We start from the raw sequence: 57,671 nt of genomic DNA on the forward strand, positions 1-57,671 counted from the left end.
TAATTTGACTAAATAACAGCCTATTATTGCGCTAAAAATCATCTAAAAGTATAGTGACTGAAAATAATCTATGCAACTGATTTTAAAATCTAAATTGTTAACTTTTGTAAAGTTTAATCTCAACAACATCAATACACAAAAACCTTATTTCATAATTCTTGCCTACCTAGTTTTAGATATTTTTACCTATTCTGATCATTTCAGTTATTAAGGATTTTAAACTCAAAAAACCCCGTTCCTCAAATTTTTTAGCTTTAAAAAGTACGCTCCTCAAAATTTATGCTGTTAATATGGTTAGATATTGGCAGTTAAGGGCATTATAATAATGCCCTTATTATTTAGTTAAAAATCAGGAACAGTAGCAGTTTTGCTGAGTCCGTAACTATTAAATGTTCCTTCAACAGCCGTTGCACATTTTTGTTGTTTCAGCCACATAATAAAATGTTGCCCTGTGCTTTTGCTAGCAAAATGGAGGTGTGGATAGTTCAAATGAACGCTGCCCCATTTTTCAACCATTTTACTTTTTACTTCGGCTGACCATTTACCTTGTGCGGTTAAACGTTTTTCGGCTCGTCTTAAAGCACTTTGTCCTTTAGGATTAACACGAATTAACCGTAAATAACCTTTAACACTTGTCGGTACAGATGCTATTGGCAGGGCTAAGGTGTAATCATTAATTACAGTTTGCTGTAGTAAGGCAGTTCTAAATTGTTGTAACTGCGCTTCATCGCCAAATAGCCGGATAATTCCACCTAATGTTCGCTGTACATTATAACAAGGAAAGCTAACTGCAATATTGCCTTGATGGTTAACTAATACTTGATGCAGTGATTGCATAACTTGATTAATCACTTCAGTTTCAGTTATCTCAAGTTGCGGAATTGCCCGTAGTTCAAAATAGTGAGTAAGCATAATATTACTCCTTACCACTAGCACCAAATACACCACCACGAATCAGAACTGCGATAACATAATGTTGTTGTTCAAGCGTTGGTTTTTCACCTTTGAGCACCCAATTATCAAATAAGGTATAAAAATCCTGTTTTTGTTTAGGTTGTCTAAAAGCATGTCCCATAGTGGTAACTGCACCATAAGGTTCAATAGCAATTGGGAACTCGGCGTTTTCAGCATACCAAGTATCAATAGTTCGAATGGCATTGCTGATTTTTTGCGAGTGCATTGCTGCCTGACCATTTTTTTCATACAGGACTTTACTTTTTTCTTTACCAGTATCCAAAATCAATTCTTGTGATGGATAGACCTCTTGCCCCAATCCCATTTTTAATTTGGCTTGAATATCGAAAATAACAAACTCTTTGCCTAATAAGCCTGCCTCAATCAGAGCAGCGAGGTCATTTACCGATTTGTCATCATAATCAAATGAATTTAATTGATATTGCTTAACATCACTCACTTCAATCGTTGCTATTTTGTCATCTTTTTTACGAGTAATGCTAATACTGATTTGTTCGGCAACCATACGATTACGCCATAACCAACGGCCATTTAATATATTAATTGCATAACGTTTAGCTAGTGCTTGCATCCCTTCTGCTTTGATATAGCTTTGAGTCGTTTTGGTTAACTCTTCTTGGTAATCAATATCATTACAGACTGATGGCGAACCTAAGAAAGGTAGTACTTTACAGCTCCATTTAACCACTAAGGTATCTTTATCGGCATCAAGCGCTGCCACATCGACTGTTTGTAAATTAGCTTTTTGAATTTCAGCATCTAATTTAGCCGGATCATTTGCTAAAGCATTTTTAAGCCGATTTGAAATGGTACCGCGAACAGATTTTTCAGATAATAAAACTGGCGTTAATTTTTGGTCATCATGGCTCTTTTGCTGGGCAAAAATGGCATCAGAAATATCAAAACTACGTTCAAAGGCTAATACTGATGCGGTGGTGATTTTATCTTTACTCATAATTTATTCCTTTTTTCAATGCTAAACTTGTTTAATTAATCTTGATTAATAATATAAATATCTGCGTCATTCGATTGCAGTTCACTGCATTTATAACGCCAAAATGCTTGTGATAAATTTTCTTGTAACCTTAGTGGAAATATCCACTTACCTAATCCATAAATACATTCGACAAATTGTGTTGAATGTTGATTACTACGGGCATGTTCAACCATTCCTGCGTCAAACAGTGGTGAAATAGCTTGATAACCAAGTGGTATCGGCACTAACCAACCTCGTCCCTGCTTGACCGATGTGGTTTGCCACTGATCTTTTTCTTGCGGATGATGATGCAACATGGCAGTTTCAACTAACGCGTCAAGTGCAGTGGCATTCGGATCTTTTTGTTGTAGCTCGGCGGTGATTTCCTGTAAATCTTGCTGCGCTTCAACTAAGACAAAAGCAGGTAATAAAGCTTGAGTTAAATCATCAAGAGATTCTGAAGCTGAATATAATCCTACTGATTCAATCTCAATAACTTGACCACCAGCAATACGTTGCTGATAGAGCTTTTGTCTTATCTGGTTAATAAATTTTTCTTGATCATTAACATCATCGAGGGTTTCACGATCCTCAATTTTCACCTCAACAATTAAAGACACATCTAGATGAACCCGTCCTTCTTCGATTATCGAGCGGGTATCACCATTTTTAGCTAACGGATTGCGAGTGAGTCGAAATGTATAATCCGCATAATTATTAGGTCGATAAACTTGTACATCACAATCATGACAAGCGATTAATACACCATCCAGATAGATAGGATCATCCGACTCAATTTTTCGATTTAAAGCATGAATCGCCCCTAAAAAGCCAGAGATAGCCGGAAAACCATAAGTTAATGGACTGGAGATGGCATTGGCATTATGAATTTTGACATGGTCAAATAGAAGATAGTATTTTAAAGATGCCATTAATTTATCCTCCTACCTCGTGGTTTATTGGATTTTAATACAAACCGAAACTCTCTGCGCCATTTTTCAAATTCTGGGTCTGAAAATTGTTCTGAAATTTGACCGAACTTGTCTTTTAGAATTGTTTGTATCCAGAAAGCAAAATCTTTTTCTAAATTAACTTGCCAATCAGCTCGATCATATTCTTGTTTAAATTTTTCTTCTCCATCTAGATTTGCTCTACTCGGATCAAGCCAAAGTTGCTGTTCTAATTTTAATGAAGATTCACGACTCCAACCTGCATATTTAGACGTTTGAAGATGTTTAACATACTTAAAAATCATCGTTAAAATCAGAAAAAAAGATTCTCTTCTGTTGTTTCTTCGAGAAAAATCATTTTTTTCAGCATTAATGGTTTCAAATAATAATTTAAAGCCAAATCGACAATAATATTGTAAAGATCTGTTAAAAATAGTTTCTTGTTCATTTGAAAGTGATGGATAAGAAGTTTTACTAAATTGAGGCGGCATTGAAGCTAATAAGAAATTACGTCCCATTTGGCTACCTATAAGTTGGCTAGCATTTTGCGCATTACTTCCACCCAATTTAACGACAGCAAGATCATGAAAAGATATATAAGATTTGTGTTCAATATTCTTTATTCGTCTTTGTTCGCGTGCTTGTTTATTTTCTTCCGAAAATCTAGCCTGTACTTTTTGGTAAACAAGATGACATAAAGATGATGGATGCAATGGAATCAATAAGCGATAATTGTCCTCTTTTTGTGATAAATAACTCTCTTCACTATTTGGCCAATATAATTGTTTATTAAGCTCAGAAGCTTGCGGTTTACTCCAATTATCATTAAGAAATTTACTGAAATTTTCTAAATAAATGGTTGCTTTATTTTCATCATCTGATAAGGCTTTTTTAACTTCTGGATGACGGTTAATAATTAACTGTAGAATAGTTATATCATCTTTAACAACCTGTTTCAGTAGACCAAAAATATCTAATGCCGATGCACCACCTGTTGCATCAAAAGGTAACTTATCAATTGTTGCAGATGAGACAAAATTATTGTAAACATCAGGTTTTATTTGAGTATTGTAATTCGCATTACTCCCTTTAGAGCTTGGGTGAATACCTTTTGACAAGTGCGTCGTAATAATTATCCAAGAATAACGACGTGTAGCGGCATCTTCCATCCAAGTTTTAAAATCAAATCTTTTACTCAGTTCTAACATCTTCTGTTGAGATTCATTAACTGCTTTTTGATCACCTATTTGTTTGGCTTTTTCTAACTTGGCCTGTTCACTTTTATAACTGCTGTTATTAGCAAGCCGTTGCTGAAGAAAGTCGACAATGACCTTTCTTATATCTTGCCAAGAAATATTATTCATTGGCCCTCCTTATATTTATGATTACAATACAAAAAAGGCTTACGCAATTAAGTATAAGCCTTTTGTTTCATTATTATGCTACTCTAAATTTCAAATATGAATTTAATCTATTGATTGCATCCATATTATAAAACAATTCATTATTCTTCATACGACTGTATGTAGTTTGATTCAACTCTAATTTCTTAATTAAACTTTTAACCTCTTTACTTGTCGATATATTTAATATTTTCATTATATCTTTTATAGAATAGAAATTGCATCTCTGTGAAATGTCAAAACATATTTCATCATTCGCAGAAGAATCAGTTATTACAAATTGTTTTAATTTAATTAACTCATTCTTTTTATCAGAAAATTGACTCTGTATTATCAAAAATGTATTATTAATCATCGTTTAGTTCCTTTATTTAAGATTAAACGACCTCCCCAGATGGTAGAGCATCTGGGGAAATCCTACTTTATTTCAAATCTTGTGAATTAATCACAAATAAAATATAACACCAGTAAATCCTCAACGTCAATGATTATTTTTAACAAAAACAAATATAAAATATTATGGGAATCAATTATTAAAATTAATATAAAATATTATGGGAGTGGAAAACCGCCTATACGGCGGTAACGTAACAAAAACAAAATAAAATTTTATGTTTCTAAACTACCTATACGGCAGTGCAGTTAAGTATAGAGTAATTATTCGAGCATTACTAGCATGCACTACTCAGCTGATTATTTTCTATAAAAATAATTGAGGAAACACCTTTTTTAAATATAAAATTTTTATAAAAAATAATAAATAACTTCTTCTTTTAATCTCTATCTTTATAAAAACCAAAATAGGGATGAAAGCACCAACGTGTTTCGCTATTCACATTAATAGTACAAAATTCATTAGCTAGCCGATAATGATTTTTATCTGGAAAATATGCTGCTATTTGAGTAATCGCTTGCTCAACGGTATTAGTAAGCCATGGCTGTATCAGTGGATTGGTAAATTGCCAATTATCATATTTAAAATTGTAATTTTGTGTATCCTCACACTGTTCGTTTGGTTTTTGCCAAGCGATTTCGGCATAACTAAATCGGTATTCGCCATTGTCATCAAGTTGGCAGATATACTCCTCTTGTGGTTGCTCTTGCAGCCTGAAAGGCGAGATTAACTGTAGATGGACACAATGGTGATGTGCCAAATCAGTTTGCCAATAACTGGTAACATAATTACTTTTGCGCGCATTGATTGGAAACAAATTTGCCATAACCTTATGTTCTAATTCTGCTAGTGTTAGGCCTGCTTGCGAATCAGTTATAATACGAGGAATCGCATTAATATTAGCTAATTGTTCTGCTGTTATCAGTTGCTCAGTCTTATGGGTTTTTAATAAAAATAATGGTTTTTGCTCAAACCCCGGTTTAGTAAAGCAAGCGCTATTAACCCCTAAATTGTTGCCGTTTTTCATCGCTTCTAAATTACTGCCTAGAATCGCCACATTAGCACTTTCGGCTATTTTTTCCGGTCTATGACGCCAAACTCGTCCTACTAACTGAATAATTGAACGCATTGAAGATGGCTCAACAATTGCCCAATCATAATCATGGTCACGCCCAACTTCAGTAACCGGTGTGCCGATGACAATAAATATGTGATGTTGTTTATCACTGTCTTTTATTGCTGCACGGATTTCAGGTTGTTGAAATAATTTATTAACATCACTACGGTTTAAAATTCTATCCAATTTTTCTTCTAATTGACTGCGCAATAGTAGCAGTTGTCTGGCATGATAAACCACCAGATGAAATTGAACATTTGCCGGTAACTCAGTTTGCTGGTAGATTTGCTTAGTGAGCGACATCACCTCATCAATGTGCGCAAAGCGCATTAAACCGAGACTAATTTTTTTGTTGGTTTGCGGATCTTGTTGATGGTGCTGTAAATGAAAATGATAAGCTTGATCTAATAACTGTTGCGCCAATAAAGCATAGCCTAGATCTGAATTTTCTTTTTTTTGTAATGGGTAATTTAATAATTCTAAAATTTGCCCTCGACGGCGAATTACCCCTTGTTGCAACTTCGCTATTCTTGTTTCGATAAACTGCATATGATGATGTTTAAAATTAACCGTATCAACGATTTGTTCGACTGACTGCTGATATTCATCAAACCATCCACAAATAATCCCCTGATTAGACCTTCCTGTATTCTGATTCCAAATTTTGCGACCGGCTTGATAAGCATCAAATAAACCAGCAATCAGATCTGGCGTTAAGGTGGCTGATGAGAGTAACACTTTACTGCCATAAAGCCCGGCTAAATAAACTAACCTTGCCAAAGCAGGTAAATCTCGCTGATCAAAATCATCCGGTTCATCTAAAATTAAATCAGCGGTAAGCAACCTTAAGGTAGGGGCAATATATTTGCCGCCTCTGAGACATTCGCTAGCTTGCATTAAGTGATCAACAGTACATGTCACAATCGGCGCATAGATCAACTGACGAGCCTTACTATTTTCGATAATGGTACCAAGCTCACAGTCAGCAATACCACTCTCTGCCACATCAATATATTCATCGACTAATGATTCTGTCGATTCACAACCAAACGTTTCGGGATTTATCTCATTTTCATTTTTAGTAATTTGCGGCTGATTTTCTAACTCAAATAGGGTCTTTGTTGCTCGACCCCCAACCAAAATAGCCAAATGTTCATCAGTTAAATGCAATCTTTCTCGTAACGCTTTACCAGTTTGTAAGGTTAATACTCGTAATCCTAAAGCAATCGTAAATCGTACCCCTCGCTGTGGATTTGATAATGCATACATAATTCGCCCATTAGCTAAGGTTTTACCACAGCCAGTCGATGCCATATTGACGCCAAAAAAGCCATTATCCTCACTTAATTGTTGATAACTTTTAGCTAGATCAAAAGCATGGTTTTGCCATTGAAAGCGTTTAATCGTTGTACGTTGCGTAAATGGTTTATGCTGATTAATTGCTGGTAATTCAGTGTTCATTTTAGGTAGCAAGCGAGCAAAACGAGCGCTAAAATTAGCAACACCTAATAGATGATCATCTAATCGTTGATTGGCTTGCTGGTTTTTATTGGTATTGGCGATAAGAATATCTTTAACTTCTTCTGCTTTTTCATCATTGATTGATATGCTGGAATAGTTATGGTCAGCAACCATAAGACTTAATCGTGATAGATGTAATAATAATGAATCAATATTGGTTAATTGCATTAAAGGTGGGTGATTAATTGCCTTGCTTGCATAGCGACTTAATTTTTTAAGCCAAGATTGGCTTAAGGTTATATCACTTTTAAGTTGCCAAAAATCGGCACTGTCTTCAATATTAAAATTTCTAACCCATTGTTCAACTGCTTTAAATGTTTTAAAAAAGCTTTTTATTGTGAGACCCGAAATATCGAAATCATCTTTTTGTTTATTTTGACAATCTTTATATCTAACTGGCATTAAAAAAGGCATGCGATGGTGTGACACAATTAACCAGCCAATCCATTGGGCCAATAATGGCAATTGAGAGAGATCGTTTTTTTCTGTCTTTGCTAGCTCTTTATACCAATCAGGTGTAATTTGTTGATGATCAGCAAAATTAGCTAAACGGGTTAAAACCTCTTGATTAGTATTACAATCACGAATCATCAATAAGAATAACTGTAATGAAATCCACTCATGACGAAACGGATCACCTGCCAGTCGACTTTTACGTAATTTATCTTGAAAACCGACTGTCGCTTTGCCCAAATCATGCAATAGCGCAGCAATGGTTGCGATAAGTTGGATAGATGTGGCATATTGCCAACTATTTTCACTATCATTGCGTAATATATTGCGCTTAGTACGATTAGTTGGCACTCGGCCTTGTTGATTAAATTGGCTTTTATCACCAACAATCCAGAGTAGATCGGTTAGATTTTTTCCATGCGTCCAGTAACAAGCAACGGCAGTATTTTTTCGTGCTGTTTTACGTAATAATTTATACAGTGTCTGTAAACCATCGGCAGTCATCGGCGTTTGCCAAGTTCGTTCACCACAACGTTCAGCAAACTGATCGATAATACGACGAGTCTGAGTTAATGCATTTTTCTTGCATTGGCTAACTAGCAAAATATTCATGTTTTATCTGCTATCTGTTTCAATGTATCAATAATCATATCCAGTGCACCTAATTGTGCAAACTGTGAAATACATGCTTGTCGAAATTCTTTTTCACTATCACCTTGTTTAGCTGATATAAAAGCTTGTGGTAACACTATGCCATCTTTAATAATATCAGCAGCATCAAATACTAGCCCTCCACGTCTGGTTTTGCCATGTAATATAGCCAAACCATGTGGTAAGCCTAATACCCAACAAGCTGTTGCACCTAATCCATAAGCTAAATAATTACCATGATCTAGAAATTGGTTAGCAGGATCATAATGCTTGCCACGTGTACCTTGCTGCCGTTTAAAATTATCATCTTGTAAAGTCAGTTGATTTGCCATGCCATAAAGGCGTTTGCTGATGCGCCCTTCAGCAGCTAACAATGCTTGACTCGTTGCCGCATCTTGAAATTGTTTTTCAGCATCGTTTAACAACGTAGTGAGTTGCTTATCGTCAACTTGCCAATCAAATTTCGGCCAACATTGTTGAATAATTTTGAGTCGCTGTTGTTGAAGGGTTTTAGCAGCTTGTAGGCGGAGATTATCGTCAAACCAGAATTGACACCAACTTTGCAGATATTCGGTTGCACGATATTCACTTTGCGGTGAAAAAAATTGGCAGGCAAATTCCGATTCTGTCGAGGAAAATAGAGGCGTTCCACCACCGCCACAAAAACCAATCATGACTCCTGCACGAGAAAGCTCACGCACAGCAGCTTGAGTTAATGAAGTGCCTGTACCAAGTAAAATACAGCTAGTATTGGCTATTGGAATATTCCAATATAATGACTGCTGCCCTTGATCAGTCACATATTCAACTCGACCACCATTGACTAAAACTCGACAATGCTCCAAATAATAGATATTAGCACGCTTGGAATGTAGAATCGTTTTAAGATCAGACGAATGAATCAAATCCATGATAATAAGTAAATAAACTCAAATTCTAGATAGCAATAAATTAACATTGTTTTATGTATAAAACGAGTCTTTTAAATAATTATCTAAGAGATTTAATAAATGATTTTACTGCCTATACGGCAGTGAACCAGAAACCCAAATTGATACAGTAATCGATAATTTTCTAAACTACCTATACGGCAGTGAACGTACAAAAGTATCCAGTGAATTTCTAACTAGCTTTCTAAACTACCTATACGGCAGTGAACCAACTAAATGCCATCCCCCATCCTTTTCACATTTTCTAAACTACCTATACGGCAGTGAACATATTTCATTTTGCTTACACCATTTCAAGTTATTTCTAAACTACCTATACGGCAGTGAACAATACTGAACAAAGGTCATTAATTACTTCATATTTCTAAACTACCTATACGGCAGTGAACTTTTTCAATTTCTTCTTCTTCTAACTTGATCGTTTCTAAACTACCTATACGGCAGTGAACTTTTGGCCTAAAATCAGTTGAGATATCGCCTATTTCTAAACTACCTATACGGCAGTGAACGACTCAACCTCATATCAACGTGAAATGAGTAGTTTCTAAACTACCTATACGGCAGTGAACTTGCAGGTAATGCGCCAACGGTATCAGCATCATTTCTAAACTACCTATACGGCAGTGAACATAACTTGGGTTAAATCCTTTTCGACTAAATCTTTCTAAACTACCTATACGGCAGTGAACAAACACTCAGGCACAGGCTATCATCTGCTGCATTTCTAAACTACCTATACGGCAGTGAACGACCAATCAGGGCAAGACCACTACACCACGGATTTCTAAACTACCTATACGGCAGTGAACTGGGCATAACACCCAAAAATACGGGGGGATTTTTTCTAAACTACCTATACGGCAGTGAACATCGAAAAACTTCACCGATTACCGCGCCAAACTTTCTAAACTACCTATACGGCAGTGAACATAAATTTGTTGATACAAAAAACCGCCGAGGCTTTCTAAACTACCTATACGGCAGTGAACATAATCGATCTGACAGCTGGGTCAACGTGGCTTTTCTAAACTACCTATACGGCAGTGAACGAACGGAATGATGCAAATCGGTGGTACACCATTTTCTAAACTACCTATACGGCAGTGAACTAATCGAAGCGCCAAGATTTTGTGCCGCTGGTTTTCTAAACTACCTATACGGCAGTGAACCTGAACACTATACAGGTAATCCGTGTTTTGTTTTTCTAAACTACCTATACGGCAGTGAACGTTTTAAACGGATTAGTAATTCGACGTGAAAATTTCTAAACTACCTATACGGCAGTGAACATCTGTTCTTGTCGAGCTTGCCTAGTTTTCACTTTTCTAAACTACCTATACGGCAGTGAACATGGGAACATATTCAAGATAACATCTCAAACTTTTCTAAACTACCTATACGGCAGTGAACTTCCCCAATAATGATTAACCGTTGGAGGATAATTTCTAAACTACCTATACGGCAGTGAACTCCGAGCAATCATACCCCGAATTTCGTCACGCTTTCTAAACTACCTATACGGCAGTGAACACATATAACGCTCATACTCTCGCTTTTGTTCATTTCTAAACTACCTATACGGCAGTGAACTAGAATCCAATATACTATAAATGCAGTTGGCAAAAAGGCAAAGCGCAATTTTACTATTAAAAACCCTTTTTTTAAGCGGTTTTTCAACATATTGATTTTTAAAAATTTTATTTTAAGTCAAAAAAAAGGGTTAGCAATAAGTAGGAATTTAATTTTCAAAAACCCCTTTCCTCAAAATTTTTTAGTTCTTTATTTTTTGGATTGTTTGAGTTTCGGACGTTTGTTGTTTAGTGGTTATTTCTATACGGTGATTACGTCCGAGTTAAGAGGGTTGGCGCCAACCCTCTTTACAATCTCCCGCGGCGACCACGCAAGTGGTCACGATGTGACTGCCTTCCGCCTTCGTTCGCTCTTAACGCACCGGCTGTGATTTGTTCCTGACAAAGCACCGCCTTGGCAAACATCCCTGTTTGCCATGCTAACCTCACTCAGTTGTCAGCACGTTGCGAATGTCGCTAAATTAAATACACCAAACTTATTTGCCAAAATAAACTCTTATTATTGGAACTAGCTGATGTTATAACTAACGTTAGCGATTTATTGGATGGATTTAGGCTTTAAAAACCCCGTTCCTCAAAATTTTTTAGTTGTTTGAGTTTCGGACGTTTTGTTGTTTGATAGCTAGTTTGGTGGCTAGTTCTATACGGCGATTACGTCCGAGTTAAGAGGGTTGGCGCGAACCCTCTTTACCATCTCCCGCGGCGACCACGCAAGTGGTCACTGCGTGACTGCCTTCCGTCTTCGTTCGCTCTTAACGCACCGGCTGTGATTTGTTCCTGCCAAAGCACCGCCTTGGCAAACATCCCTGTTTGCCATGCTAACTTCACTCAGTTGTCAGCACATTGCCAATGTCGCTAAATAGGAAGCACTAAACTTATTTGCCAAAATAAACGTTTATTATTGGAACTAGCTGATGTTATAACTAGCGTTAGCGATTTATTGGATGGATTTTTAGGCTTTAAAAACCCCGTTCCGCAAAATTTTGAGGAACGGGGTTTTTAATTGGCTAATGTATTCTTGGTTGTTAGCTTATTGATGGTACTAAAACTGGTTCTAAATTTTATTAGCGATGATTAAAAGAAGTTTTCATAGATTAATTTGATGCTCATGATGGTTGAAACGGTAATTAACATTGGTCTTATTAATTTTCGTCCTTTAGCTATAACCATTTTTGCCCCTAATCTTGCACCGATAAATTGGCCAACTAACATAACTAAACCAATTGACCATACTACTTCACCGCCAGCAATAAAGAAGATTAATCCTGCTAAATTAGAGGTAAAATTGAGTACTTTGGTATGGGCGGTTGCTTTAGTTAAATTGAATCCAGCCAGAGTAATATATGCGAGTGCATAGAATGATCCGGCGCCGGGCCCAAAAAATCCATCATAAAAGCCAATAATCAACGCAGGAATCAAAGCAAATTGTAAAATTGAAAGCCGACTATTACGATCACTATCTCCGATTGTTGGTGATAGTAGAAAATAAAGTCCTACGCTAATGGTTAATATTGGTAATAATAATTTTAAAAAATCCGCTTGTATATGCATGACTGATAATGTGCCAAGAGCGGAACCAATGAATGCACAAGCAATCGCCCATTTTTGCTGTTTTAAATCAACCATACGTTGGCGAATAAAATAGAAACTAGCAGAAAAAGAACCGCCACAACTTTGTAATTTATTAGTGGCTAACGCACTAGCTGGTGGTAATCCTACAGCCAGTAGTGCCGGTACCGTTAATAGTCCACCGCCACCAGCAATTGAATCAATAAAGCCTGCTAACGTCGCAATTAAAAAAAGTAAAGCCAGTAATTCGTAACTCATGATTATTTTACATCACTACATTGGGCCCGATAGCGAAGATAATGATCCATTAATACGATAGCGACCATTGCTTCAGCAATAGGCACTGCTCGAATACCGACACAAGGATCATGTCTACCATGGGTTGAAACTTCGACACTTTCGCCATTAATATTAATTGATTGTCCAGCAATTTCAATACTTGGGGTTGGTTTTAATGCTATGCTACTAATAATAGTTTGACCCGAGCTAATTCCCCCCAAAATACCACCAGCATGATTTGATAAAAATCCTTGTGGGGTTATTTCGTCACGATTTTCACTACCACGTTTATTAACCGCAGCAAAACCATCACCAATTTCAACCCCTTTTACTGCATTAATGCTCATTAATGCATGGGCAAGATCAGCATCTAACTTATCAAAAACGGGCTCTCCTAAACCTACTGGAACATTTTCAGCCACAATGCAGACTTTAGCGCCAACTGAATCGCCCTCTTTTTTGAGCTGTCTTAATAGTTGATCAAGAGCCTCTAGTTTACTTTCATCTGGACAGAAAAAAGGATTTTGATCAACTTGTTGCCAATCATTTAATTGGCACTGGATATCACCCATTTGCGCTAAATAACCACGAATGGTAATACCTAACTTTTCATGTAAATATTTTTTAGCAATAGCACCGGCCGCTACACGCATGGCAGTTTCGCGTGCCGATGATCGACCACCACCACGATAATCCCGAATACCATATTTTTTTTGGTAGGTATAATCGGCGTGACTCGGTCTAAAAATATCTTTTATTTTGCTGTAATCTTGTGAACGTTGGTCGGTGTTTTCAATTAATAATCCAATACTAGTACCAGTAGTCACACCTTCAAATACCCCGGATAGGATTTTTACTTGATCAGCTTCTCGACGTTGCGTAGTGTAACGAGATGAACCAGGACGACGGCGATCAAGATCGTGTTGCATGTCGGATTCGGTTAAATTCATTCCTGGTGGCACACCATCAACAATACAACCTAGTGCAGTACCATGTGATTCACCAAAGGTAGTGACTTTAAATAATTTACCAATCGAATTTCCTGCCATAGTTCTTATTCCAATTTTTTTATTTTATAGTTAATTTATTTAAAATAGTGCTGATAAGTCTTCAAGTCAGCCTGCGTAATTGCAAATACGCCAAATCCACCATGCTCAAAACTGATCCAGTTAAAGGGTACATCTGGATATTGTTGTTGTAAAGACACCCAGCTATTACCAACTTCACAGACTAATACACCATCAGGTGTTAGATAGTCACAAGCATCGTGTATAATTCTTTTTGCTAAGTCTAATCCATCAAATCCTGCTTCGAGTGCTAATTTTGGCTCATATAAAAACTCGTCGGGAAGATCATTCATATCTTCATCATCGACATAAGGAGGATTAGTCACAATTAGGTCATATTTTTTATTCTCTAATTGATTAAATAGATCGGATAAAATTGGCGTAACTTGATATTGCATATCATGCAATTCAATATTAGTTTGCGCGACATCTAATGCTTCTAATGAAATATCGGTAATATCAACTTGAGCATCAGGAAATGCATAAGCACAAGCAATACCAATACACCCACTACCAGTACAGAGATCTAAAATATTTTTTGGTTCACTACTGATTATATCTTTAAACTGATTATTAATCAGTTCACCAATAGGAGAACGTGGGATTAAGACTCGTTCATCAACGTAAAAACTATGACCACAAAACCACGCTTGATTAGTGAGGTAAGGTGTAGGTAAGCGATCATTAATACGTTTGTTGATGATCTCATTTAGTTGTTGTTTTTCATCATTAGTCAGATTTGCAGCATAAAATTCTGGAGGAATAAATAGTGATAAGCCGAGCGTAGCTAAGATAAGTTGTTTGGCTTCATCGATAGGGTTATCGGTGCCATGGCCTAAAAAGATGTCTGATTGACTAAGTTGTGAAGTGGTCCAGCGTATATAATCCTGAACAGTGCGTAAGTTTTCCATAGTAACTCCGAAAGATCGTGGAGAGGAAGAGATTAATCGTCACGTCAGGTCATTAAAGCTGAGGTAAATGCCAAGACCATATTAATAGATTTTGTTGGCAATGCTAAAGAACCTAATGGCTCTTTCCTTCGATGACTGAATAAATATTCATGGCGGTGAGGAAGGGATTCGAACCCTTGATACGTTGCCGTATACACACTTTCCAGGCGTGCTCCTTCAACCACTCGGACACCTCACCTTAATTTAGCCCTGCTTTTTGAAAGCAGGGTGCATACTATAATTATCTGCAAACAATTAATCAAGTGTTAATTCATGTAAACGATGGTTCCGAATACTAATAAAACAGCTAAAATAAGAACCGTTGCAACTAAAGCATATTTTAAATTGATACTCATATTACTTATTCCTTACTTTTTGTTTATAACTACTCAATTGGTTTATCTAAAGAAAGAAATCCACCTCTAACCTTACTAGCTTCAAGATTAGGATAATTTGGTATTAAATCAAGTAAGATTTCGACTGCCTCATCTAGAAATGCATCAGGCTGTTTATAACCTTTAGGTAGATCTTTTAATTTAGTAATTGGCGCTAAACCAGCACGGTTTAAACGTTCATTCATTCTTTTTAAATCACGATCATCGTTAGTTTTTTGTTCAGTTTCTCGCTCATTTTTATTTAAAGAAACCACATATTGATCATCTTTTTTATCATTAAACCGCTTAATATCCTCTTCTATATAATTAAATTCAGGATTATTAGCAATTCGAGCTTGGTGCTGTGATTTTAAGTTAGCTAATAAAGGTTTAATGTTAGCAACAGTGAGATAATCAGCTGATGGAATTTTATCCCACGGCATGGCATTATCTAAGAATCGTTCTCCCATTTCATCGACATATTGGCTTTTCGTCATTTCGATATCAGGTACAACACCTTTTAACTGAGTACTGCCACCATTAATACGGTAAAATTTTTGTACCGTGTATTGTGCACCGCCAAGTTCTGGCCATTTAGGGTGTAATCGTGCATCTACAGGATATGAAATGTTACGAGAAGTTTGTACGGTACCTTTTCCATAAGTCGTTTCACCAACAATAACTGCTCGGCCATAATCTTGCATCGCTGCTGAGAAGATTTCTGATGCTGATGCACTATAACGATTGATCATGACAACAACTGGGCCTGTGTATTCAATACCTTTATTTTTGTCATCATAAGTGGTGATCTTTTGTAAATTATCCCGTACTTGTACAACTGGACCACTGTCAATAAATAATCCAGTTAATTCGATAACTTCAGCTAATGAACCACCACCGTTATCTCGTAAATCAATAACTAGACCTTGTAGTTTTTCACTATTGGCTTCTAGGATTAATGATTCAACTTTTTTGGTCAAGCCAATATAAAAACTTGGTATTTCAATCACACCGATTTTTCCACGGCTATTATTGATAGTTTTTAATTTAGCTTCACGATCTTCAAAATGAATTTTATCACGAGTGATTTCGATCACTTTCGGTTTACTATTATTACCCGCTGGTAAAATTTCTAATTTTACTACGGTATTTTTAGGTCCACGGATTTTGTCAACAATATCATCTAAACGCCAACCGATGACATCTTCAATAGCAGAATTACTTTGCCCTACACCAATAATTCGGTCACCGACTGATAATAATTTACTTTTTTCAGCAGGGCCGCCAGTAACAAAAGACATAATAACAGTATAATCATCTTGTTGACTAAGCGTTGCACCAATACCTTCAAAAGACAGACTCATTTCTGAATCAAAATCACGTTTTTTACGTGGTGCTAAATAACTGGTATGAGGATCGATTTCTCGCGCAAAAGCATTCATAAATACTTGGAAACAATCTTCATTATTAGATTGAACAATCGTTTTTAATACTCGTTGATAACGTTTAGTTAGAACTTCACGAATTTGGCTTTCATTTTTACCAGTTAAAGATAAATTTAACTCATCATATTTAACTCGTTTATCCCAATATTCATCGAGCTCTTTTTCAGAAGTTGGCCACGCCATATCTTCACGTTTGAAATTTATTTGGTCTTTAGTATTAAAGTCCATAGGACGTTGTAAGACCTCAAGCGCATATTGATAACGATTGTAGCGTTTTTGCAAGAATAGGTTGTAAATATCGTAAGCGGTTTTTAAATCGCCATCAATCAGTTCTTGTCCCAATTGCTCTTGGCGATCACGGAATTTATTTACATCATCTTGCAGAAAGAGGGTTTTATTACCATCTAATAATTTGAAATAACGATCGAAAATTTTAGCAGAAAAGGCTCCGTCTAACGAAAAGTCACGGTAATGTGATTGCGTAAAAAAGTTGGTCACACGTTTAGCAACCACTTGATGTACTTCGTCTTGCTTTAAAACAGGAATTTGTTCAGTCGCCGGCGTTTTGGCCTGAGCAGTTGTACTAATAATACATAAAATGAGACCGAATTTAACAAAACTTTTCAGTAGCTTATTCATATAAATTCTCTATCTATTAATAATATGCTCAGGTTTAACCATTAACTCCATTCCAGCACCTACTTTAACTTTGATATGTTCTTTTTCAATTGTAATGATTTGTCCTTTTATTGGTTTATTACCAACATTAACTTTAACAAAATCACCTAATTTCAAAGTACGAGGTTTTCTAGCTGGTTTTGGGGTCGCTTTACGTTTTTGTTTTGCACGTTCTTTAGCTTGTTTTTTGCTTTCTTTCAATTGCTGTTGTGCATGTTCCATTTGTTCTTTGGTGATAACTTCAGTTGGATTACCATTTAAATCAACGCGATGAGCACCTTCTTTTATACTATATAGGTAACGCCAACCCATTGTATAAGCTCTTAATGCAACACGGAGTTTGGTTTTACTAAGTATTTCACTATTTTCAAGATGCGAAAGGATATCTTGAAAGATGCCAATTTTTAAAGGTTTGGCTTCCCCTTCAATTGTAAAACAATTCGGAAACTGTTGAGCTAAATAAATAATAATCTCTTTACTATTCGTTAATTGAAACTTATTTTCCATTGGTTATTCCATTGTAGCAACTAAAATTTTCTGACGTTAGAGTATATATCAGCTTATACAATAACACTAACTATCTTTTTTATGTTTATTAATAAAGGTAATAAAATCTTTAATACCATTACGCATTAGCCATGAACTAACAATTATTTGTTCTTCAGTAGATAGCTGTTCAAATGCAGTCATCCAAAGTTGTAGTGGATCTATTGGCGAAACTACATAAGTCGCACTTTCTTCTTCAAGACATAAAGCTTTTTTCACATCTATCGATAAACTACTTATATGATATTCAAGTGCTTTACCACGAACACCAGATCGTTTTCGAGAAGTCCACTTTTCAGCTCTTGCTTTACGGTTAATCCCTTGCGTTGTTGAAGGCATTCCAGCAACGCTTAATAGTTCTTTGGGAGAGAACCACTCTTTCATTTTAATTACCCTATTTTTAAGAAACAAGAAAAAAATTACAGAAATTAAAGAAACTTTGTTACAATAATAAGAAACAACTTATTAATGATGTTAAAAGTTAAATTATAAACTTACTGGTTTTAATAACATGAAAGCATAACATAGATATTTAATGTTATAAACTACGAAGGAAGAAAAAATGGAAATAAAATCTAACGACTGGCACAAAGCAGATATAATTGCCGCATTAAAAAAGAAAGGGACTACACTGGCTGAATTATCTCGTAAATCAGGTTTGAGCTCATCAACATTAAGCAACGCATTAGTGAGACCTTGAACCAAAGGAGAAACTATTATAGCCAAGGCACTTAATTTGAAACCTTCACAAATTTGGCCAAGTCGTTATATGAATTCCATGACAAAACAACCAATTAAGCGAGTTTTAAGAAAAAAACGAGACGATAAAGCATAAAACAATAACTAGAGATTAACATCTTATCCACTTTTAAAAAATGGAAACATAAAGAAACAAAAATGTTTCCATATATTCATTTTATCGTTTTATATCAATTATTAAGGTTAATTATTATTATTGAAATTTATGATTCGGTCATTTTCTACAACAGTAAAGCTATGCTATGATTAGCTATCTTTTGTTATAAATCATAAATTAATAGGCAAGAATCCATGAAAAATCTTAGTAAAATTTTGGTCGTTCTTTTTTCAATATTGGCATTAGCAGCATGTTCACAAAAAAATTATTTAGAACAAGGAGCCCCTCTAAGTCACGAAAAAGTGAATAAAATAGTAGAAGGTTCGACCACTGAAACACAGCTTTTACATATTTTTGGTGAACCAACAGCTAAAACCGTTATTAATAGCAATGAGAGTAAATGGACTTATAAATATCTTAAAAAGAGTTCAACGAATAATGTTTTATTAGGTGAAACGCAATATGATATTGTCGAAGGTACTTTAGAAGTCATTGTTAATCAAGGTGTAGTTACTTGGTTTAATTACGATCAAAATAATAAACAGAAAAAATGGTAATTCTCATTACTGATTAAGTAAGGCACATCAAATTGATGTGCTTTTTAGTTTATTTTCTCTAAACCACATAGAATAGTTAAACTTACTTATTCATCAAACGTCAATTTTCTTATACTCAAATTAATGCTTTTGCACAGATTGCAACCATAATCCCTATTCTGTTCTGGACAAAAATAACCATTAGGTTATACTCTTTGCCGAAATTAACCAGACAATCGCTGCTTTGTTGTAGTCCTTTGCAAAAGGGAGACAAACAGAGGGGAGGAAAGTCCGGGCTCCATAGGGCAGAGTGCCAGGTAACGCCTGGGGGATTTTGGCGCGAGCTGAGATTCACGACTAGTGCAACAGAGAGTATACCGCCGATGGCTTAGCAATAAGATCAGGTAAGGGTGAAAGGGTGCGGTAAGAGCGCACCGCGCAACTGGTAACAGTTGTGGCACGGTAAACTCCACTCGGAGCAAGGTCAAATAGGGATTCATTGGCGCGGCCCGCGTTGAATCCGGGTAGACTGCTTGAGCTAATGCGTGAGTATTAGCCTAGAGGAATGATTGTCCACGACAGAACCCGGCTTATCGGTTAATTTCGCTCTTTTACTTTTCTGTTGTATCTTGTTTCACTTGCTTTTTATTATTCAACCAACGTTTAAATGCTAGCCAAAGTGTAAAAAGCAAACCTAATAGCAATAAAATTACCGGTATTAACATAAGTAATGACATGATTTGCTTTTCATAGGTTTTGAAAATCGGTGATAAGCCGAATAGATAACCTAATGTAACAATTAAGAAAATCCATAATGTCGCACTGATCCAGTTATAAATATGAAATTTGCGACTATGTAAACCGGATAATCCCGCCATCATCGGTAATAAAGTACGCACAAATGCAATAAATCGTCCGATAAATAAGGCTTGTAATCCGTATTTATGAAATAAAACTTCTGATTTATGATGATATTTTTCGGGTAAATGCGCCATCCAATTTTGTACAATTTTGGTATTGCCAAGCCAGCGCCCCTGCGCATAACCAAGCCATGTACCAAATGCGGCACCCGCAATTAGAATTAAGTTTATTAAACCAAAATGAAAAACATTTTGACTAATTAATACGCCAGTTAGAAACAATAAACTATCACCCGGTAAAAAGGCTGCTGGTAACACACCATTTTCTAATAAAATGATAACAAAAAGCATGCCATATAATATCCATAACACATTCGGATTTGAGAGTGTTGCAAGATCCATATGAACAAATGCTTGATAGAGTGTAATGATTGTATCCATTTAGCTTAATATCTCATTAATGTATTATTGTTAGTGGTTAATAGTACCACCTACCGTTAAATTATTCACTTTTAAAGTCGGTTGTCCAACACCAACCGGTACACTTTGCCCTGCTTTACCACAAACGCCAACACCTGAATCTAATTCTAGATCATTCCCTACCATTGAAATCTGTTGCATAGTTTCAATACCTGAACCAATAAGTGTTGCACCTTTAACTGGCGTAGTAATTTTACCTTTTTCAATTAAATAGGCTTCTGAAGTTGAAAAAACAAATTTACCTGAAGTTATATCAACTTGACCACCAGCAAAGTTAGGGGCATATAAACCATAATCAACACTTTGAATAATATCATCAAAACTCGATGTTCCGGCAAGCATATAGGTATTTGTCATTCTAGGCATTGGTAAATATGCGTAACCTTCACGACGGCCATTACCAGTCGAAGAACAATTCATTAATTTTGCATTGAGCTTATCAAACATATAACCTTTTAAAATGCCATTTTCAATTAATACCGTTTTTTGGCTAGGTGTGCCTTCATCATCAATAGAAAGCGAACCACGACGATTAGCAATAGTACCATCATCAACTATAGTACAAAGTTCTGAGGTAACTTGCTGACCAATTTTACCGGAAAATACCGAACTAGTTTTACGATTAAAGTCACCTTCTAATCCATGACCAACTGCTTCATGTAGTAATACACCGGGCCAACCTGCGCCTAACACCACCGGCATTGTGCCAGCCGGTGCTGGCTTAGCTGAAAGTAATACTAAAGCCTGTCGCACCGCTTCGCGAGTATAACTATCGATATGGCTTTCACCAGTTTTAACGTCAGTTGTTAAAAAATAGTCATAACCAAATCGGCCACCACCACCACTGCTACCTCGTTCACGTTTACCATCTTGTTCCACTAGAACAGATACCGATAAGCGTACTAATGGGCGAACATCAGCACTTAAGGTACCATCAGTAGCTGCGATTAAGATATCTTCATAACTACCAATTAAGCTTGCCGATACTTCAATTACTCTTGAATCGATCGATCGGGCTAATTTATCCACTTGCTGTAATATGGCAATCTTTTGTTCCTGAGCAAAACTGTTTATTGGATTTATCGAAGGATAGAGCGTGATATCTTGCGCCGTTTTAAAAGGTGTAACTGCTATAGGTGTTTGCTGTTTAGTAATTGAATTAGCAGCCAATACACTCTGTTCCAAGCGAGCTAATGACAGTTGATCGGTATAAGCAAATCCAGTTTTTTCACCAATAATTGCTCGCACACCAACACCTTGATCACGATGGAAAGAAGCATTTTTGATTATACTATCTTCAAGTGACCAACTTTCATAATAACCGGATAGAAAATATAAATCACCAAAATCAATTTTTCTTGAACTTAACATATCAAGTAAATTCGATATATCTTGTTGATTTAAGTTATTTGGGTGGAGTAACCTTTCACTCACTTGAGTTACTTTCATAAATTCCTTAATCTACTGATTATAAAAATAAAAAAATTTGTTTCTGACTATCACTTATCAATTAGATTTTACTCAGTTTTATTGTTAATACAGTTAAACTAATTACATAAGTACAACATCATACTGTTCTTGTATATACAGTGGTTCAACTTTTACTTCAACTCGTTTGCCTACAAAGACTTCAACTTCGGCTAAAGCATGAGACTCGTCATTGGTCAGTGCATTGGCTACTGCGGCAGATGCATAAACTAAGAAGTACTCAGAGCGATGAGCTTTATAAACACGAACAATCTCACGCAATATTTCATTACATACTGTTTCGACAGATTTAACAATACCACGACCTTTACAAGATGGACATTCTTCACAAAGAATATGGCCAATACTTTCACGCGTACGTTTACGGGTCATTTCGACTAATCCTAAACCGGAGAAAGTATTAACAGATGTTCGTGCTCGATCTTTAGCTAAAAAATCTTGTAAAGATTGTAATACCCGTTCACGATGAATATCTTCTTGCATATCGATAAAATCGATAATAATAATGCCACCTAAATTACGTAATCTTAATTGGCGGGCAATGGCAATCGTTGCTTCAATATTGGTGTTGAAAATGGTTTCTTCTAAATTACGATGGCCAACAAATGCACCGGTATTAATATCAATGGTAGTCATGGCTTCGGTTTGATCAATAATCAAATAACCACCTGATTTTAATTTAACTTTTCTATCTAGCGCTCTTTGAATTTCATTTTCAATATCATACAGATCGAAAATTGGAATATTGCCACGATAATGGGTTAGTTTGCTAGTTACTTCAGGCATAAATTCCTGAGTAAACTCAACTAACAAGTCATAAGTTAATTTTGAGTCAACTAATATACGTTCGATTGGATCACCAACAAAATCTCGTAATACTCGTTGCGATAAAGCTAGCTCTCCATATACTAAATTTTTACTAACCGGACGAGCCATTCTTTCTTGAATTTTTGTCCATAGTCGTTTTAAAAAATTAGCATCTTGTTCAAGCTCATGGGCATTTGCCCCTTCTGCAGCTGTTCTTACAATAAAACCGCCTTCATCAGAGACATACTGCTCAACGATTTTTTTCAGTCTTTCTCGCTCTTCTTCAGATTCAATTCGTTGTGATGTAGCAACATGGGTCGAATTTGACCCCGGCATTAAAACTAAATACCGTGAAGGTAATGTAATGTCAGTAGTCAACCTAGCTCCTTTAGTTCCTAAAGGATCTTTAACCACCTGAACCATTAAGTCTTGACCTTGGCGAACCAGTTCAGAAATATCTTTAACTTGAAATTGTTCTTGATCACTATCAGAGACACATTCAGTATGTGGCATAATATCTGAAGCATGCAAAAAAGCAGCTTTTTCAAGACCAATATCTACAAAAGCGGCCTGCATACCAGGTAAGATACGAATCACTTTTCCTTTATAAATATTGCCAACAATTCCTCGGCGCGATTCACGATCAACATGGATCTCTTGTAAAATACCGTCTTCAATATAAGCAACACGAGTCTCTGAAGGCGTCACATTCATTAATAATTCAACAGACATAATGATTCCTTTTTAATTGATAGCAAAGTTCCGTCTTATTATTCGTAAAAATAGATAAATCACTATCCATAATACCCCATCAACACAACTAGATATTAAAATTAAAGGCGAAATCGTTATGGTGTGATAAATAGTAACCTGAAATAAAAATATTAAAAAATTGTAACAAAGCGATACAACAAAGATAACAATTGCTTGCTGCCAAAGCGCTAAATTACGAATCAACTGAAATTTAAACAGCAGCAAGTAAGCTATACAGGAAAAAATAAACGCATGAATACCAAGAATAGATCCGGAAAATAGATCCAAGACTATGCCTAATATAAAGGCCATCCCCATTCCAATACGATGAGGAAGCGCTATTAACCAATACGCCATGATTAACATTAATAAATGCGGTTTAAGCATATTATAATCAGCTGACCATGGAACAATCTGTAAACATAAGCCTATCAACAGTGTTAACCAAATAATCAAAATACTAAATCGACTATTCCCCCTCATGTTTTACTCCTTGCTCGCCCCATAGTAATAATAAATAGCGTAAACGTTTTAAATCCGCTGTAGGTGTAGCAGAAATAATTGGGGTTGAATCACTAATATCAAGTTTCACTGAACTTACCACAGCTACTGGATAGCCTTCAGGAAAGCGACCATCAAGTCCAGAAGTAACTAAAACATCACCAACTTTGATATCAACATTATTAGGTAAAAAATCAAGGGTTAAATCATTACTACATCCATTACCAACTGCTACCATAGAAATATCATTTCTTAGTACTTGCACGGGAATTGCATGTTGATAATCACAGACTAATATCGCACGGCTGGTTGATTGCGCCGTTTGATAAATTTGTCCAACAATTCCTTTCTCATCTACGACTGGTTGACCAACATAAACACCATTATTTTTTCCTTTATTGATCACAACTTGGTAAACATAAGGATCAGTATCAGCTAATAAAACTTGAGCAGCCATTTTGTGTTCATCATGTCTTAATGGTGAACCTAATAATCCTCTTAGGCGATCATTTTCATGTTTCAAATGTTCAAGTAGTAGTAGATCACTTTTCTGTTGCATTAACGTTTCTTGCAATTTGGTATTTTCATTAACTAATGCTTCTTGTGTTTTTGACATTTCATAAAGAGAGTCAAATGATGATTTTGGTGCGTTTGAAACATTATAAAGTGGTGAAATTATGGTATCTAAGTAATAACGAATCTCTTTAAAAGGACGATAATTAATATCTAATACCATTAGCGTCAGAGCAAGTGTTAGCGCAATAAATAGTTGTACACTCAGAGGCGAACGTTTAGAAAAAAGTAATTTCATTGTTCAGTATTTACCTGTTATATACTAAGTAGTTAACTATTCTAATATATGACTCCGCCGACAATGTCGGCGGATAAAATGAAATAGTTGGTTACTTATTAGTAATTATTTAACGTTATTCTTCACTAAAGAGATCACCACCATGCATATCAACCATATCAAGTGCTTTACCACCACCACGCGCTACGCAAGTTAGAGGATCTTCAGCGACAACAACATGGATACCAGTTTCAGCCGATAACAATTTATCAATATTACGCAATAATGCACCGCCACCGGTTAATACCATACCATGCTCAGAAATATCTGAAGCAAGTTCTGGAGGACATTGTTCAAGTGCTACTTTAACCGCGCTAACAATACCACTTAATGGTTCTTGCAACGCTTCTAATATTTCATTTGAATTTAAGGTAAAGCTACGTGGTACACCTTCGGCTAAATTACGGCCACGCACTTCAATTTCAAGCACTTCATCACCTGGATAAGCACTACCAATAAAGTGCTTAATTTTTTCAGCGGTTGCTTCACCAATTAATGCACCATAATTACGACGAACATAATTGATAATTGCTTCATCAAAGCGGTCACCACCAATACGTGCCGACGCGGAATAAACCACACCATTTAACGAAATAACGGCTACTTCAGTTGTACCACCACCGATATCAACCACCATTGAGCCAGTCGGTGCTGAAACAGGTAAATCAGCGCCAATAGCTGCAGCCATTGGTTCTTCAATTAAGTAAACTTCACGTGCGCCAGCACCTAATGCTGATTCACGAATAGCCCGGCGTTCAACTTGTGTAGCACCTACAGGCACACAAACTAGTACACGTGGACTTGGTCTTAAAAAACTATGGCTATGAACTTGGCGAATAAAGTACTGTAACATTTTTTCAGTTACGGAAAAGTCTGCAATTACACCATCTTTCATTGGTCTAATCGCTGCAATATTACCAGGTGTTCGTCCTAGCATCTGTTTCGCAGCATGGCCAACTGCAGCAACACTTTTAGGTGTTCCAGAGCGATCTTGACGAATGGCAACAACGGAAGGTTCGTTAAGCACAATGCCTTGCCCTTTAACATAAATAAGCGTATTGGCTGTACCTAAATCAATCGATAAATCATTTGAAAACAAGCCACGAACTTTTTTGAACATAATAAAAACTCTTCCTAGAATTAATCTTGTTTGAATATATTTGAGTATTCAGAAGCAAACTAAGGCATCTACAAAATATATATATTTCTATATTTTATCCGATAAATAAGAGATTTTTTAGCAGATAAAAACCACAGCTAGCTTCAATAATAATTAAGGGTTACTATTGTATCTCAATTCTAAAATAATACCTAGAAAATAGTATAACAAGTGTTTGTAAAGGAGATATATAATGACAAATTACGATTTACAGTGTATCCTTCCGCGTTAATGTTGAGTTACAAACTTAGTATCGTATTAAAAGGTAACTTTTAAGGTATTGAGTATGCATTAAAATAATTGTTATTTATATCAAATAAACACGGTGTAATTCATGGATATACGCAAAATTAAAAAGTTAATTGAATTAGTAGAAGAGTCAGGTATTTCTGAACTTGAAATTTCTGAAGGTGAAGAATCAGTTCGAATTAGTCGATCTATGCCTGCGGCAAACTATTCTGCGCCAGTGCAAAATATTCAAATTCCTCAACCAGCTCCTGTTGTGGTTGCTCCAACTGTTGAAGCAGAAGTCATCGCAGATACCAATACAATTAATGGTACCACAATAAAATCACCAATGGTTGGTACATTTTATCGTACCCCTAGTCCGGAATCGAAAGCATTTGTTGAAGTCGGCCAATCGGTAAATGTTGGTGATGTACTTTGCATTGTTGAAGCGATGAAAATGATGAACCAAATTGAATCAGAAAAAGCAGGGACTATTAAAGCTATTTTAGTTGAAAATGGTCAACCAGTTGAATTCGATCAACCGCTATTCATTATTGAATAATCAGAAATTATTTATTAACTTAGACGATTAAGAGATTGAATATGCTTGATAAAATTCTTATTGCTAACCGCGGAGAAATTGCTCTTCGCATCTTACGAGCATGTAAAGAACTTGGAATTAAAACTGTCGCTGTTCACTCTTCGGCAGATAAAGATTTAAAACATGTTTTACTTGCAGACGAAACGGTTTGCATTGGTCCAGCAGCTTCTGCAAAAAGTTATCTTAATATCCCAGCCTTAATTTCTGCTGCCGAAGTAACTGGCGCAGCCGCTATTCATCCAGGATATGGTTTTTTATCTGAAAATGCTGACTTTGCTGAACAAGTCGAACGTTCTGGCTTTATATTTATTGGTCCAAAACCAGATACTATCCGCTTAATGGGCGATAAAGTATCGGCAATTGAAGCAATGAAAAAAGCCGGTGTACCATGTGTTCCTGGTTCTGATGGTCCACTTGGTAGCAATATGGATACCAACAAACAGATTGCAAAGAAAATTGGTTATCCAGTGATTATTAAAGCATCTGGCGGCGGTGGTGGCCGCGGAATGCGTATTGTTCGAGAAGAAAAAGACCTCGAACAATCAATCAAAATGACTAAACTTGAAGCAAAAACAGCTTTTAATAATGACATGGTTTATATGGAAAAATTCCTTGAAAACCCTCGTCATATTGAAATTCAAGTGCTATCTGATGGTCAAGGTCATGCCGTTTACTTAGGTGAGCGTGACTGTTCAATGCAACGACGCCATCAAAAAGTAGTTGAAGAAGCACCAGCTGTTGGCATCACACCAGAAATGCGTAAATTTATCGGCGAACGTTGTGTAAATGCATGTATTGAGATTGGTTATCGTGGTGCAGGTACTTTTGAATTTTTATTTGAAAATGGTGAATTCTATTTCATTGAAATGAATACCCGTATTCAAGTAGAACATCCAGTTACTGAAATGGTGACAGGCGTTGATCTAATTCGTGAGCAGATTCTTATTGCTGCAGGACAACCTTTATCTATCAAGCAAGACGATATTAAAATTAAAGGTCATGCCATTGAATGTCGAATAAATGCTGAAGATCCAAAAACGTTTATGCCATCTCCGGGTAAAATCACTCGCTTCCATGCACCGGGTGGGTTTGGTATTCGTTGGGAATCTCATATTTATGCTGGTTATGCGGTTCCGCCTTATTATGATTCAATGATTGGTAAGTTAATCGCTTATGGAGAGACCCGAGAAGTCGCCATCGCCCGCATGAAAAATGCATTAGCAGAACTGGTTATCGATGGAATAAAAACCAATATCGAACTTCATATAGAAATTATGAATGATGAAGGCTTCATGAAAGGTGGCACAAACATTCATTATTTAGAAAAGAAATTAGGTATTTATGAGTAAAAATAAGCCCTCACCACTTTGAGGGCTTATTGCTGTATAGAAGTAAATAAAGTATAGGTAACGCATATGAAGAGTTGGAAAAAAACTGCTGAAGAAATTTTAACATTAGGCCCTGTTGTACCAGTTATTGTTATTGAACGTCTAGAAGATGCTGTTCCATTAGCAAAAGCATTAATTGCTGGAGGAGTTAAAGTTCTAGAAGTTACACTAAGAACTGAATGTGCACTTGATGCCATTAAAAAAATTATCAAGGAAGTACCTGAAGCTGTAGTTGGTGCAGGAACAGTAACCACTGTTGAACAACTTAAACAAGCAACTGAAGCAGGCGTGGAATTTATCATCACTCCGGGTATTACTGATTCTATTTTAAAAGCAGCAGTTGAAGGTACTGTGCCGGTTATTCCTGGAATTGCAACTATTTCTGAATTATTAACTGCCCAAGAATATGGCTTAACGGCATTAAAATTCTTTCCAGCAGAAATCAATGGCGGGGTTGCTGCGTTAAAAGCGTTTGCTGGTCCTTGTGGTTATATGAAGTTCTGCCCAACTGGCGGTGTGAATCCGAAAAACTATCGTGACTATTTAGCACTTGATAATGTCCTTTGTGTAGGTGGAACTTGGTTTATCCCTACCGATGCGATTGCTAAAGGTGATTTTGCTAAAATTACTGAAATGGCCAAAGAAGCCGTTGCTGGTGCAAAATAGGTTCTACTTTACCGCCGACATTGGTCGGCGGTTTAGCTTTATCCAGATTAATCTAACTCCTGAGTCCTCTTCCACTTTCAATAACTCGCCACGCGATAAAATATAAAGTAGCCACAAAAAGTAACAGCATTGCAAAAGTGATCACTAAAGAGACATCACTAGTGCCTAAAAAACCATATCGAAATCCATTAATCATATAAACAATTGGATTGACTTTAGAAACCCATTGCCAAAAAGTGGGTAACATGGTGATTGAATAAAAAACGCCACCTAAATAAGTTAACGGAGTTAGCACAAAGGTGGGAATAATACTTATATCATCAAAGGATTTTGCAAATACTGCATTTAGCAAGCCGGCTAAGGAAAATAAAATTGAGGTTAATAATAAGGTAAAAATAACAAATGACCATGAATAAACTTGGTATCGAACAAAGAATAACGACACAATTGTGACCAATATACCTGTCAATATACCGCGCATGACACCGCCACCTACATATCCCCAAATAATAATATGAGTAGGAACCGGAGCAACAAGTATTTCTTCAATATTACGTTGGAATTTTGCACTAAAAAATGAAGAGCAGACATTAGTATATGAATTGGTAATCACTGACATCATAATTAGACCGGGCACGATAAACGCCATATAGCTAAAACCGCCCATGTCACCAACACGTGAGCCGATTAGATTACCAAAAATAATAAAATAGAGTGACATGGTAATAACAGGAGGAATCAATGTTTGCAGCCAAATTCTTAAAAATCGGTTAACTTCTTTACGCCAAATACTTTTTAAGGCAATCCAATATAAATTATTCATCAATAGCTCCTTTAGTATCATTGCGCACCAAATCTACAAATAATTCTTCTAATCGATTAGCTTTATTACGAACACTAATTACTTTTATGTTTTGTTGATTGAGTTGTTCAAACAACTGATTTAGTCCATGTTGTTTATCTACACTGACTTCTAACATGCCCGATTCGACCTCGGTATAATGATAGCCTTGAAGAGAGATTGGTATAGCTGTTGGTACATAATCAATGATGATTGTTTCGGATTGACTTTTTGCTAGCAGATCACGCATTGATGAGTTAGCGATTAATTCTCCATGCTGAATAATACCAATATGACGGCAGAGCATTTCTGCTTCTTCCAAATAGTGGGTGGTTAATATAATAGTAATACCTTGTTGATTAATCTCGCGGAGAAATTCCCACATAGAACGACGTAATTCTATGTCAACTCCGGCGGTAGGCTCATCTAGAATTAATAATTTTGGTTCATGAACCAAGGCTCTAGCGATCATTAGCCGTCTTTTCATTCCGCCTGATAACATATTTGCTCGACTATGTCTTTTATCCCACAAATCTAAAATACGCAGATACTTTTCAGCTCGTTGCAAAGCTAATTTGCGTGGCAATCCATAGTAACCACCCTGATTGGTAACAATTTGTAAGACTTCTTCAAATTGGTTAAAGTTGAACTCCTGCGGGACCAGACCTAATTGCCTTTTGGCATTAACAACATCGTTGTCTAAATCATATCCAAAGATTTTAACCTGCCCAGAGGTTTTGGTAACTAATGAACTAATTATACCAATGGTGGTTGATTTACCGGCACCATTAGGGCCGAGCAAAGCATAAAAATCCCCTGCTTGTACGGTTAAATTAATTCCTTTTAATGCTTCTACACCATTTTTATATTTTTTCTTGAGCGCTATGAGCTCTAGTGCGGGCGTTGATGACATAAAATGAATCCTAAATCCTTAATTTGTTATTTATATAATATGATATCATGTTTAGCCGATCGACAATATTGTTATGATTTTTAGAATAATTCAATTTTCAAGGCTAACAATATAATTATTAGATAAATATAAGATTAAGGATTAGAGGTTATGGTCAAAATTGGTTTGGTTTCAGTATCAGATAGAGCATCACAAGGTATTTATCAAGATGAGGGTATTCCAGCATTGTTATCATGGTTACAAACAGCCTTAAAAACACCATTTATTACTGAACAACGTATTATTCCTGATGAACAACTAATCATTGAAGAAACTTTATGCGAATTGGTAGATAAGTTGCAATGCCACCTTATATTAACCACAGGCGGTACTGGGCCAGCAATTAGAGATGTTACACCAAATGCAACCTTAGCAATTGCTGACCGATTAATGCCAGGTTTTGGTGAACAAATGCGGCAAATTAGTTTGCATTTTGTTCCTACAGCAATTTTATCTAGACAAGTCGGTGTCATTAGAAAAAAATGTTTAATTTTAAACTTACCTGGCAGGCCTAAATCAATTAAAGAAACCCTTGAAGGCGTGAAAGATGATCAAGGAAATACTATTGTTACAGGTATCTTCGCCAGTGTTCCATACTGTATTGATTTATTAGATGGCCCTTATATCGAAACTCATAATCATGTTGTTCAAGCTTTTCGACCGAAAAATGCTAGCAAATCTAACCTTTAATTTTATGCAAACATCATGCATAATTATGTAAATAAATGTTTTAACCGTGCAGGTAAGATTGATAATAGCAATATTACCTTAATGGCCAATAATGACATTATTTAAGATTATAATTAGATAATTTTAGATAACTAGTTAATATGATTAATAAACGCTATTGGCGTAATTGGTCATAAATTTAATTTAAAGGAACAGTATGAAACAAAATGATCTCACTAAAACTTTTAAAGAAATGTTATTACAAGAAAAGTTTAGTTCTCAGATAGGTATCGTACAGGCCTTACAGGAACAAGGATTTGATAATATAAATCAGTCCAAAGTATCTCGAATGTTAACCAAATTTGGTGCAGTAAGAACTCGCAATGCAAAATCTGAAATGGTCTACTGCTTACCAGCCGAAATGAGCGTACCAACCACTAGTAGTCCACTAAAGAATTTAGTTTTGGATATTGATTACAATAGTTCAATGGTGGTTATCCGTACTAGTCCCGGAGCTGCGCAACTGATTGCTAGACTTTTAGATTCAATTGGTAAATCAGAAGGGATTTTAGGCTCCATTGCCGGCGATGATACAATTTTTAGCACTCCGACTAAAGATTGTTCGGTTAAGAAACTGTATCAAACTATTATTGAATTATTTGAGCGAAGCTTATAAAAAACAATTTATTTTAAGCCAGACCGATAATTTTTTTTAATATTTAAACTATTGACACACTTGGTTAAATCGTTAATCCTATATGACACTGATTTTGTAACCAAAATTACAAACAAAAGAAGAGGCGCATTACTCAGGTAGATCATTTTAGGAACTGGAGCCGTAAAGAGATGATTAATGGGGTGTAATGCCGAGGTTTGATTGTCATTCCAGAAAGCAATTGAATCGGCTACAAGGGCTGAATCCCTTGGGTTGTCACCCTAACAGGTGGAGCGCTTCACGGTATGTATTTTTTGCTATAATAGGACATGCCCGCTCTATCTCTGTTAAAAATAAGAATTTTTAATATGAGGAATCCATGGAAACATCATTTATAATTGCTAAATTCGGTGGTACTAGCGTTGCAGATTACCCAGCAATGGTCAACAGTGCCAATATTGTTCTAGCTAATCCTAATGTCAAAGTAGTCGTATTATCTGCCTCAGCAGGTATAACCAATTTACTGGTAGCATTAGCTGAAGGTCGTGATGCCAATGTCAGAGCAAAACATATCGCTAAAATTCAATCAATTCAATATAATATCTTAGAAAATCTACCTGAAAATCAAGCTCTACGCACTGAAATTGACCAAATTATTGCCAATATTGCTTCATTATCTGAAGCCGCAAGTTTAGCAACTTCACCGGCATTAACCGATGAATTAGTTAGCCATGGTGAAATAATGTCATCAAAACTATTTGTTGAGATATTAAAACATCAACAAAAAAATGCCATTTGGTTTGATGTCCGTAAAGTAATGCGCACCGATGATAAATTTGGTAAAGCTGTACCGAAAATAGACGAAATTAAACAACTTTGTTGCGCCCATTTAAAATCATTAAATCCAGAAACTATCGTGGTTACTCAAGGCTTTATTGGTAGTGAAAGTTCAGGTAAAACCACCACTTTGGGTCGTGGTGGAAGCGATTATACCGCAGCCCTGCTTGGCGAAGCGTTAAATGCTACCCAAATTGATATCTGGACCGATGTTGCTGGTATTTATACCACCGATCCTCGAATTACCTCTGGTGCAAAACGTATTGATGAAATATCATTTGCCGAAGCCGCTGAAATGGCCACTTTTGGAGCTAAAGTTTTACACCCAGCAACATTAGTACCAGCTGTGCGTAGCAATATTCCGGTATTTGTCGGCTCAAGCAAAGCACCACAAGACGGAGGAACTATTGTCTATAATACTCATAGTATTAAATCATCATTACCTTCGTTCAGAGCATTAGCACTTCGTCGTCAACAGACATTATTAACCTTAACCAGTTTAAATATGCTACATGCACAAGGTTTTTTAGCAAATGTATTTACTATATTGGCTAAACACAATATCTCGGTCGATTTGGTAACAACCTCTGAAGTCAGCATTGCATTAACCATTGATACCACAGGCACAAATACCAATGGCAATAGCTTATTAACTAAAGCGTTATTTGATGAGTTATCAACGGTTTGTCATGTCGAAGTTGAAGAAGATTTAGCGCTGATTGCTATAATTGGTAATAATCTGACCACAACTAAAGGTATTGCGAAAGAAGTTTTCGGAGCTTTAGATGATTTCATTATTCGTCTATGTTGTTATGGCGCTAGCACGCATAATCTTTGCTTACTAGCAAGAAGTAATGATGCAGAAGATGTGATCAAAGTTTTACACAAAACTATTTTTGAATAACGACTTAACGGGAGCGATTATATTATCGCTCCTAGCAAATGATGATATAAATCTTCACTTAAGCAGTACTAAAAATTTCTAGAATATTTGAAAAAATAATTGTAAACTACACTTAATATTTGTATGAAAGGTTGTTGGTAATGACTTAGACATACATCTATGGCTACACACAGTTCTAAGTATTAATCATTTTTCTTCTTTCTTTGATAACAATTTTTTTAAAGCTGTAAATTTTACGTTTTATTAATTAGTTATATCTTTCACAACGATTATTTTCATCTGCAATATGTTTTAAGCTATACAAAAAGTAACTTTTAACTTAATTAGACAAAGGAAACTATCATGGGTATTTTAAGCTGGATTATTCTAGGATTAATTGCTGGATGGATTGCTAAGTTTTTTATGCCATTAGGACAAGTTGGTGTGCTTAAAACCATTCTACTTGGCGTGGCAGGTGCATTAGTTGGTGGTTACATTAGTACATTCTTCGGTTGGGGAAGTGTAACTGGTTTTAACTTCCCGAGTTTATTTATTTCTGTTCTTGGCGCTATTTTATTGATTTATATTTATCGATTAATAAAATAAAATTGCTTCATAAAATGACGAGTAGACTTACTCGTCATTTTATATCAAATTAAATCAAATCTTCTCCTGACAATTTTAATCTGCACTGATTAAACCATAAACAATCTTAATACAATCACTATTTGTACTGTTTTTAATCTTTAAGATTAGCAAAAGTCATTCCGCCATACTCTGATTTTTGTTATATTAACAATTAATCATAATCTGACATGAGCAGTAATCAATAATGTTAAAAATCTTTAATACACTAACTCGAGAAAAAGAGATATTTCAGCCTATTACAGCTAATAAAGTTGGACTATATGTCTGTGGCGTTACCATTTATGATCTTTGCCACATTGGCCATGGTCGTACTTTTGTCGCATTTGATGTCGTTACTCGCTATTTACGTTTTTTAGGTTACGATCTAACTTATGTGCGTAATATTACCGATGTTGATGACAAAATCATTAAACGTGCGCTTGAAAATGGCGAAACCTGTGATGAATTAACGGATCGCATGTTAAAAGAGATGTATGCCGATTTTGACGCACTAAATATAAAACGACCTGATGTAGAACCTCGTGCTACTCGTCATATGTCGCAAATTATCGAGCTTGTAGAAGAGTTAATCAAAAAAGAGCATGCTTATATCGCTGATAATGGTGATGTCATGTTTTCTGTCGATAGTGATCCTAACTACGGTATTTTATCACGGCAAAATTTAGAACAGTTACAAGCAGGCGCTCGAGTTGATGTCGTTGATGTAAAACGCAATCCAATGGATTTTGTGCTTTGGAAAATGTCAAAACCTAACGAACCGAGTTGGGATTCGCCATGGGGTAAAGGCCGTCCAGGTTGGCATATTGAATGCTCGGCCATGAATAGTCATCAATTAGGCAATCATTTTGATATCCATGGTGGCGGTTCTGACTTAATGTTCCCACATCATGAAAATGAAATAGCCCAATCAACCTGTGCCCATAATGGTCAATATGTAAATTACTGGATGCACTCAGGTATGGTGATGATTGACCAAGAGAAGATGTCTAAATCACTTAATAATTTTTTCACCATTCGTGATGTATTAGAGCATTATGATGCCGAGACCGTGCGTTACTTTTTATTATCAGGTCATTATCGTAGCCAACTTAACTATAGCGAGGAAAATTTAAAGCAAGCTAGAACTGCTTTAGAAAGACTTTATACGGCTTTACGAGATACCGATGCTAATTATCCACATAACACACCTGATAGTGATTATTATCGACAATTTTGTCAGGCAATGAATGATGATTTCAATACTCCAGAAGCCTATTCAACCTTGTTTGACTTAGCTCGAGAGATAAATAAAGCTAAAGCAGAAAGTGATATGCAACTAGCCAATGAACTTGCTGCTGAGTTACGTTATTTATCTTCTGTACTTGGTTTACTTGAACAAGATCCGGTTAAGTTTTTACAAGGTAGTAATCAGGATGATAGTGAAACACAACTAATTGAAGCATTAATTAAACAACGTAATGATGCTCGTGCTAGTAAAAATTGGGCTTTAGCTGATGAGGCACGAGATAAACTCAATCAAATGAATATTATTTTAGAAGACGGTGCTAACGGCACAACTTGGCGTAAAAAAAGTTAATGCAATAAACCTAAAATCCCCTAGATTTAATGAAAAATTACTAGGGGATAAACTAACTATTTTTTATCTATTGAGGTTAAAATTCCCCTTAATATATTCAGCTCTTGTTGTTCAATACGGGCACGAGTAAATAATCTTCGTAAACGCCCCATAATTTGCCCCGGATGGTTAGGATTAATAAAACCTGTTTGTAATAAGGTCTGCTCTAAATGCTGATAAAATCGTTCAATATCTTCATCTTTAGGATATTGTGTGTCATTTATATTCTGATCAGCTAACTGTGACGGTGAGTCTTGAGCAGACAACATCGACATTCTAATTTCGTAACAAAGAACTTGTACTGACATTGCTAAATTTAAAGAGCTATAGTCAGGATTAGCAGGAATACCAACATGGAAGTGGCACTTTTGTAATTCATCGTTAGTTAACCCAACCCTTTCACGACCAAAAACTAAAGCTACTTGAGCATGATGAGATGCTTCAGCAATTATTTTATCCCCGCACTCTTTTGGTGTTAAATTTGGCCATTGTAGACTTCGTGGCCGAGCACTGGTACCAATAACTAAAGAACAATCAGCAACAGCTTCTTCTAAAGAGGAAAAAATTTGTGCCTGTTTGATAATATCACTGGCACCAGCTGCCAGTGAAATAGATTGAGAGTCTGGCTTTATTATCGGATTAACCAAACATAAATTAGTTAATCCCATGGTTTTCATTGCACGAGCGGCAGAACCCATATTACCTGTATGGGAAGTTTCAACTAAAACAATCTTAACATTATTTAAATAATTCACATATTCCTCATTAAATAACACAACTTATACTTAAAATTAACACAAATAAACCACAGTATATAATAAAAAATAGTTTAAAAGCAGTTTCACAAAGGTTAATCATAACTAGAAATTCACTATTTTAGACAAAGTTCACAAAAAGTTTAATCAAATTGAAATAACCTATTGACGAAATGTAAAAAATTTGTCAATGTAATCAATAGAATAATTGTATTAGCTCAATTTGTAAGTAAACATAGTGGAGGTCAATTATGACTTTAAGCATTACCAGTAAACAAATGGATATTACCCCTGCAATTCGTAGCTATCTCGAAGATAAATTTTCGAAATTAGATAAATGGAGAGCACTGTTAATTAACCCTCACTTTATTTTATCTAAAGAACCTGATGGATTTATTATTGATGCAACAATTGCAACCAAAGGTTCACCACTAGTTGCTTCCGCTAAACACTTAGATATGTATGCTGCAATTAATGATTTAGTTGCTAAACTAGAAAAACAACTGAATAAAATCCAACATAAAGGTGAATCTCGTCGCGCATTTGACAGTATTAAAAATGCAGTAGTTGAAGAATAATATTAATTAATAGTCCAAAAGTAATAAAAAGGCACTTTAATAGTGCCTTTATTTTTTTGCTTGCTATAATATTGTCCATCTATTTTTATTGTATTAATGAACATGACTGCCAATCCTTTATTGCCTTTACGCGAAAAAATTAACCAACTCGATCAAAAATTAATTGAAATCCTTGCTGAAAGACGTCAAGTTTCGACCGAAGTTATTCACGCCAAAATAGCGGCTAACATTCCTTTGCGTGATTTAGCTCGTGAACGCTCACTCATTAAGGCATTAATCGAACAAGGTAAACAATATAATCTTGATGATCTTTTAATTAAGCGCTTATATCAAATCATTATTGAAGATTCAGTGCTATTACAACAGAAACTTTTACAAGAAAAACTGAATCAAGGGACTATTTCCTCAGCAAATATTGCTTTTTTAGGACCTAAAGGATCATATTCACATTCGGCAACCCGCCGTTATGCGAGTACTCACTTTGATCAGTTAACAGAATCAAGCTGCAGTACCTTTAAAGATGTGTTTGAAAAAGTCGAATCAAAAGTTGTTGATTATGGAATTTTACCGATAGAAAATTCTAGTTCCGGCTCTATCAATGAAGTTTATGATTTGTTACAAAAAACCAATTTACATATTATTGGTGAACTATCATTACCGATTGATCACTGCGTTTTAGCCATTCCTAGCGCTAAACTTGAACAAATAGATACCATTTATAGCCACCCGCAACCTTTTCAACAATGCAGTAACTTCCTAGAAAATTATCCACATTGGAAAATCGTTTATTGTGATAGCACTTCATCAGCAATGGAAACTGTCGCGAAATTAAATCAACCAAATATTGCGGCTATGGGTAACAAAGATGGTGGGGAATTATACGGCCTACAAGTTCTTGAGCACAATTTTGCTAATCAAAAAGAGAATATTACTCGTTTTATTGTTTTAGCGCGTGAGCCAATTGAAGTTTCCGAGCAAATTCCAGCTAAAACCACGATCTTAATGAAAACTGGCCAACAAGCTGGTGCTTTAGTTGATGCCCTATCCGTTTTACGTAATCATAATATTGTTATGACAAAACTTGAATCACGACCTATCCATGGTACACCATGGGAAGAGATGTTTTATATTGATCTTCAAGGTAATGTTCATGATTATGAAATGCAAGTCGCGCTTAAAGAATTAGCTGCAATCACTTTATATACCAAAGTACTTGGCTGTTATCCTAGTGATTCAATTACCGCTATTATGTAATGACTAGCATGACAAAAAATTTTGCAAATGCCGTACTTGATTGGTATGAACAGTACGGCAGAAAATCACTACCATGGCAAATTGAAAAAAGCCCCTATCATGTTTGGTTATCCGAAGTCATGTTACAGCAGACACAGGTAGCAACGGTTATTCCATACTTTAAGCGCTTTATTGCACAATTCCCTAAAATTACTGATTTAGCTAAAGCGCCAATTGACGATATCTTACATCTTTGGACGGGGCTGGGTTATTATGCTAGGGCACGCAATTTACATAAAGCAGCACAGGTTATCGCCGACAAATTTGATGGTAAATTTCCCACCAAATTTGACGATGTTATCGCTTTACCAGGAGTTGGTCGTTCAACCGCTGGTGCCATTTTATCTCTATCACAAAATCAACATTACCCGATACTTGATGGCAATGTAAAGCGAGTTTTAACCCGATCTTTTGCAATTGACGGTTGGCCAGGGAATAAAATTGTTGAGAATCAACTTTGGCAATTAAGTGAACAAGTGACACCTAAACATAACGTTGCAAAATTTAATCAAGCCATGATGGATATTGGCGCAATGGTCTGTACACGTTCGAAACCAAAATGCAATTTATGCCCATTAAACTACTCATGCCTTGCTTATCAGCGTGACAGTTGGCAACAGTATCCAACCAAAAAACCGAAAAAGACCATTCCTGAAAAAACCGCCTATTTTCTAATGCTTGAACAAGATAATATGATTTGGCTAGAGAAAAGACCGCCAGCCGGTATTTGGGGTGGATTATACTGCTTACCGCAATTTACCAGCAAGCAAGCATTAACTGACTGGCTAGATAACCATGGTATTAAAACCAGCAAACCCAGACAATTAGTTGCATTTCGACATACCTTTAGCCATTTTCATTTAGATATTGTGCCCATCTACTGTGAGATAACAAACAACACTAAGTGTTTGGATGAGTCAAACGGTTATTGGTATAAGCTCAATTCAGAGAATGCGAAAATTGGCTTAGCTACGCCTGTTTATAATTTATTGAATCAATTAGCTTAAACACTACTATTTAACAGTATCTAATAAACTTTTGATATATAATTAACCATCATTTATTAGTTAACTTTTTATTATGAATAGCAAACAAGCGCAAGGTCTATCGGCATGGTTAGTATTCCTGATGGCTTTTGCCATTGGAATAACCGTCGCAAGTAATTATTATGCTCAACCACTATTGCACTCAATAACTGATGATTTACATATTGCAGTTAAACATGCCGGTTTAATCATTATGGCAGCGCAATTTAGTTATGCGGTCGGTTTACTATTTATTACCCCACTCGGCGATAAAATTGAACGTAAACAGCTAATACTTACATTAATGATATTATCAATCTGTGGACTAATAATTAGTGCAATATCAAAGAATTTATGGATGTTGGTATTAGGTACTGCAATGACAGGCCTATTTTCGACTGTTGCCCAAGTTCTCATTCCTTTTGCTGCAACGCTATCACGTCCTGAACATCGAGGTAAAATTGTCGGCACACTAATGAGCGGTATGTTGCTAGGTATTCTACTAGGTAGAACATTTGCCGGTTTTGTTTCATCAATAGCAGATTGGCATTATGTTTATTGGATTGCCTCATCAATTATGACCTTAGTCACTTTCTTACTTTGGTTATCATTACCAACCTATAAAAACAGCATCGACATTAACTATTTCCAACTGTTATTGTCAATTGGTTCATTGTACAAACAAGAAGCAGTTTTACGCATCAGGTCATTGTTAGCGATTATTTCCTTTGCTTTATTTTCATTATTATGGACACCACTGGCCTTTTTATTAACTGATACACCTTATCATTATTCTGATTTTATTATCGGTTTGTTCGGCTTGGCTGGCGCAGCTGGCGCATTAGGTTCCCCCATCGTTGGCAAATTATCAGATCAAGGAAAAGGCTGGTTAGCCACATCCATTGGCTTGACATTATTACTTGCTGCTTGGCTACCGCTATCTATTGCCGAGTATTCACTCGTGGCCCTAATTTTTGGTGTAATCTTATTAGATTTTGCGGTGCAAGTTACCCATGTATCCAATATGAACGCTATTTATCAAATTCGTCCAGAAGCACGTAGCCGTATGAATACTGGTTACATGGTCAGTTATTTTATCGGTGGTATGTTAGGCTCTATTGCTTCTACTTACTTGTATAGCAATTATGGTTGGATAGCGATAATTATTTCCGGAACCGTTTTAGGATTTTTGGGTATACTCTGTTGGATCTATTATCTTAGAACCGTTCACCATCCTAAACATAAGGCTAGATTAAACTAAAAATTTTGAGGAACGGGGTTTTTTAGCGATTATTTCATTTAAATTTTAGGTATTAAACACCATATATTATTTATCTGCTAATATAAATAGTTAATATTTGAACCATTATTAAAACAGGAATTACTTATGGCAAAAATATCTTATCTTAATACTCCATTTAAAGTAAAAAATTTATCACTCAAAAATCGCATCGTTATGCCACCAATGTGTCAATATCAAGCAAAAGATGGCTTAGCTAATGATTGGCACTTTGTTCATTATGTTTCTAGGGCGATTGGTGGTGTAGGCTTAATTATTTTAGAAATGACCAATGTAGCCCCTAATGGGCGAATTACACCTAACTGTTTGGGATTATGGAATGATAAACAACGCGATCAGCTGAAACGTATTGTCGATGCTGTTCATGCACAAAATGGCAAAATTGCTATTCAAATTGCCCATGCTGGTCGAAAAGCGTTAGGTGAGTCTGATGTGGTTTCATGTTCAGCAACCCTATATGATGGCAACGTCGAAGCTAATCCGGAATGGCAATACCAAATGCCAAGAGAATTAACCAAAGATGAAATTATCGATATCATCGAAAAATTTAAACAATCAACTAAACGAGCCGTGGAAGCAGGTTTTGATGCCATTGAAATCCATGGCGCACATGGTTATTTAATCCATCAATTTAGTTCGCCAAAAACCAATTTAAGAACCGATGAATATGGTCAAGATAAATTATTATTCGCTGAACAAGTTATTAAAGCTGCAAAATCAGTTATGCCAAAAGATATGCCACTAATTGTGCGCTTTTCGGCTAAAGAATACGGTGCTAACGGTTATGATATTGATTATGGCTGCCAAATTGCCAAACGATTAGCCCAAGCTGGTGCCGATGTTTTAGATGTTAGTGGTGGTGGCGATGGAAAACTAGATCCTAAACATACCCCTGATTTCCATGCTGGTTACCAAGTTTATCTAGCCCGAGCAATTAGACAGGTAACCGATTTACCGATTATCACTGTTGGTATGCTTGAAGATCCTTATGTTGCCGATTATGTGCTAAGCACTGGGGATGCTGATTTAGTTGCGATTGGTCGGGGTTTATTAAAGGATCCTTATTGGCCGTTGCGAATTCCAACATCACCATTTATACCAACATTTTATCAAATCGCTTTTAAATAAGTTGATTTAATGATTATCCTCCTGTAGCGACAGCTACAGGATTAATAAACAGATTAAATCTGCATGGCGTATTTGATCAACTGTTTCTTTATTGGTGAAAAGTTGTCAATAGCATTCATACCAACCGTCCTAACCATCTTTTTAAAGGTATTATCGCCATTAAACATATCTTGAATCGTTCGCATGGCTGTTAGCATAACTAATGCATCTTTACGACGAGTAAATTGGAATGATTTTAAGTTTTCCATTAAACCAATATCTTTTTGCTCATCAATACGCTTTTTGATAGTAGCCACCAACAATGCCGAATCTTGAAAACCTAAATTAACGCCTTGCCCAGCTAATGGGTGAATAGTATGAGCAGCATCACCAATTAGAGCTAATCGGTGCTTAATAAACTGTTTGGCAAAGCGAGCTTTTAATGGAAAGACCATTCGTGGATTAACCAACTGACATTGCCCTACTTTATCGCCGGTTAATTTAAACAGTTCGTGGCAAAAGTCAGATTCAGTCAACGATGTTAAAATTTCTGCTTGGGCAGGTTTAGTTGACCATACCAAACAGCTTTTATTAGCTTGCCAAAGTGGTAAAAAGGCAACAATACCATTCGGGTAAAAAATCTGTCTGGCGCATGCTTGATGAGGATATTGTGTTTCAACATTAGTAATCACTGCATGGTGAAGATAATTACGCTCAAATACTGATATTTTCTCATGTCTGCGTAACCATGAATGAGCACCATCAGCACCAATAATCAATTTAGCTTGTAAAGTCGTATTATCCGCTAAAGTCAAAAAAGCATAATCATCAGTATAATTATTATCTATAGCCAGCTGATTGAATATAGCAATATTATCTGTGGCTAGAGCAAGTTGATACAAATAGTAAGTGATGAGATTATTTTCAATAATATAGCCAAGATTTTCATAACCATAATCTTTAGCATGAGCCGATAAATGAGCTAAACCATTCTTTTCCCAGACACCAATTTCACTAAAAGAATGAACTCGATTGCTAGCACAAAGATCATGCCAAATACCAATTTGAGATAAATATCTCTGGCTGGCACCATTTATCGCCGACGCTCTTATACCTATGTCATCAAATTTAAAATCTTGCCATTCATCAACTTTAGTATCAATAATGGCTACCGTTAAATCGTATCTGCTTAGTGCACAGGCAGTAGCTAAACCAACTAACCCACCACCAACAATGGCAACATCGAATTGCGTTTTCATATCAATATTTTGTTATTACTTATCAAGCTTATTATCATTTTTGGTTTCAACTTCATCATCATTCATTGCTTTTTTGAAACCTTTTAATGCTGAGCCAAGATCAGAACCTAAATTGCGTAATTTTTTGGTTCCAAAAATTAACACAACTACAGCTAGAAAGACCAAAAGATGTGGAATGCTAAATGACATAATTAAAACCTCTTTTAAAAATATATCTCTATTTTGATTCTATTACTGCGCAAATAGATTTTAAATAATGGAATTAATTATACTCTTTTTAAACTAGGATTTCATGACAAGTTAATTTTAAATAAAAAAAAGACCTGCATAAAAATTATGCAGGCCAACATGAAATATAAGGAATATAAGGAAAGAAAACAATGAAAAATCCTTACGCTGCTTATTATCCATTTTTTTTCGCTCTAGTCAACGTTTTTATTTGGATTTCAGCAAAAATAACTAAATTTACACGAAAAATAAAGAGCATTAATAAAATATTAACATAACAGATAAAAAATGACAAAAATGTAATTTAAGCATATTTATTCAGTACTTAACCACTAAAAAAAGCCATTTTCAGTTCATAAACCCAAAAACAACCTCGCAGAAAAACAAAGAAACTCAACAAAAAAGCAATGAAATAATTTTATTAAAAAAAACAATAAATGTTGGTTTTTATATGAAAATTCAATAAAATAACAAAATATAAAACGAATTTTAAAGAATATTCATATTTAAAAACTACAATATTGAGAATATTCATTTAATCACTTATATAAAACTCATAAAAAATACAATATAATCAAAAACTGGATGAATAAATAAAAACGAGACAAAAATAAATATGATTAAAAATAAAAATGTCAAAACTTTTAAAGACAGACTCCATACTTCAATGCAAGGTTTATCTGTATCTGCTTTTGCAAAAAAATGTGATATGTCGGAAACTGTTATTCGTGATTATTTGTCAGGAAAAACTTATCCATCATTGACCCGTTTAGAAGTTATTGCCGAGAAATGTAACGTATCATTTAACTGGTTAGCTACAGGTTATAAGCTAGAAATTTTAAATCCGCAAGATGATGATGAAGTCTATAATGAAAATATCTATCGTATTCCGGTTTATAAAAAACAGCTACCAACCAAAGAAGAAGCACAAAATCAACGTTATGTTCGTGAAATACCACCCGTCATGAATTATCCTGTAATTGAAGGCTGGGCATCTCACCGCGGTTTAGACATTAAAAAATTAATTCTTTACTGGGCTAAAGGTGATTTGATGGCACCTGATATCGAAAATAATAATGGCTTAATTATTAACACAGATATAAACGAAATTATTGATGGCGCTATTTATTTAATAGAATATGAAAATTTTACATTATTAAGAAAAATACGCTTAACACTCGGTAACTGGATATTAATCTGTAATAATGACCAATATCCGACAATTGAAGTACCTAAAGCTCACTTTGAAAAATACAATATTGTCGGTCGAGTTGTGCAAGTTATCAAAGATGTCTTTTAAGACATTTATTAGTAATCTAAAGTTTTTCAATATATAATTTATTACATGAGGAAAGTATAAAAAACCCCTTTCCTCAAAATGTTACTCTTTTCATAACATCAGTTTAATAGGTATATATTCAAGTGATTTTAATTTACTAATTTCAGATTTATATTTGCAACTACAGCAATAAGTGTATAGCAAAACAAACCTCGCTTTTTTATATCATTGATAAATTATTAATGAATAACCTTTTAACTAATTAGGTCAACTATGTATCGATTTTTTGAAAAATTGGTATCACCTTATCCCAAAGATGAACCACAACCAATGGCTAAAGACTTTTTTAGCTTTATTTGGCAATCCACTAAAGGAACTCGCTGCTTCTTATTACTATTAATAATATTGAGTGCGCTAGCAGGTGCATTTGAGGCTTTTTTATATGCCGCACTTGGTAAAGTTGTTGATTGGCTCGCTGCTGTATCACCAAATCAATTTTGGCAACAAGAAAAAACAACCTTAATCGCATTTACCATTATTATTTTAGCTAGCACGATTATTATTGCCTTACAAACCATAATTAAGCATCAATGCCTAGCTGGAAATTTTCCTATGCGTTTGCGTTGGAATTTGCACAGATTAGTACTAAACCAAAGCATGCGTTTTTTTCAAGATGAATTTGCTGGCAGAATATCAGCAAAAGTCATGCAAACCGCGCTTGCCGTAAGGGATACTTGCTTTTTAGTTGCTGATATCTTTATTTATGTTCTGATTTCCTTTATCACCATGGCTACCATCATAGGTCAGTTAGATCTTTGGTTATTAGTTCCGTTTATGGTCTGGTGTTTTTTTTATGGTATTGCGATGTATTACTTTATTCCACGATTAAGTAAAGTAGCAAGTATGCAAGCAGATGCCCGTTCAACCATGACCGGTCGTGTAACAGATGCTTATACAAATATCATGACGGTAAAACTGTTTTCTCATGCTGGTAATGAAGCAAAATATGCACAGGAATCGATGGATGAATTTATGGTTACAGTGAATAAGCAAATGCGTTTAGTCAGTAGTTTTGAAATTGTTAATCATTTATTGTCTATTTTCCTAGTATTGGGCACCACCGGCTTGTCATTATGGTTATGGAGCAATGATTTAGTTGGCGTCGGTGCAATTGCAACCACAACCGCAGTAGCGTTAAGATTAAATGGGTTTTCACATTGGATTATGTGGGAAATGGCTTCATTATTTGAAAATATTGGCGTGGTTAAAGATGGTATTAATACATTTTCTGCAGCGAAAACTGTTGTTGATCAACCAAATGCACCAACACTTAAAGTTACTGAAGGTAAAATCGAATTTAAACAGATAGATTTCAGTTACGATGAAAAGTTAAATAATGCCATTATTGATAATTTAAATTTAACCATCAAATCAGGTGAAAAAATTGGTTTAGTTGGCAGATCTGGCGCGGGCAAATCAACGTTAATCAATTTATTATTGCGATTTTATGATTTACAACATGGTGAGATCACTATCGATGGTCAAGATATCACTAAAGTAAATCAAGAAAGTTTACGCGCACAAATTGGCATGGTAACCCAAGACACATCGCTGTTACATCGTTCAGTAAGAGATAATTTATTATACGGTAACAATCATGCTACTGAACAAGAGATGATAATCGCTGCCAAAAAAGCCCATGCAGACAGTTTTATTGAAGGTTTAGTTGATGCTAATGGTAGAACTGGCTATGATGCTTTTGTTGGTGAACGAGGAATTAAATTATCAGGCGGACAACGTCAGCGGATTGCTATTGCTCGTGTTATTTTAAAAAATGCGCCAATATTGTTATTAGACGAAGCTACAAGTGCACTGGATTCTGAAATTGAACAAGCCATCCAAGAAAGTTTATATACCTTAATGGAAGGTAAAACGGTTATTGCTATTGCCCATCGCTTATCAACTATTGCGGCAATGGATCGATTAATCGTGTTAGACCAAGGTAAAATTATTGAACAAGGAACACATCAAGAGTTACTCAGTAAAAATGGTCTTTATGCGCAACTTTGGAAACATCAAAGTGGTGGCTTCTTGGCGGATAATTTCTAACTAAAAATATAAGGGCGATATAAACATCGCCCTTATATTAATTCTATATATTAATTGATAAAGTTTTTATAAAATTCAGATTCAAATCGCATAATTGCACCATTTTTAGGCTCACCTTGACTATCGGCTCGATAACCTGATAACAACTGAACAAAGGCGATATAACGACCATCTGATTTTTGAATAAATCCAGCTAAATTATAGCTACCTTGAATATAACCAGTTTTAGCCATAACTGCTTCTTTAAATGGAGCTTGATTAAAACTTTTACGATTTTGTAGCGTTCCATCCACCCCAGCAATCGGTAATTTTTCAATAAAAGCTAATTGATTATTATGTAAAGAAATATATTGCAAAATCTCCATTAATTTATTCGCACTAACCAAGTTTAGACGTGATAAACCAGAACCATCGGCAATAACTAAATTTTCTAAATCAATTCCGGCTTTCTTGCGTAAAATTTGTTTTACCGCATCACCACCATTACGCCAAGTTCCTGACACATTATAATAATGCGCACCTAAAGTTCTAAAAATAGTATCAGCATATAAATTATTTGATTTTTTGAGCATGACGGTTAATAACTCAGAAAGTGGAGCTGATTGACTTGAAGTCAGTAATGTTAATCCACCTGATGTTTTTTGTTTTCTTTCAACAACTCGACCATTATAAGTAATATTTTGTTGTTTTAGTTCATTTTTTAAAATTGTTGAAAAGTATTCGGTCGGATCCATTACCGCAAACTTTAATGGTGTTTTATCAGCATTCGACGCGATACAACCAGATAAGTGGTAGCGATTTTTATCAGCACTAACATCAAGTTCACAATATTTATCATTTAAATCTTTACTATTGGCAGCAATTGTTCTGACATCACCTGATACCATAACCGGTATATTGGATGATACTGAAATCGAAGCTTTAGAACCAGCTTTACCAGGGGTAATGGTTGCATAAAAGCAGTTATCATCAATTGTTGCAGCCGATGCTGGTGCATTGTAACAAGCAGTTAAATTATTCCATGACCACCCTTCTGCTTTATCATGACTAGCAAAAATAGAAGTATCTAAAATAACATTACCAGAGATCTTTTCTACACCTTTCTGACGTAAGGCAGTAATCATATTCTTTAATCTTGCACGACTAAAAGTTGGATCTCCACTCAACTTGATAATAAGATCACCACTAAGCTGTTTATTATTTAGAGAACCATTGGTATACATGCCGGTAATAAACCGAAAATTATCGCCAAGTTCAAGTTGTGCAGCTAATGCCGTTATAACTTTTTGCGTACTAGCAGGTTGTTTAAATTGATCACTTTTATATTTTGCTAAGGTTTTAGGATTACCATCAACAGTTTGCACTAAAATAGATAAATCACTTCCTTTAGGTAAGGATGAGATATATGGTTCCACTGGTTGTGCTGATAATAAACATGAAAAAAAAGTAACAATGAAGAAAAAAGATACCTTTATATTAGTCATGAACGTATGCTCACATGAGTTTTGAATAAAACTAGTTAAATAAAGATAACAAATATATCTTTTTTTGCTGAGCCTATCAATATATACTCAATCACTTTTAAAAATATGTTCCAAATATCAATACTCATAATATTTTTCTATTTATTTCAAAAAAATAACTTAATATAGGTAACATAGCTATGATTCAACATTCATTAGGCTTTCCCATTGAAACCGTGCTGATGTTTATCGTTTTGGCTTTAGCTGCGATTATAATTGATTTATACGCTCATCATAATGATAAGCCCATTAGCTTAACAAGTGCAGTTATGTGGTCTTTCTTTTGGATTTTCGTGGCCTTAGGATTTGCGCTTTATCTGTATATACATCACGGTAGTGAAATAGCTAGCTTGTTTATCACTGGTTATGTACTTGAAAAAGCACTCTCTGTTGATAATTTATTTGTTATTATGGCACTGTTTTCTTGGTTTGCTATCCCTAACAATTATCGACATCGGTTACTTTATTGGGGAGTGATTGGTGCAATCATCTTCAGAGCTGTTTTTGTCATTATTGGTACTGGTCTATTATCCTTAGGGCCTTGGATGGAGCTGGTTTTCTCTGTCGTGGTTGCCTTAACTGGATTGATGATGCTAAAAAACCAAGGCAATGATGATGAGATAAAAGATTATTCAGAACATTTTGCTTATCGCATTGCTAAACGTATTTTTCCTTCCTATCCTAAAATAGTCGGGCACCATTTCTTATTAACGCAAAAGCAACTCAATAACGAACTAGCCAAACCAGAGAATAGTGAACTAATCAACAAAATGCCCAAAAGTGCATTATATGCAACACCACTCTTCTTATGTATTGTTGTGATTGAGTTAAGTGATGTTATGTTTGCTTTTGATTCGGTCCCTGCTGTAATTGCTGTTAGCCAAGAGCCATTAATTGTATATAGTGCAATGATATTCGCTATTTTAGGCTTACGAACCATGTATTTTGTTTTAGAGGCAATGCAACAATATCTTGTTCATTTAGGTAAAGCAGTAATTTGCCTATTATTTTTTATTGCTGCAAAACTTGCTTTAAATGCAACTGACCATCTATTTGGTTATGGAATTATTATTAGCCCAACCATCAGTCTTTATGTGGTATTAGGTATTTTATTGTTAGGTATTATTGCGAGTGTTATTTGGCCTAACCAAACGAAAAAATAAGATATGAGAAGATAATCGGCAGGCAACCTGCCGATTAAGAATAAAAAGTTATACCCGTTTTAATGATCGAATATAGTAACTAATACCTAAAATAATGAACCAAATAGGTGTTGCAATAAGTGCTTGGCAAGTGTCTGTTTCAAAAGTTAATAACACAATTACAAAAGCAAAAAAAGCAAGACAAACAAAACACATAAAAACGCCACCCGGCATCTTAAATTGTGACTCTTGATGTAATTTAGCTTTTTTACGGCGATAGGCAATGTAAGAAATTAAAATCATCGACCAAATAAACATAAATAATATTGCAGAAATAGTCGTTACAATGGTAAATGCTTCCATAACATTAGGCACTAAATAAATCAGTACTACCCCACCAAACAAGCAAGTACATGAAAATAGCAAACCATTAGCAGGCACAGAACGTCTTGATAATTTACCAAATGGTTCAGGAGCATCTTGTTTTTTAGCAAGGCCAAATAACATTCGACTGGTTGAATAAATACCACTATTGGCAGAAGATGCTGCTGATGTAAGTACCACAAAGTTAATAATACTGGCTGCAGCAGGTAAACCAATTAACGTAAACAACTCAACAAATGGGCTTTTATTTGGTGAAATAAACTGCCAAGGCGTTACGCTCATAATGATAATCAACGCAAAAACGTAGAAGAAAATAATACGCGCTGGCACTGAATTGATCGCTCGAGGTAAATTTTTATTCGGATCGAGGGTTTCAGCAGCTGTTGTTCCAACTAATTCAATCCCGACAAAAGCAAAAATTGCAATTTGGAAACCAGCAAAAAAGCCCATAGTACCATGCGGAAAGAAACCGCCATATTGCCAAAGATTAGAAAATGCAGCCGTAGTATTGGTTTGTTCTGAATGATAGGCAGTAAAGACTAAAACAAGGCCAATAGCAATTAAAGCTAAAATAGCGACAATTTTAATCATTGAGAACCAAAACTCGGTTTCACCAAACATTTTTACCGTCAACAAATTCAAGGTTAATAGAACGATAACCGTAAGCAACATCGGGATCCACGCTTGTAATTCAGGAAACCAGTGCTGGGCATATCCGGCGATAGCCACAACATCAGCAATTCCTGTAATAACCCAACAAAACCAATAGGTCCAACCAGTAAAAAAGCCTGCCCAAGGACCTAATAAATCGTTAGCAAAATCACTGAAGGATTTATAATTCAAGTTGGACAATAAAATTTCGCCCATCGCTCGCATAACAAAAAATAAAATAAACCCAATAATCATATAGACAAAAATAATAGATGGTCCCGCAAGACTAATCGTCTTTCCTGAGCCCATAAATAAACCCGTACCAATTGCACCACTAATTGCTATCAATTGAATGTGTCGGCTGGAGAGATTTCGCTTAAGATCATGATTTGAAGACGTACTGTTCATCTTGTTGATTACCTGTCGTTTTTACAATTTTCTGTTTTTTTATGAGGAATGAAAGACTATAAAGTTAATGGCTTTAAATCGCAAGCTGAATCGTTATCAAAACTTTTTATGGCATTATAATAATTATTGATAGTTTCTTATAATATAATTGTGTAGCATAGCTACCTATACCATATAACTAATTACAAAAAATTATTTAAAATGAAAGAAAACAAACACAAATCTACTATCTTCCTGTTATCTATTTTATTGATTCTATCATTATTGACTGGGTGTCAAAGTGATTCAAATGCAGAAAGTAAACAATTTAGAGATGGGAAACTACCAAATGCTCTTAATGTTAGCCATCCTCAATTAGCCGTACCGGTCAATATTTCTGACTATACTATCCAAATTGAAAAATTAAGAACAACATCACCTTCACTGTATCAGAAAAATGAACATATTTATAAAGCGGTTGACGCTTGGATTAATCGTTCATTAGGTTCGGCAGAATTCCATAAAGTAGGGTTAAAAAGCTATGAAATGGCAGGTAAGGACGGATATGGCAATGTTCATTTAACTGGTTATTATACTCCGGTAATCAAAGCTAGACACCAACCAACTGGTGAATTTAAATATCCAATTTATAGAATGCCGGCTAAATCCAAAGGTCGTCTACCTAGTCGTGAACAAATATATAATGGAGCATTATCCGGTAAAGGGCTCGAAATTGCTTACAGTAATTCATTAATGGATAACTTTATAATGGAAGTGCAAGGGAGCGCCTATATTGATTTTGAAGATGGTACACCATTAGTTTTCTTCTGTTATGGTGGTAAAAATGGTCACGGTTACTCAAGTATCGGGCGTTTATTAGTTGAACAAGGTGAAATTGCTAAGGAAGATATGTCCATTCAAGCAATTAAAAATTGGGCTAAAAATAAAAGCGAAAAACAACTTAAAGCACTATTAATTCAAAACCGATCATTTGTCTTTTTCAAACCACAATATAATGCTGAAGTGAAAGGTTCTGCCGCAGTACCTTTAATTGCAAATGCTTCAGTGGCATCAGATAAATCATTAATACCAACAGGTTCTGTTGTATTAGTCGATGTACCACTCCTTGATGATGATGGTCAGTATCGAGGTAGACGAGAAGTACGGTTGATGGTGGCACTTGATGTTGGTGGTGCAATTAAAGGCCATCATTTTGATCTTTATTTAGGCATTGGCGATAAAGCAGGTAAGCAAGCTGGTTACTACAATCATTTTGGCCGAGCTTGGGTTATAAAACCTTAATTTACCAACATCGACGCCAACCAAAGAACCTGCTAGAATAAGTTAAAAAGCAGAATTAAGGATAACTTATGAGATTATGTGATCGTGATATAGAAGCATATTTAGATAGTGGTAAATTAAAAATCACGCCACAACCTGAATTAAGTTGTATTAATGGGGCAACTGTTGACGTTCGACTTGGTAATCAATTTCGTACTTTTAAAGAACATACTACTCCCTATATTGATTTAAGTGGTCCCAAAGAAGAAGTTTCTGCTGCTTTAGAACGAGTCATGAGCGAAGAAATGATATTATCTGAAGGTGATGCTTTCTATTTACATCCAGGAGAACTTGCTTTAGCTGTCACGCTTGAATCAGTAACCATTCCTGATGATTTAGTTGGCTGGTTAGATGGGCGTTCATCGTTAGCGCGCCTAGGACTTATGGTACACGTTACCGCCCATCGCATTGATCCTGGCTGGCATGGTCAAATTGTTTTAGAATTTTACAATTCCGGAAAAATTCCAGTAGCACTAAGACCTGGTATGACCATTGGTGCACTAAGTTTTGAAACGCTTAGTGGTCCAGCTGCAAGACCATATAATCGAAGGCAAGATGCTAAGTATAAAAACCAACATGGCGCTGTTGCCAGTCGTATAGATAAAGACTAATAACGTTTATAACCTTAATAAAGGAACATTCATATGATAAAAAAAATACTGGTTATTCTATTTATCTTAATTTTGGTTATTGTTATCGGCATTGTTTCTCTTATTGTATTTGTTGATCCTAATCATTTTCGCGGATATATATCTCAAACAGTAAAAGATAAAACTGGTTATGAATTAACTATCGAAGGTGATTTACGCTGGCATGTCTGGCCTCAGGTCAGCATATTAACTGATGCAGTTAAATTATCTGATACCGGTGCGACAAAACCGCTATTAACTGCTGACAATATGCGACTTGATGTTGAACTTCTACCGCTTTTTTCAAAAAATTTAGCGATTAAAAATGTGTTTATCAAATCAGCATTAATCAATATTACTGACGAAAGTAAAGGTGATAATGCTAAAAAATATACCCAAACTCTAGCACCTTCAGCAGAGCAAAACACAAATATATCTGAAAATAAAAAGAATACATCTAATTGGAAATTTAGCTTAAATAAATTTGAAATAGCTGATAGCACAGTAGCGTTGCAATATCATGATGATCTGATCAATTTCCGAAATATCAATTTGTTATTAGAACAAAATAACGATAAGAATCTTTTAATCGAATTAAAAGGAAATATTGATAAAAATCAGCAAGACCTATTTTATTCAATGAATGCCAATGTCGATTTAACTCAATTTCCTGAAAAAACCATTATCGATCTTAAAAAGTTAGATTACACTTATAACGGCATAGAGAGTTCCGAAAAAGCACTCAAAGGAAGTGCAACCGGTATATTTAATTATCAGCAAAGTCCTATGCAATTAAATAGTCAAAACTTAGCTTTTTCTATTAACGACAATAATTTCACCAGTAAAATCAATGCGCGTTTTGATAAAAAACCATATGTCGATTTGCAATTGAATTCAGAAAAATTAGATTTAACGCCTTTTTTACAACAAGATACAAAATCAACCAAAGACACTCCGATGCAACAAACTTCACCTGTTGTTTCTAGTGTTGTCAAAGATAATAATCAATTAAGTGCTCTTAATACATTTGATGGCAAAACAACAATAAACATCAAAGAAGTTAAAGCAAATAAAATTGTAATTAACAATTTTAAACTAGACGTTGATAATCAGGATGGAATAGCGACATTCAAAGATTTAAATTTTGATTTTGCTAATGGTCATATAACTGCAACTGGTACAGCTAACGGCAAACAGAAAACACCGCAGATTAAACTCAATACCAAAATTAGCAATATCAATTTAAATTCATTTTTTACACAAATGGATATGGCGTATGATCTAGATGGTATATTTAATGCTTCTGGGTTATTAGAAACTAATTCATTATCAACGGCTAAATTATTAGAAAATCTAAAAGGTAATGCGAATATCGTCATTACTAATGCTAAATTAAATAATATTAATATCCAAAATATTATTGAAAATGCAGCTGCAAAATATGGCAACGGTAATGATAAATCTGGAAATCAAAAGAAATATACAGAGTTTCATACCATCAAAACCAATGCTAATTTAAGCCAAGGTAATATACAACTTAATTCGCTCAACGCCAATTCTGAAACCTTAGATGTACTAGATGGTTCTGGCAAAGTAGGAATGCTTAATCATGATTTGGATGTTAATTTAAACATCAAATTACTTGGTGGCTGGAATAGTAAAAGTGAAACCATTGCCAAATTACAGAAAGTTACTATACCACTACGTATATATGGTCAGTTTTCTAATTTACGCTATCAATTAGATATCGCTCAAATACTGTCTGATGTGTTGAGTGATAAATTACAACAACGTTTAGATAAACTCCGTGATAAATTGGAAAATCACAAAGACAAAGACAAAGATAAATTAAAGTCTAAAGCAACCGATATATTAGGCGGATTGCTAAAAAAATAAACTTATCATTAACTAAATAATAGATATAAAAAAGGTGAGTTGTTTAACTCACCTTTTAATTTAACAATATCTTTTATTATAAAATGAACTTGCTTAGATCTTCATCGGCAACAAGCTTATCTAGATGATCGCTAACATACTTAGCATCAATTGTGATAGTTTGTCCGCCCAATTCGCTGGCTTCGAAAGAGACATCTTCCATTAAACGTTCAAGCACTGTATGCAAACGGCGAGCACCAATATTTTCATTTTGTTCATTAACTTGCCAAGCAGATTCAGCAATTTTACGAATACCATCTGGTGTAAAGTCAATATCAACGCCTTCGGTTGCCATTAATGCTTTATATTGGACTGTCAATGATGCATTCGGTTCAGTTAAAATCCGTTCAAAATCTTCGCTTGTTAACGCTTGTAATTCAACTCGAATTGGTAAACGTCCTTGCAACTCAGGAATTAAATCTGACGGATTAGCAGTTTGGAACGCACCCGATGCAATAAATAAAATATGATCGGTTTTTACTGAACCATGTTTAGTTGAAACGGTACAACCTTCAACAAGTGGTAGTAAATCACGTTGCACACCTTCGCGAGAAACATCAGGTCCAGATGAATTACCTCGTTTACACACTTTATCGATCTCATCGATAAATACAATCCCATTTTGCTCAACAGCTTCAATGGCTTCGTGTTTAAGATCATCAGGATTAACCAATTTCGCAGCCTCTTCTTCTATTAGCTGTTTGAAGGCATCTTTGATCTTCATTTTACGTGCTTTAGTTTTTTGACCACCTAAATTTTGGAACATCGACTGTAGTTGGTTAGTCATCTCTTCCATACCTGGAGGAGCCATAATTTCAACACCAATATTGACGCCAGCTACTTCAATTTCAATTTCTTTATCATCAAGCGCACCTTCACGCAATTTTTTTCTAAATGCTTGTCTAGCTGTTGAATCATTATTATTTTCAACTTGTCCCCAACCATCTTTAGCTGGTGGAACAAGCACATCTAAAATACGATCTTCTGCCAATTCTTCAGCTCGATTACGATTTTTTTCGATAGCTTCTTGGCGAATCATTTTCACAGCAGAGTCAGTAAGGTCTCGAATAATCGAGTCAACTTCTTTACCAACGTAACCAACTTCAGTAAATTTGGTCGCTTCTACTTTAATAAAAGGTGCATGAGCTAATTTAGCTAATCGTCTAGCAATTTCAGTTTTACCCACCCCTGTAGGGCCAATCATAAGAATATTTTTTGGCGTAACTTCATGACGTAATGCTTCATCAAGTTGCATACGACGCCAGCGATTACGTAAAGCAATAGCAACAGAACGTTTTGCTTTATCTTGTCCAATGATATGTTGGTTTAATTCGCTTACAATTTCGCGAGGAGTCATTTCAGACATAGTAGTTTTTCTCTTAAATCAGATTAATTAGTAATTAAGCTCTTCAATAGTTTGGAAGTTATTCGTGTAAACACAAATATCACCCGCTATTGATAGCGATTTTTGCACAATATCGTGTGCAGATAATGAGGTATTATCTAATAAAGCTCTTGCAGCTGCTTGAGCATAAGGCCCACCGGATCCAATCGCTATCAAATCATCTTCTGGTTGAATTACGTCACCAGTACCGGTGATAATCAATGATGCGCTTTCATCAGCAACGGCAAGTAATGCTTCTAATTTACGCAACATTCTATCGGTTCGCCAATCTTTGGCTAATTCAACCGCTGCTTTAGTTAAATGCCCTTGGTGCATTTCTAATTTTCGTTCAAATAATTCAAATAGTGTGAAAGCATCTGCTGTACCGCCAGCAAATCCAGCTATCACCTTATTGTTATATAATCGGCGAACTTTTCGCGCATTACCTTTCATAATAATGCGTTCACCTAATGTGACTTGCCCATCGCCACCAATAACAACTTGACCTTCACGACGGACACTGACAATTGTTGTCATATTCTGCTCCTTCTTTTACATAAAAACTTAATTCGGAATGAATAGGAAATATATTGGGGTGATTAGTAAATTTTCAATATCAGATTATCAAGATGCGGAATATTTATTCATTAACAAATGACATAACATAAATAAATTTTAAAAATCAAAGAACTATCAAATTATTTACTTTGGTTGGAATTCAATATTCATGGTTTTTACTTCATTATACAAACTACTTGCTGGTTTTGGTATAACCGCTAATTTAGTTGCAGCAAGCGCTTCTCTACATAGATCAGCATCACCACCTTTTGAGGTAACATTAAGTAATAGTCCATCTGGTGCTATCTGAATTTGTAGTTCACAAGTTTTGCCACGATAAACATTTGGTGGGTTAATAAATTTATTACTTATTGCATTTTGTACTAACGATTTATATTTATCTAGCTCACCATCAGATACACCTTTACGACTGGCAACTCCTCCAGAACTTGGTGTTCCTGAGGTAAGCCCACCCAAAAGATCGTTGAGTGCTTTATCTTTTTTAGCTTGCTCTGCCTTCTGTTTAGCTTTTTTTTCTGCTGCGGCTTTTTCTGCTGCAGCTTTCTCAGCAGCGGCTTTTTCTGCTGCTGCCTTTTCAGCAGCGGCTTTTTCTGCTGCTGCCTTTTCAGCGGCAGCTTTTTCTA

At 35.4% G+C, this 57,671-nt stretch carries 49 protein-coding genes, 1 tRNA gene, 1 other RNA gene, 1 pseudogene, 1 CRISPR repeat array and 1 riboswitch (1 of these 54 running past the window's edge); of the genes and pseudogenes, 22 read left to right on the forward strand and 30 right to left on the reverse strand.

Translation table 11 applies throughout. The annotated features are described in order from the left end of the window. Positions 1–342: 342 nt before the first annotated feature. From cas6f to H3U96_RS03835, 14 genes are all read right to left on the reverse strand, one after another. On the reverse strand, positions 343–912 hold the full coding sequence (gene cas6f, locus H3U96_RS03770; protein WP_065578583.1) for a type I-F CRISPR-associated endoribonuclease Cas6/Csy4: 570 nt from the start codon (positions 910–912) through the stop codon (positions 343–345). A 4-nt stretch (positions 913–916) separates the two neighbouring features. Further along, the gene (gene csy3, locus H3U96_RS03775) at positions 917–1,930 is read right to left on the reverse strand and encodes a type I-F CRISPR-associated protein Csy3 (RefSeq protein ID WP_065614520.1); all 1,014 of its coding nucleotides are present in this window, start codon (positions 1,928–1,930) and stop codon (positions 917–919) included. Between the two features lie 35 nt (positions 1,931–1,965). Further along, positions 1,966–2,883 (reverse strand): type I-F CRISPR-associated protein Csy2, encoded by a 918-nt coding sequence (gene csy2 / locus H3U96_RS03780; protein WP_086360869.1) that lies wholly within the window; start codon positions 2,881–2,883, stop codon positions 1,966–1,968. Further along, on the reverse strand, positions 2,883–4,265 hold the full coding sequence (gene csy1, locus H3U96_RS03785; protein ID WP_086360868.1) for a type I-F CRISPR-associated protein Csy1: 1,383 nt from the start codon (positions 4,263–4,265) through the stop codon (positions 2,883–2,885). Before csy1 ends, csy2 begins: the two co-directional genes overlap by 1 nt. Positions 4,266–5,077: 812 nt before the next feature. Continuing rightward, complete coding sequence (cas3f, locus tag H3U96_RS03790; protein WP_198195670.1) at positions 5,078–8,401, reverse strand: type I-F CRISPR-associated helicase Cas3f; 3,324 nt, start codon at positions 8,399–8,401, stop codon at positions 5,078–5,080. Further along, a complete protein-coding gene (gene cas1f, locus H3U96_RS03795; RefSeq protein WP_086360865.1) occupies positions 8,398–9,351 on the reverse strand; it encodes a type I-F CRISPR-associated endonuclease Cas1f in 954 nt (317 codons plus the stop codon). The genes cas3f and cas1f overlap by 4 nt, the downstream gene beginning before the upstream one ends. Before the next feature lie 100 nt (positions 9,352–9,451). Then, positions 9,452–10,980: direct repeats of the CRISPR family, unit length 28 nt; unit sequence TTTCTAAACTACCTATACGGCAGTGAAC. Positions 10,981–12,053: 1,073 nt separating this feature from the next. Next, positions 12,054–12,806 (reverse strand): TSUP family transporter, encoded by a 753-nt coding sequence (locus H3U96_RS03800; protein WP_065614515.1) that lies wholly within the window; start codon positions 12,804–12,806, stop codon positions 12,054–12,056. Positions 12,807–12,808: 2 nt separating this feature from the next. After that, positions 12,809–13,876 (reverse strand): chorismate synthase, encoded by a 1,068-nt coding sequence (aroC, locus tag H3U96_RS03805; protein WP_198195681.1) that lies wholly within the window; start codon positions 13,874–13,876, stop codon positions 12,809–12,811. A gap of 35 nt (positions 13,877–13,911) precedes the next feature. Continuing rightward, a complete protein-coding gene (prmB, locus tag H3U96_RS03810) occupies positions 13,912–14,805 on the reverse strand; it encodes a 50S ribosomal protein L3 N(5)-glutamine methyltransferase (RefSeq protein ID WP_198195684.1) in 894 nt (297 codons plus the stop codon). A gap of 150 nt (positions 14,806–14,955) precedes the next feature. After that, a tRNA-Ser gene (locus H3U96_RS03815) sits at positions 14,956–15,043 on the reverse strand. 67 nt (positions 15,044–15,110) lie between these two features. Continuing rightward, positions 15,111–15,200, reverse strand: a complete 90-nt coding sequence (locus H3U96_RS03820; RefSeq protein ID WP_108720847.1) for a YnhF family membrane protein — start codon at positions 15,198–15,200, stop codon at positions 15,111–15,113. A gap of 29 nt (positions 15,201–15,229) precedes the next feature. Next, positions 15,230–17,302, reverse strand: coding sequence for a carboxy terminal-processing peptidase (gene prc / locus H3U96_RS03825; protein WP_065578571.1), 2,073 nt, complete (start codon positions 17,300–17,302; stop codon positions 15,230–15,232). 9 nt (positions 17,303–17,311) lie between these two features. Continuing rightward, positions 17,312–17,848 carry an RNA chaperone ProQ gene (gene proQ, locus H3U96_RS03830; RefSeq protein WP_198195686.1) on the reverse strand — a complete coding sequence of 179 codons (537 nt, stop codon included), beginning with the start codon at positions 17,846–17,848 and terminating at the stop codon, positions 17,312–17,314. A gap of 66 nt (positions 17,849–17,914) precedes the next feature. Continuing rightward, positions 17,915–18,271, reverse strand: coding sequence for a DNA-binding protein (locus H3U96_RS03835; RefSeq protein WP_086360811.1), 357 nt, complete (start codon positions 18,269–18,271; stop codon positions 17,915–17,917). A gap of 178 nt (positions 18,272–18,449) precedes the next feature. Here H3U96_RS03835 and H3U96_RS03840 point away from each other — a divergent pair. The 3 genes and pseudogenes from H3U96_RS03840 to rnpB all read left to right on the forward strand — a co-directional run bounded on the left by H3U96_RS03840 (position 18,450) and on the right by rnpB (position 19,888). Beyond that, positions 18,450–18,722, forward strand: a pseudogene (locus H3U96_RS03840) (helix-turn-helix domain-containing protein). A gap of 215 nt (positions 18,723–18,937) precedes the next feature. Next, positions 18,938–19,300, forward strand: a complete 363-nt coding sequence (locus H3U96_RS03845; RefSeq protein ID WP_198195688.1) for a hypothetical protein — start codon at positions 18,938–18,940, stop codon at positions 19,298–19,300. A gap of 199 nt (positions 19,301–19,499) precedes the next feature. Continuing rightward, an RNA gene (gene rnpB / locus H3U96_RS03850) (RNase P RNA component class A) lies at positions 19,500–19,888 on the forward strand. Between the two features lie 2 nt (positions 19,889–19,890). Here the strand turns inward: rnpB and H3U96_RS03855 are convergent. From H3U96_RS03855 to H3U96_RS03880, 6 genes are all read right to left on the reverse strand, one after another. Beyond that, on the reverse strand, positions 19,891–20,580 hold the full coding sequence (locus H3U96_RS03855) for a DedA family protein (protein WP_065650770.1): 690 nt from the start codon (positions 20,578–20,580) through the stop codon (positions 19,891–19,893). Positions 20,581–20,610: 30 nt separating this feature from the next. After that, a complete protein-coding gene (gene tldD, locus H3U96_RS03860; RefSeq protein WP_198195696.1) occupies positions 20,611–22,068 on the reverse strand; it encodes a metalloprotease TldD in 1,458 nt (485 codons plus the stop codon). Between the two features lie 102 nt (positions 22,069–22,170). Beyond that, positions 22,171–23,646 (reverse strand): ribonuclease G, encoded by a 1,476-nt coding sequence (gene rng, locus H3U96_RS03865; RefSeq protein ID WP_086320103.1) that lies wholly within the window; start codon positions 23,644–23,646, stop codon positions 22,171–22,173. A 12-nt stretch (positions 23,647–23,658) separates the two neighbouring features. Continuing rightward, the gene (mreD, locus tag H3U96_RS03870) at positions 23,659–24,150 is read right to left on the reverse strand and encodes a rod shape-determining protein MreD (protein WP_065614507.1); all 492 of its coding nucleotides are present in this window, start codon (positions 24,148–24,150) and stop codon (positions 23,659–23,661) included. Beyond that, positions 24,137–24,979 (reverse strand): rod shape-determining protein MreC, encoded by an 843-nt coding sequence (mreC, locus tag H3U96_RS03875; protein ID WP_065578562.1) that lies wholly within the window; start codon positions 24,977–24,979, stop codon positions 24,137–24,139. The genes mreD and mreC overlap by 14 nt, the downstream gene beginning before the upstream one ends. Positions 24,980–25,094: 115 nt before the next feature. After that, positions 25,095–26,138, reverse strand: a complete 1,044-nt coding sequence (locus H3U96_RS03880) for a rod shape-determining protein (RefSeq protein WP_065562215.1) — start codon at positions 26,136–26,138, stop codon at positions 25,095–25,097. A 373-nt stretch (positions 26,139–26,511) separates the two neighbouring features. Here H3U96_RS03880 and accB point away from each other — a divergent pair, with 373 nt between their 5' ends. From accB to H3U96_RS03895, 3 genes are all read left to right on the forward strand, one after another. Continuing rightward, positions 26,512–26,967, forward strand: a complete 456-nt coding sequence (accB, locus tag H3U96_RS03885; protein WP_065578561.1) for an acetyl-CoA carboxylase biotin carboxyl carrier protein — start codon at positions 26,512–26,514, stop codon at positions 26,965–26,967. A gap of 41 nt (positions 26,968–27,008) precedes the next feature. Next, complete coding sequence (gene accC, locus H3U96_RS03890) at positions 27,009–28,355, forward strand: acetyl-CoA carboxylase biotin carboxylase subunit (RefSeq protein ID WP_086360813.1); 1,347 nt, start codon at positions 27,009–27,011, stop codon at positions 28,353–28,355. Positions 28,356–28,421: 66 nt separating this feature from the next. Then, a complete protein-coding gene (locus H3U96_RS03895) occupies positions 28,422–29,060 on the forward strand; it encodes a bifunctional 4-hydroxy-2-oxoglutarate aldolase/2-dehydro-3-deoxy-phosphogluconate aldolase (RefSeq protein ID WP_065578559.1) in 639 nt (212 codons plus the stop codon). 52 nt (positions 29,061–29,112) lie between these two features. On the opposite strand, the gene H3U96_RS03900 is transcribed toward H3U96_RS03895, so the two are convergent. Together H3U96_RS03900 and H3U96_RS03905 are read right to left on the reverse strand one after the other, a co-directional pair. Next, positions 29,113–29,883 (reverse strand): ABC transporter permease, encoded by a 771-nt coding sequence (locus tag H3U96_RS03900; RefSeq protein WP_065614503.1) that lies wholly within the window; start codon positions 29,881–29,883, stop codon positions 29,113–29,115. Further along, positions 29,876–30,814: an ABC transporter ATP-binding protein gene (locus H3U96_RS03905; protein WP_065578557.1), complete on the reverse strand. Its 939-nt coding sequence runs from the start codon at positions 30,812–30,814 to the stop codon at positions 29,876–29,878. Before H3U96_RS03905 ends, H3U96_RS03900 begins: the two co-directional genes overlap by 8 nt. Before the next feature lie 150 nt (positions 30,815–30,964). On the opposite strand from H3U96_RS03905, the gene mog reads away from it, so the two are divergent. From mog to cysS, 5 genes are all read left to right on the forward strand, one after another. Then, positions 30,965–31,543 carry a molybdopterin adenylyltransferase gene (gene mog / locus H3U96_RS03910; RefSeq protein WP_065614501.1) on the forward strand — a complete coding sequence of 193 codons (579 nt, stop codon included), beginning with the start codon at positions 30,965–30,967 and terminating at the stop codon, positions 31,541–31,543. 196 nt (positions 31,544–31,739) lie between these two features. Continuing rightward, complete coding sequence (argR, locus tag H3U96_RS03915) at positions 31,740–32,198, forward strand: transcriptional regulator ArgR (protein WP_034905059.1); 459 nt, start codon at positions 31,740–31,742, stop codon at positions 32,196–32,198. 111 nt (positions 32,199–32,309) lie between these two features. Continuing rightward, positions 32,310–32,484, forward strand: a riboswitch (Lysine riboswitch). 72 nt (positions 32,485–32,556) lie between these two features. Next, positions 32,557–33,918: a lysine-sensitive aspartokinase 3 gene (lysC, locus tag H3U96_RS03920; protein WP_086360814.1), complete on the forward strand. Its 1,362-nt coding sequence runs from the start codon at positions 32,557–32,559 to the stop codon at positions 33,916–33,918. 342 nt (positions 33,919–34,260) lie between these two features. Continuing rightward, positions 34,261–34,503 carry a GlsB/YeaQ/YmgE family stress response membrane protein gene (locus tag H3U96_RS03925; protein ID WP_065578554.1) on the forward strand — a complete coding sequence of 81 codons (243 nt, stop codon included), beginning with the start codon at positions 34,261–34,263 and terminating at the stop codon, positions 34,501–34,503. Between the two features lie 226 nt (positions 34,504–34,729). Continuing rightward, entirely contained in the window at positions 34,730–36,121 is a 1,392-nt protein-coding gene (gene cysS / locus H3U96_RS03930) for a cysteine--tRNA ligase (protein ID WP_065650764.1), read from the forward strand. 56 nt (positions 36,122–36,177) lie between these two features. Here the strand turns inward: cysS and trmJ are convergent, their stop codons facing one another. Further along, complete coding sequence (gene trmJ, locus H3U96_RS03935; protein WP_081300039.1) at positions 36,178–36,915, reverse strand: tRNA (cytosine(32)/uridine(32)-2'-O)-methyltransferase TrmJ; 738 nt, start codon at positions 36,913–36,915, stop codon at positions 36,178–36,180. A gap of 251 nt (positions 36,916–37,166) precedes the next feature. Here trmJ and raiA point away from each other — a divergent pair, with 251 nt between their 5' ends. The 5 genes from raiA (at position 37,167) to H3U96_RS03960 (ending at position 42,239) form a co-directional block, all read left to right on the forward strand. Beyond that, positions 37,167–37,493, forward strand: coding sequence for a ribosome-associated translation inhibitor RaiA (raiA, locus tag H3U96_RS03940; protein ID WP_065578552.1), 327 nt, complete (start codon positions 37,167–37,169; stop codon positions 37,491–37,493). 102 nt (positions 37,494–37,595) lie between these two features. Then, positions 37,596–38,747, forward strand: a complete 1,152-nt coding sequence (gene pheA, locus H3U96_RS03945) for a bifunctional chorismate mutase/prephenate dehydratase (RefSeq protein WP_086357319.1) — start codon at positions 37,596–37,598, stop codon at positions 38,745–38,747. A gap of 8 nt (positions 38,748–38,755) precedes the next feature. Then, the gene (gene mutY, locus H3U96_RS03950; RefSeq protein WP_198195698.1) at positions 38,756–39,793 is read left to right on the forward strand and encodes an A/G-specific adenine glycosylase; all 1,038 of its coding nucleotides are present in this window, start codon (positions 38,756–38,758) and stop codon (positions 39,791–39,793) included. 73 nt (positions 39,794–39,866) lie between these two features. After that, positions 39,867–41,072 carry an MFS transporter gene (locus H3U96_RS03955; RefSeq protein ID WP_198195700.1) on the forward strand — a complete coding sequence of 402 codons (1,206 nt, stop codon included), beginning with the start codon at positions 39,867–39,869 and terminating at the stop codon, positions 41,070–41,072. Positions 41,073–41,198: 126 nt separating this feature from the next. Then, on the forward strand, positions 41,199–42,239 hold the full coding sequence (locus H3U96_RS03960; protein ID WP_198195702.1) for an NADH:flavin oxidoreductase/NADH oxidase: 1,041 nt from the start codon (positions 41,199–41,201) through the stop codon (positions 42,237–42,239). Between the two features lie 53 nt (positions 42,240–42,292). On the opposite strand, the gene H3U96_RS03965 is transcribed toward H3U96_RS03960, so the two are convergent. Both H3U96_RS03965 and tatA read right to left on the reverse strand, forming a co-directional pair. Then, positions 42,293–43,477, reverse strand: a complete 1,185-nt coding sequence (locus H3U96_RS03965; protein WP_086360818.1) for an FAD-dependent monooxygenase — start codon at positions 43,475–43,477, stop codon at positions 42,293–42,295. A 15-nt stretch (positions 43,478–43,492) separates the two neighbouring features. Continuing rightward, positions 43,493–43,669 carry a Sec-independent protein translocase subunit TatA gene (tatA, locus tag H3U96_RS03970; protein WP_086320111.1) on the reverse strand — a complete coding sequence of 59 codons (177 nt, stop codon included), beginning with the start codon at positions 43,667–43,669 and terminating at the stop codon, positions 43,493–43,495. Between the two features lie 652 nt (positions 43,670–44,321). Between tatA and H3U96_RS03975 the strand changes: the two genes are divergently transcribed. Together H3U96_RS03975 and H3U96_RS03980 are read left to right on the forward strand one after the other, a co-directional pair. Then, a complete protein-coding gene (locus H3U96_RS03975) occupies positions 44,322–45,005 on the forward strand; it encodes a LexA family transcriptional regulator (protein ID WP_034902075.1) in 684 nt (227 codons plus the stop codon). A gap of 252 nt (positions 45,006–45,257) precedes the next feature. After that, positions 45,258–47,093 (forward strand): ABC transporter ATP-binding protein, encoded by a 1,836-nt coding sequence (locus H3U96_RS03980; protein WP_086361240.1) that lies wholly within the window; start codon positions 45,258–45,260, stop codon positions 47,091–47,093. Between the two features lie 50 nt (positions 47,094–47,143). Here H3U96_RS03980 and dacB read toward each other — a convergent pair whose 3' ends face one another. Beyond that, complete coding sequence (gene dacB, locus H3U96_RS03985) at positions 47,144–48,577, reverse strand: serine-type D-Ala-D-Ala carboxypeptidase (protein WP_086361239.1); 1,434 nt, start codon at positions 48,575–48,577, stop codon at positions 47,144–47,146. Between the two features lie 179 nt (positions 48,578–48,756). Here dacB and H3U96_RS03990 point away from each other — a divergent pair, with 179 nt between their 5' ends. Then, positions 48,757–49,779, forward strand: a complete 1,023-nt coding sequence (locus tag H3U96_RS03990) for a TerC/Alx family metal homeostasis membrane protein (RefSeq protein WP_034902079.1) — start codon at positions 48,757–48,759, stop codon at positions 49,777–49,779. 48 nt (positions 49,780–49,827) lie between these two features. On the opposite strand, the gene cycA is transcribed toward H3U96_RS03990, so the two are convergent. After that, entirely contained in the window at positions 49,828–51,201 is a 1,374-nt protein-coding gene (gene cycA / locus H3U96_RS03995) for a D-serine/D-alanine/glycine transporter (RefSeq protein WP_034902080.1), read from the reverse strand. Between the two features lie 201 nt (positions 51,202–51,402). Here cycA and mltA point away from each other — a divergent pair, with 201 nt between their 5' ends. The 3 genes from mltA (at position 51,403) to asmA (ending at position 55,046) form a co-directional block, all read left to right on the forward strand. Further along, complete coding sequence (gene mltA, locus H3U96_RS04000; RefSeq protein WP_065614491.1) at positions 51,403–52,482, forward strand: murein transglycosylase A; 1,080 nt, start codon at positions 51,403–51,405, stop codon at positions 52,480–52,482. A gap of 68 nt (positions 52,483–52,550) precedes the next feature. Next, a complete protein-coding gene (gene dcd, locus H3U96_RS04005) occupies positions 52,551–53,132 on the forward strand; it encodes a dCTP deaminase (protein ID WP_034902082.1) in 582 nt (193 codons plus the stop codon). A gap of 33 nt (positions 53,133–53,165) precedes the next feature. Beyond that, positions 53,166–55,046 carry an outer membrane assembly protein AsmA gene (gene asmA / locus H3U96_RS04010; RefSeq protein ID WP_086357312.1) on the forward strand — a complete coding sequence of 627 codons (1,881 nt, stop codon included), beginning with the start codon at positions 53,166–53,168 and terminating at the stop codon, positions 55,044–55,046. Positions 55,047–55,122: 76 nt separating this feature from the next. Here the strand turns inward: asmA and hslU are convergent, their stop codons facing one another. The 3 genes from hslU to tolA all read right to left on the reverse strand — a co-directional run. Then, positions 55,123–56,451 (reverse strand): HslU--HslV peptidase ATPase subunit, encoded by a 1,329-nt coding sequence (gene hslU / locus H3U96_RS04015; protein ID WP_034902086.1) that lies wholly within the window; start codon positions 56,449–56,451, stop codon positions 55,123–55,125. A gap of 27 nt (positions 56,452–56,478) precedes the next feature. Further along, on the reverse strand, positions 56,479–57,006 hold the full coding sequence (gene hslV, locus H3U96_RS04020) for an ATP-dependent protease subunit HslV (RefSeq protein ID WP_025316169.1): 528 nt from the start codon (positions 57,004–57,006) through the stop codon (positions 56,479–56,481). A gap of 165 nt (positions 57,007–57,171) precedes the next feature. Beyond that, a protein-coding gene (tolA, locus tag H3U96_RS04025; protein ID WP_198195704.1) for a cell envelope integrity protein TolA crosses the window boundary here: on the reverse strand, positions 57,172–57,671 show its 3' portion. 583 nt of this gene lie beyond the right edge of the window; the window shows 500 of its 1,083 coding nt (coding positions 584–1,083); the start codon falls outside the window, past its right edge; its stop codon occupies positions 57,172–57,174.

Origin of the sequence: Gilliamella sp. M0364 (genome assembly GCF_016100565.1) — a bacterium.
GTDB lineage: Bacteria > Pseudomonadota > Gammaproteobacteria > Enterobacterales > Orbaceae > Gilliamella > Gilliamella apis.

Coding starts and splice junctions, on each gene's coding strand:
- cas6f (WP_065578583.1), bottom strand. CDS start 912: ATGCTTACTCACTATTTTGAACTACGGGCAATTCCGCAACTTGAGATA.
- csy3 (WP_065614520.1), bottom strand. CDS start 1,930: ATGAGTAAAGATAAAATCACCACCGCATCAGTATTAGCCTTTGAACGT.
- csy2 (WP_086360869.1), bottom strand. CDS start 2,883: ATGGCATCTTTAAAATACTATCTTCTATTTGACCATGTCAAAATTCAT.
- csy1 (WP_086360868.1), bottom strand. CDS start 4,265: ATGAATAATATTTCTTGGCAAGATATAAGAAAGGTCATTGTCGACTTT.
- cas3f (WP_198195670.1), bottom strand. CDS start 8,401: ATGAATATTTTGCTAGTTAGCCAATGCAAGAAAAATGCATTAACTCAG.
- cas1f (WP_086360865.1), bottom strand. CDS start 9,351: ATGGATTTGATTCATTCGTCTGATCTTAAAACGATTCTACATTCCAAG.
- H3U96_RS03800 (WP_065614515.1), bottom strand. CDS start 12,806: ATGAGTTACGAATTACTGGCTTTACTTTTTTTAATTGCGACGTTAGCA.
- aroC (WP_198195681.1), bottom strand. CDS start 13,876: ATGGCAGGAAATTCGATTGGTAAATTATTTAAAGTCACTACCTTTGGT.
- prmB (WP_198195684.1), bottom strand. CDS start 14,805: ATGGAAAACTTACGCACTGTTCAGGATTATATACGCTGGACCACTTCA.
- H3U96_RS03820 (WP_108720847.1), bottom strand. CDS start 15,200: ATGAGTATCAATTTAAAATATGCTTTAGTTGCAACGGTTCTTATTTTA.
- prc (WP_065578571.1), bottom strand. CDS start 17,302: ATGAATAAGCTACTGAAAAGTTTTGTTAAATTCGGTCTCATTTTATGT.
- proQ (WP_198195686.1), bottom strand. CDS start 17,848: ATGGAAAATAAGTTTCAATTAACGAATAGTAAAGAGATTATTATTTAT.
- H3U96_RS03835 (WP_086360811.1), bottom strand. CDS start 18,271: ATGAAAGAGTGGTTCTCTCCCAAAGAACTATTAAGCGTTGCTGGAATG.
- H3U96_RS03845 (WP_198195688.1), top strand. CDS start 18,938: ATGAAAAATCTTAGTAAAATTTTGGTCGTTCTTTTTTCAATATTGGCA.
- H3U96_RS03855 (WP_065650770.1), bottom strand. CDS start 20,580: ATGGATACAATCATTACACTCTATCAAGCATTTGTTCATATGGATCTT.
- tldD (WP_198195696.1), bottom strand. CDS start 22,068: ATGAAAGTAACTCAAGTGAGTGAAAGGTTACTCCACCCAAATAACTTA.
- rng (WP_086320103.1), bottom strand. CDS start 23,646: ATGTCTGTTGAATTATTAATGAATGTGACGCCTTCAGAGACTCGTGTT.
- mreD (WP_065614507.1), bottom strand. CDS start 24,150: ATGAGGGGGAATAGTCGATTTAGTATTTTGATTATTTGGTTAACACTG.
- mreC (WP_065578562.1), bottom strand. CDS start 24,979: ATGAAATTACTTTTTTCTAAACGTTCGCCTCTGAGTGTACAACTATTT.
- H3U96_RS03880 (WP_065562215.1), bottom strand. CDS start 26,138: ATGTTCAAAAAAGTTCGTGGCTTGTTTTCAAATGATTTATCGATTGAT.
- accB (WP_065578561.1), top strand. CDS start 26,512: ATGGATATACGCAAAATTAAAAAGTTAATTGAATTAGTAGAAGAGTCA.
- accC (WP_086360813.1), top strand. CDS start 27,009: ATGCTTGATAAAATTCTTATTGCTAACCGCGGAGAAATTGCTCTTCGC.
- H3U96_RS03895 (WP_065578559.1), top strand. CDS start 28,422: ATGAAGAGTTGGAAAAAAACTGCTGAAGAAATTTTAACATTAGGCCCT.
- H3U96_RS03900 (WP_065614503.1), bottom strand. CDS start 29,883: ATGAATAATTTATATTGGATTGCCTTAAAAAGTATTTGGCGTAAAGAA.
- H3U96_RS03905 (WP_065578557.1), bottom strand. CDS start 30,814: ATGTCATCAACGCCCGCACTAGAGCTCATAGCGCTCAAGAAAAAATAT.
- mog (WP_065614501.1), top strand. CDS start 30,965: ATGGTCAAAATTGGTTTGGTTTCAGTATCAGATAGAGCATCACAAGGT.
- argR (WP_034905059.1), top strand. CDS start 31,740: ATGAAACAAAATGATCTCACTAAAACTTTTAAAGAAATGTTATTACAA.
- lysC (WP_086360814.1), top strand. CDS start 32,557: ATGGAAACATCATTTATAATTGCTAAATTCGGTGGTACTAGCGTTGCA.
- H3U96_RS03925 (WP_065578554.1), top strand. CDS start 34,261: ATGGGTATTTTAAGCTGGATTATTCTAGGATTAATTGCTGGATGGATT.
- cysS (WP_065650764.1), top strand. CDS start 34,730: ATGTTAAAAATCTTTAATACACTAACTCGAGAAAAAGAGATATTTCAG.
- raiA (WP_065578552.1), top strand. CDS start 37,167: ATGACTTTAAGCATTACCAGTAAACAAATGGATATTACCCCTGCAATT.
- pheA (WP_086357319.1), top strand. CDS start 37,596: ATGACTGCCAATCCTTTATTGCCTTTACGCGAAAAAATTAACCAACTC.
- mutY (WP_198195698.1), top strand. CDS start 38,756: ATGACAAAAAATTTTGCAAATGCCGTACTTGATTGGTATGAACAGTAC.
- H3U96_RS03955 (WP_198195700.1), top strand. CDS start 39,867: ATGAATAGCAAACAAGCGCAAGGTCTATCGGCATGGTTAGTATTCCTG.
- H3U96_RS03960 (WP_198195702.1), top strand. CDS start 41,199: ATGGCAAAAATATCTTATCTTAATACTCCATTTAAAGTAAAAAATTTA.
- H3U96_RS03965 (WP_086360818.1), bottom strand. CDS start 43,477: ATGAAAACGCAATTCGATGTTGCCATTGTTGGTGGTGGGTTAGTTGGT.
- H3U96_RS03975 (WP_034902075.1), top strand. CDS start 44,322: ATGATTAAAAATAAAAATGTCAAAACTTTTAAAGACAGACTCCATACT.
- H3U96_RS03980 (WP_086361240.1), top strand. CDS start 45,258: ATGTATCGATTTTTTGAAAAATTGGTATCACCTTATCCCAAAGATGAA.
- dacB (WP_086361239.1), bottom strand. CDS start 48,577: ATGACTAATATAAAGGTATCTTTTTTCTTCATTGTTACTTTTTTTTCA.
- H3U96_RS03990 (WP_034902079.1), top strand. CDS start 48,757: ATGATTCAACATTCATTAGGCTTTCCCATTGAAACCGTGCTGATGTTT.
- cycA (WP_034902080.1), bottom strand. CDS start 51,201: ATGAACAGTACGTCTTCAAATCATGATCTTAAGCGAAATCTCTCCAGC.
- mltA (WP_065614491.1), top strand. CDS start 51,403: ATGAAAGAAAACAAACACAAATCTACTATCTTCCTGTTATCTATTTTA.
- dcd (WP_034902082.1), top strand. CDS start 52,551: ATGAGATTATGTGATCGTGATATAGAAGCATATTTAGATAGTGGTAAA.
- asmA (WP_086357312.1), top strand. CDS start 53,166: ATGATAAAAAAAATACTGGTTATTCTATTTATCTTAATTTTGGTTATT.
- hslU (WP_034902086.1), bottom strand. CDS start 56,451: ATGTCTGAAATGACTCCTCGCGAAATTGTAAGCGAATTAAACCAACAT.
- hslV (WP_025316169.1), bottom strand. CDS start 57,006: ATGACAACAATTGTCAGTGTCCGTCGTGAAGGTCAAGTTGTTATTGGT.